Annotated in this window: 38 protein-coding genes and 3 pseudogenes (2 of these 41 only partly in view); 9 read left to right on the top strand and 32 right to left on the bottom strand. The window is 44.6% G+C overall.

Translation table 11 applies throughout. The annotated features are described in order from the left end of the window. The 5 genes from CKQ84_RS08580 to CKQ84_RS08560 form a co-directional block, all read right to left on the bottom strand. A protein-coding gene (locus CKQ84_RS08580; protein WP_105250919.1) for a type II toxin-antitoxin system HipA family toxin crosses the window boundary here: on the bottom strand, positions 1-1270 show its 5' portion. 35 nt of this gene lie to the left of the window's left edge; 1270 of the gene's 1305 nt are visible here — the first part of the coding sequence; its start codon is at positions 1268-1270; its stop codon lies off the left edge, out of view. Beyond that, positions 1267-1653 carry a hypothetical protein gene (locus CKQ84_RS08575; protein WP_105250918.1) on the bottom strand — a complete coding sequence of 129 codons (387 nt, stop codon included), beginning with the start codon at positions 1651-1653 and terminating at the stop codon, positions 1267-1269. Before CKQ84_RS08575 ends, CKQ84_RS08580 begins: the two co-directional genes overlap by 4 nt. 226 nt (positions 1654-1879) lie before the next feature. Continuing rightward, entirely contained in the window at positions 1880-2863 is a 984-nt protein-coding gene (locus CKQ84_RS08570; protein ID WP_105250917.1) for a carbohydrate kinase, read from the bottom strand. 119 nt (positions 2864-2982) lie between these two features. Beyond that, positions 2983-5379: a TonB-dependent receptor gene (locus tag CKQ84_RS08565; RefSeq protein ID WP_105250916.1), complete on the bottom strand. Its 2397-nt coding sequence runs from the start codon at positions 5377-5379 to the stop codon at positions 2983-2985. Positions 5380-5657: 278 nt separating this feature from the next. After that, positions 5658-6878: a sugar MFS transporter gene (locus CKQ84_RS08560; protein WP_105250915.1), complete on the bottom strand. Its 1221-nt coding sequence runs from the start codon at positions 6876-6878 to the stop codon at positions 5658-5660. Positions 6879-7139: 261 nt separating this feature from the next. On the opposite strand from CKQ84_RS08560, the gene gtfA reads away from it, so the two are divergent. Further along, positions 7140-8618: a sucrose phosphorylase gene (gene gtfA / locus CKQ84_RS08555; protein WP_105250914.1), complete on the top strand. Its 1479-nt coding sequence runs from the start codon at positions 7140-7142 to the stop codon at positions 8616-8618. 108 nt (positions 8619-8726) lie between these two features. On the opposite strand, the gene CKQ84_RS08550 is transcribed toward gtfA, so the two are convergent. The 7 genes from CKQ84_RS08550 to CKQ84_RS08520 form a co-directional block, all read right to left on the bottom strand. Then, the gene (locus CKQ84_RS08550; RefSeq protein ID WP_105250913.1) at positions 8727-9758 is read right to left on the bottom strand and encodes a LacI family DNA-binding transcriptional regulator; all 1032 of its coding nucleotides are present in this window, start codon (positions 9756-9758) and stop codon (positions 8727-8729) included. A 92-nt stretch (positions 9759-9850) separates the two neighbouring features. Further along, positions 9851-11314, bottom strand: coding sequence for an MFS transporter (locus CKQ84_RS08545; RefSeq protein WP_105250912.1), 1464 nt, complete (start codon positions 11312-11314; stop codon positions 9851-9853). Positions 11315-11359: 45 nt separating this feature from the next. After that, positions 11360-11824 carry an NlpC/P60 family protein gene (locus CKQ84_RS08540; protein ID WP_105250911.1) on the bottom strand — a complete coding sequence of 155 codons (465 nt, stop codon included), beginning with the start codon at positions 11822-11824 and terminating at the stop codon, positions 11360-11362. 136 nt (positions 11825-11960) lie between these two features. Beyond that, on the bottom strand, positions 11961-12698 hold the full coding sequence (locus CKQ84_RS08535) for a sulfite exporter TauE/SafE family protein (RefSeq protein ID WP_105250910.1): 738 nt from the start codon (positions 12696-12698) through the stop codon (positions 11961-11963). 234 nt (positions 12699-12932) lie between these two features. Next, positions 12933-14177 carry an MFS transporter gene (locus CKQ84_RS08530; protein ID WP_105250909.1) on the bottom strand — a complete coding sequence of 415 codons (1245 nt, stop codon included), beginning with the start codon at positions 14175-14177 and terminating at the stop codon, positions 12933-12935. A gap of 107 nt (positions 14178-14284) precedes the next feature. Continuing rightward, the gene (locus tag CKQ84_RS08525) at positions 14285-15016 is read right to left on the bottom strand and encodes a LytTR family DNA-binding domain-containing protein (RefSeq protein ID WP_105250908.1); all 732 of its coding nucleotides are present in this window, start codon (positions 15014-15016) and stop codon (positions 14285-14287) included. Beyond that, positions 15010-16683 carry a sensor histidine kinase gene (locus CKQ84_RS08520; protein WP_173913168.1) on the bottom strand — a complete coding sequence of 558 codons (1674 nt, stop codon included), beginning with the start codon at positions 16681-16683 and terminating at the stop codon, positions 15010-15012. The genes CKQ84_RS08525 and CKQ84_RS08520 overlap by 7 nt, the downstream gene beginning before the upstream one ends. Before the next feature lie 582 nt (positions 16684-17265). On the opposite strand from CKQ84_RS08520, the gene CKQ84_RS08515 reads away from it, so the two are divergent. The 5 genes from CKQ84_RS08515 (at position 17266) to CKQ84_RS08495 (ending at position 22303) form a co-directional block, all read left to right on the top strand. Beyond that, positions 17266-18189 (top strand): pirin family protein, encoded by a 924-nt coding sequence (locus CKQ84_RS08515; RefSeq protein ID WP_105250907.1) that lies wholly within the window; start codon positions 17266-17268, stop codon positions 18187-18189. Between the two features lie 283 nt (positions 18190-18472). Continuing rightward, complete coding sequence (locus CKQ84_RS08510; RefSeq protein ID WP_105250906.1) at positions 18473-19519, top strand: ATP-binding protein; 1047 nt, start codon at positions 18473-18475, stop codon at positions 19517-19519. Continuing rightward, positions 19520-20203, top strand: coding sequence for a response regulator transcription factor (locus CKQ84_RS08505; protein WP_105250905.1), 684 nt, complete (start codon positions 19520-19522; stop codon positions 20201-20203). A gap of 32 nt (positions 20204-20235) precedes the next feature. Then, entirely contained in the window at positions 20236-20937 is a 702-nt protein-coding gene (locus tag CKQ84_RS08500) for a TrkA family potassium uptake protein (RefSeq protein WP_105250904.1), read from the top strand. A 1-nt stretch (position 20938) separates the two neighbouring features. Next, positions 20939-22303, top strand: coding sequence for a TrkH family potassium uptake protein (locus tag CKQ84_RS08495; protein ID WP_105250903.1), 1365 nt, complete (start codon positions 20939-20941; stop codon positions 22301-22303). A 27-nt stretch (positions 22304-22330) separates the two neighbouring features. Here CKQ84_RS08495 and CKQ84_RS23870 read toward each other — a convergent pair whose 3' ends face one another. Together CKQ84_RS23870 and CKQ84_RS08490 are read right to left on the bottom strand one after the other, a co-directional pair. Then, positions 22331-22519 carry a hypothetical protein gene (locus CKQ84_RS23870; RefSeq protein ID WP_173913129.1) on the bottom strand — a complete coding sequence of 63 codons (189 nt, stop codon included), beginning with the start codon at positions 22517-22519 and terminating at the stop codon, positions 22331-22333. Positions 22520-22705: 186 nt separating this feature from the next. After that, positions 22706-23086 (bottom strand): DUF2511 domain-containing protein, encoded by a 381-nt coding sequence (locus CKQ84_RS08490; protein ID WP_105250902.1) that lies wholly within the window; start codon positions 23084-23086, stop codon positions 22706-22708. Positions 23087-23732: 646 nt separating this feature from the next. On the opposite strand from CKQ84_RS08490, the gene CKQ84_RS08480 reads away from it, so the two are divergent. After that, positions 23733-24005 (top strand): hypothetical protein, encoded by a 273-nt coding sequence (locus tag CKQ84_RS08480; protein ID WP_105250901.1) that lies wholly within the window; start codon positions 23733-23735, stop codon positions 24003-24005. Between the two features lie 558 nt (positions 24006-24563). On the opposite strand, the gene CKQ84_RS08475 is transcribed toward CKQ84_RS08480, so the two are convergent. Beyond that, positions 24564-24881, bottom strand: a complete 318-nt coding sequence (locus CKQ84_RS08475) for a cell wall metabolism sensor histidine kinase WalK (RefSeq protein ID WP_254053177.1) — start codon at positions 24879-24881, stop codon at positions 24564-24566. Between the two features lie 667 nt (positions 24882-25548). Between CKQ84_RS08475 and CKQ84_RS08470 the strand changes: the two genes are divergently transcribed. Continuing rightward, entirely contained in the window at positions 25549-26055 is a 507-nt protein-coding gene (locus CKQ84_RS08470) for a GNAT family N-acetyltransferase (protein ID WP_105250900.1), read from the top strand. A 58-nt stretch (positions 26056-26113) separates the two neighbouring features. Here the strand turns inward: CKQ84_RS08470 and CKQ84_RS08465 are convergent, their stop codons facing one another. The 13 genes and pseudogenes from CKQ84_RS08465 to CKQ84_RS08405 form a co-directional block, all read right to left on the bottom strand. Continuing rightward, a complete protein-coding gene (locus CKQ84_RS08465) occupies positions 26114-27112 on the bottom strand; it encodes a Rieske 2Fe-2S domain-containing protein (RefSeq protein ID WP_105250899.1) in 999 nt (332 codons plus the stop codon). Between the two features lie 42 nt (positions 27113-27154). Further along, positions 27155-27583, bottom strand: coding sequence for a lipocalin-like domain-containing protein (locus tag CKQ84_RS08460; RefSeq protein ID WP_158683030.1), 429 nt, complete (start codon positions 27581-27583; stop codon positions 27155-27157). 43 nt (positions 27584-27626) lie between these two features. Beyond that, complete coding sequence (locus tag CKQ84_RS08455) at positions 27627-28385, bottom strand: thioesterase II family protein (RefSeq protein WP_105250897.1); 759 nt, start codon at positions 28383-28385, stop codon at positions 27627-27629. Continuing rightward, a complete protein-coding gene (locus tag CKQ84_RS08450; RefSeq protein ID WP_105250896.1) occupies positions 28382-31531 on the bottom strand; it encodes a non-ribosomal peptide synthetase in 3150 nt (1049 codons plus the stop codon). The genes CKQ84_RS08455 and CKQ84_RS08450 overlap by 4 nt, the downstream gene beginning before the upstream one ends. A 3-nt stretch (positions 31532-31534) precedes the next feature. Continuing rightward, positions 31535-32557: a methyltransferase gene (locus CKQ84_RS08445; protein WP_216822577.1), complete on the bottom strand. Its 1023-nt coding sequence runs from the start codon at positions 32555-32557 to the stop codon at positions 31535-31537. 24 nt (positions 32558-32581) lie between these two features. Continuing rightward, positions 32582-35200: an acyltransferase domain-containing protein gene (locus CKQ84_RS08440; RefSeq protein WP_105250894.1), complete on the bottom strand. Its 2619-nt coding sequence runs from the start codon at positions 35198-35200 to the stop codon at positions 32582-32584. Continuing rightward, positions 35197-39900 (bottom strand): non-ribosomal peptide synthetase, encoded by a 4704-nt coding sequence (locus tag CKQ84_RS08435; protein WP_105250893.1) that lies wholly within the window; start codon positions 39898-39900, stop codon positions 35197-35199. The genes CKQ84_RS08440 and CKQ84_RS08435 overlap by 4 nt, the downstream gene beginning before the upstream one ends. Continuing rightward, entirely contained in the window at positions 39897-43199 is a 3303-nt protein-coding gene (locus CKQ84_RS08430; RefSeq protein ID WP_105250892.1) for an amino acid adenylation domain-containing protein, read from the bottom strand. The genes CKQ84_RS08435 and CKQ84_RS08430 overlap by 4 nt, the downstream gene beginning before the upstream one ends. A 26-nt stretch (positions 43200-43225) precedes the next feature. Continuing rightward, positions 43226-44110 carry a hypothetical protein gene (locus CKQ84_RS08425; protein ID WP_105250891.1) on the bottom strand — a complete coding sequence of 295 codons (885 nt, stop codon included), beginning with the start codon at positions 44108-44110 and terminating at the stop codon, positions 43226-43228. Position 44111: 1 nt separating this feature from the next. Further along, positions 44112-45176, bottom strand: coding sequence for a histidinol-phosphate transaminase (locus CKQ84_RS08420; protein ID WP_105250890.1), 1065 nt, complete (start codon positions 45174-45176; stop codon positions 44112-44114). Next, the gene (locus tag CKQ84_RS08415) at positions 45173-45610 is read right to left on the bottom strand and encodes a hypothetical protein (RefSeq protein WP_049821807.1); all 438 of its coding nucleotides are present in this window, start codon (positions 45608-45610) and stop codon (positions 45173-45175) included. The genes CKQ84_RS08420 and CKQ84_RS08415 overlap by 4 nt, the downstream gene beginning before the upstream one ends. A gap of 224 nt (positions 45611-45834) precedes the next feature. Then, complete coding sequence (locus CKQ84_RS08410; RefSeq protein WP_158683028.1) at positions 45835-46851, bottom strand: methyltransferase; 1017 nt, start codon at positions 46849-46851, stop codon at positions 45835-45837. Between the two features lie 674 nt (positions 46852-47525). After that, a pseudogene (locus CKQ84_RS08405) lies at positions 47526-48254 on the bottom strand (IS5 family transposase). A 303-nt stretch (positions 48255-48557) separates the two neighbouring features. Here CKQ84_RS08405 and CKQ84_RS08400 point away from each other — a divergent pair. Beyond that, positions 48558-49445, top strand: a pseudogene (locus tag CKQ84_RS08400) (IS5 family transposase). A 56-nt stretch (positions 49446-49501) separates the two neighbouring features. Here CKQ84_RS08400 and CKQ84_RS23860 read toward each other — a convergent pair. The 4 genes and pseudogenes from CKQ84_RS23860 to asnB all read right to left on the bottom strand — a co-directional run. Then, positions 49502-49636, bottom strand: a pseudogene (locus CKQ84_RS23860) (IS6 family transposase); the annotation flags it as partial. 54 nt (positions 49637-49690) lie between these two features. Then, a complete protein-coding gene (locus tag CKQ84_RS08390) occupies positions 49691-50950 on the bottom strand; it encodes an MFS transporter (RefSeq protein WP_105250888.1) in 1260 nt (419 codons plus the stop codon). A gap of 104 nt (positions 50951-51054) precedes the next feature. Beyond that, a complete protein-coding gene (locus CKQ84_RS08385) occupies positions 51055-57435 on the bottom strand; it encodes a non-ribosomal peptide synthetase (RefSeq protein ID WP_105250887.1) in 6381 nt (2126 codons plus the stop codon). 46 nt (positions 57436-57481) lie between these two features. Then, on the bottom strand, positions 57482-57671 hold the 3' portion of the coding sequence (gene asnB, locus CKQ84_RS08380) for an asparagine synthase (glutamine-hydrolyzing) (RefSeq protein ID WP_105250886.1). Its footprint extends 1676 nt past the window's final position; only the last 190 of its 1866 coding nucleotides appear in the window; its start codon lies beyond the right edge, outside the window; it ends in the stop codon at positions 57482-57484.

Genomic DNA, 57671 nt, shown 5'->3' with positions numbered 1-57671 from the left:
CCGTTATCCTATCACTAATTATTTGCTTAAGCTGTTCACTACCGGGGGCATTCTCAATAACCTTCTCCCGAGCTTTTGCCACTTTTTTGCCAAGGTCATTCATCAATACTTTTCCTGCTCGTTCACCCAACCCAATCGCTTCAGCAAAGGCACTAAAATCATGGCCAGTATAGTAACCATAATGCTCATATGATGATGTACTGAATCCTCTTTTCACCTCTGACTCAAGTAACCAAATACTTAACTCACCCGAATTATCGTATTGCTTGTAGGGAGCAACTGAGACCATGTCATAGATGGGGGTGTACCCAGAGGCCCTGTTACTGTCACTAGCACGGCTAAGGGAAATATTTTTCAAATGCAAATCATTGTTGCCAACGATATAGGCCATTAGGACCTGCAGAAAGCCATCTTTGAGCAATTGCACATGGCCACCACTCAATTGATACGCTTCTTTAATCGCTCTTTCATAGGACAATGTATCGCTACTCTTATTCCCCGGCGCAACATTTAGCGCAGATGCCAGATCTTCGATAAATTCACGCTTTCTACCAGTCTCTCTATACAGATCAAACCGTGCAGTCACATAGGCCAGTTGCCCGCAACTAAAGGGAACTAAGTGATGTTCAGCAACATTGAAACCAACTGCCTTACACAACTGCATAACCATAAATTCGTTCTCCGCCAACTCTGGAAAGTCGTTGGGAGAAGGTTTAACTATGTATGGTCCCATGCCGACGGCGTTGGTCAGTGTTTTGGGTTTGCCTTCAGCATAGGTTAGAAACATTTTAGGTTGAACACCAGAGATAGATACGCCACCTAAGGATTCCATGGCCACTTCGTTAAACTCACTGCGAGGAAAATCAATCTGGTAACCTTTAAGGCTTTTCATCGGAACAGAGATCAATTCTATCGCGGGCGAGATATCATCACCACGATACTCAGTCAGCACACTGACGGGACCAATAAGCTCGGCACCATTTCCCAGTAATAAGCCAAACTTGTCATCTTGATCTAATCTCGCGATTCTCGCTTGATGACGCCTCACCCAACCTTCACTCATCAGGTTAGCAAAAAATGGCGGCAAATAGTTTCGGCGGTATGGCTCATGGGTGATTGGCAGCTTATAGCCAATCTGCGGCAGGCCTGAGGCAATATACGAGGCCGCATAGGTGAAGCTGTACTCATACCCCTCTAGCGTGTCGTACTCTAGCAGTTCACCGGCAAATCGGTTGTTACTGTAGACATAACCAATTCGATTAGCTCTCATGACTTAGCCTCATTCGAAGAGCTAATTTGAACACTAACGTCCGGTGCTTTCTTACCAATAAATAAATCTAACCCAATGGTATTGAGTAGTGTCTTTAGGGTGCCAATTTTTACCGACTCAAGCTTACTCATAATTTTGTAGTAAGTAGCTGGCGCAATATCGGCAAATAAGGTTAGCTCCTTCACTTTTAGCTGCCCCATATGTTCGGCCACCATCTCTTGTACTGTCTGTTGCGTTAGCGGCTGAAATCCATCACGCTTTTGTTTAAGAAGCAGTATTTGCAATTCACGATCTAACGCAGCCATCTGCACAGCTAGCTGGTTTCTCATGTTAAGCATCTGATTTATTTGGGTATTACTTTCTACGTTTTTCATATCAGACATAAGTACCACCTCAAAGTGCTACGTTTCACCACAGGTATTACACAGTAACAACTATCACTAACGCAGACTTTTTATGATGAAAAAAATAATAGTTATACTATAGCAGTATATTTTTAATATTCATCTGCTTTAGCGATATTTTCAGCATAAAAAATAGATTTAGTACATTACATTGAAATATATGTGCAATTTATGCCAAGGAGAAGAGACAAATATCGGCTCAGATCTAAAGCAAAAATGAGCTCACCTGAGCCAGTGTGGGCAAAGAGGGAAACGCGCCCTTTTGCCCGCAGGTAATCGCACCGCAGCGAGTTGCAAATACCACCGCCGCTTCTAAATGCGCTTTGCTTTCTAGCCTTTGTTTCAAGCCTACATTTCCTAAATCGGATTCAAGATCATGTTCGAGCCCTAAGCCTAAGGCGAACAGAAAACCTGAGATAAAACTGTCGCCTGCCGCCGTGGTATCGACGGCAGAGATTTTGGGAACGGGTACGCTAAACCTTTGCTGCGCTGTGATGCATTGTACTGGATTGGCACCATCGGTGACCAAAATCACCTCAACCCCTTGGGCGAGGCAAAACTGCAGATAATCTTCAAAACTCTTATCCCGCGCTAACGCTAAGTAGTCCGCTTCTTCGCGGCTCATTTTCAGCACTTGGGTGCAGCGAAAACACGGCTCAACCCGCTCGGCTAGCAAGGACGTGTCCTGCCACAGGGATAAACGCAGGTTCACATCGAAGCTCACTAAGGTCGCGAATGCATTGGCACAACGCGCACCATAAAGGCTAGTGTTAAAGATGGCGGTTTCAGTAAAGGTATTAGAGCAAAGATGAAAGATATCAATCACCTGCCATGGAATACTGTCGAAATGCTGATTGCTGTAACGCATATCGGCGGTGCCATTTCGATTGAACTCAAAGGTGCGTTCACCCTGTTCATCTAAATTGACCAGCACAGTCGCGGTAGCAGCGCCCGGCACTTCGGCAAGATAATCGGTTGCCACACCCTGCTCCGCTAAGGCTTGCTTTAACATAACGCCATAATGGTCCGCGCTGATGCCACCGGCAAAGTAACTCTTACCGCCGAGTTTCGCGTAACCCACAGCCACATTGGCGGGCGCGCCACCGGCAATCGGCTGATGATGTTTGCCTGTGGCATCGGTTGGCAGCAGGTCTACTAACACCTCACCGAAACTGAGTAATACCGTCATTTTCACTCCAGCTTTGTATTCTATATTCTGCATTCTGTATCAGGCAAAAAGCCCACTTTCATGGGCTGTTTTGGGCTTAGCATTTTTTCTGTAAAAACAGTTTCTGTAGCAAGATCCGCTTAGAACTCGTATTTCAGCGTCGCACTTGTGGTTCGGCCATTAATGGTACGGGCACGGATGATATTGTTATCAGGGATTGAGCCTTCTTCCGCTTCAGTAATACCTGTGACATTAAACAAGTTGTTGACGTTTAAAGACACACTCATGGCTTCGGTCAGATTGTAAGTTGCAAAGGCATTCACTTGGTTGTAGCCGTCGAAACTTAAGTCGTTATTATCTTGAGCATAAGAATCCGTGGTACCGATTAAATTAACGCCCACTGAACCTTGGTCAAAGTTGTAACGGCCTATCAAGGAGTAGATAAAGTCAGCCTGTCTTCTTGGGGTATTACCCACCACTTCTGGCGTCAATGCATCTTTAGCAATCTCAGAATCGGTCCAGGTTAGGTTACCTCTAAAGTCGAAGTCACCGATGAAATAGGCAGACTCGATTTCAATACCTTTGGCTTTGTACTTACGGTCGAAGAAACGTTGGCTCGTGGCTTCAAAGTTTTGTTCTTCGGTTTCTGAGTAGAATGCCGTCGCAAACACCGACAAATCATCGTAACGGTACTTAACACCTAACTCGTACTGGTCAACGATATCAACCGCATCTTCCTTCGCAACTGAACCATCGGCACGCACTTTACCAAATAACAGACGGTCGGCATTGGCGCGTCCACCGTGACTCAAGCGACCGAAGGCGGCTAAGTCACGGGCAAATTGATAGTTAGCGCCTAATGAGTAAGACGTATAGCTCCAATCGTAATTCACTGGCTGAGGGTTCGCATTGTCGATGGAAGACACGCTCTGCTCAGGGATTGAAATCATTCCATCGAGATTCATATCCACTTGTGATTGCACGCTACCTGCGTAGTTACCGCTCGCATCACCGCTGTCATAACGCACACTGGCATCAAGTGACAAGTCACCAAAACTCGAGGCTAACGCGAGGTAAGGCGCTTTAATGGTGTAGTCGGTATCGTAATTGCGTTGGCAACAATTTCCCCAGTAAGGCACACCATAACCATAGAGGCCATTGTCAGAATACGCAGTACCATCGGCGGCAACCACATCTAATAGCGCGGCATTATCGCCTTTTACTTCCATCAGATAAGAGTTCCACATCCAGGTCATGCTGATGTTTTGCACCGCATTGTAGTAACCTAAGGTCACGCTGGTATCGTCGAAGGTTTTAGTCAATTTCAGGTCGTTTACGATTGAGCCAAAATCATTCATCTGCACGTCAAAGGTATTGATACGCATGGCTAAACCGTCCATCTGACTACCAGAATTAGGTCCATTGGCGTAAATCAACTTAGCGCCAGTGCCAGCAATACTGGTCGCGATATCGCTACCGTTTGCCACTTCGGCAGGAAATGGCGCGATAAAGTTACCGCTCACATCGGAGAAACGGAAACGGTTTTCAACCTGCCAATCGTTACCTAAATCGAATGAAGCCTCTAAGCCGACAGAATCGACCACTGGATTCATGCCATCGCGCATATCGCCACGGCGACGTTCGCCATCGGCACCTAAGCTCAAAGTTGACTGGAAATACGCGGATTGAATCGCATCGGATTTCGCATCAAAACCTGGGATTGAACTGCCATCCGAGTACATAGGCATAGGTAAGTAACCTATGCTTTTATCATCTAAATGTTTGAAATACAGACGAACATAACCCTTATCGAATTCTTTGGTTAAGTTAGCTTTGATCTGGCCGCCTTTGTTAGCGTTATAGCCAGCGTCGCGTGGGCCTTCACCCGTACGCACAAAACCGCCCACATGGAAACGCAGGCTGTCGTTGATGCTAGTGCCGTATTCAAAGTCGGTACGGAAAGTGTCGTAATCCAGCCCTAAAGTAGTAGCAACACTGCCCGAATCCGAGGTGCCCGTTTTACTGATCACATTGATAATGCCGCCGGGCGCATTACTGGCCGCAGTCGATGCCGAGCCGCCACGGATAGATTCAATGGTTTGCACTGTTGAATCTAAGCGTAAAAAGATGTCTGCGTTACCAAAGGCGATATCGCCAAACTGTAGGATTGGCAAACCATCTTCTTGAATTTGCAGGAACTTAGCACCACCAGACGCCACAGGTAAACCACGCACAGCTATGTTAGCGTTACCTTCACCGCCAGTAGACTCGACCTTCATCCCCGGAATAATACGGAATGCTTCGGCCGATGAACGCGGCGTACTCACTTCAAGCTCAGCCAGTGACACACTGCTGACTGACACACTCGAATCCATAACACGAGTGCCACGGGCAACCCCAGTAACAGTAATTCTTTCTAAACCTAACGCGTCTTTCTTAGCTTCTTCCTGTTGTGGTGCGTCGGCTGCCCAAAGGTGAGAACTCACCAACACGGCCAATGTACTTAACAAGAATTTCTGTGATGTGCTTTTTATCATTTTTATGTCCCCACCCATATTTGAGATGCAGCCCTATCTCCCCATGGCTGCCTCTACCGAATTGTGATTAATCGAAGAACCATCTTAGTGATTGCTCAAGGTCATATTGAACTTAACTTCGAACCAACTTAATCGATTAAGTTAACAAGTTAGCAACTTAATAACAAAAAGCAAGTGTGTTTTTTGCACAATTTTGGTTCGCACTCTGGGTGTACCAGATCAACGTATTGATTAATTGAAGAAATGTGACAAAAAAATATTTTCTGTCACAGCCCAAATTAGTGCGTATCGAAAGTTAACAAATGGCGGGCAGGATCTTTAACGAGATTAAATCCGCTCAGAAGGCACAACAAAATGGCAAAACCAGTGGCGAGGTAGAAGCCATATTTAACATGGCCGAAAATATCGCCCACTAACCCCATCAACAAGGGCCCAACGGCGGCGGACACGGCAGTAAAAAACAGAATCACCCCAGCCACAGAGCCGTGCTGATCCACGGGGAAACAGCTAATCCCCTTAGAATTAAGCGTGGGATACATCATGGACATAAACAGCCCAGACAAGGGCAACAAGATGACTGCCGCTTCAATGCCGTAGATCATAGACCCAAGATAACAAGCACTTATCGCGAAGCTAAACCAGAACATCACTTGCTGCCATGGGAAGCGATCGAGCACCCAGCCACCTAAAAAGCGCCCACCAGCACGCAGGGTAAAAAAGATCGTCAAGGCATAAGCGGCCAGTGTGGTGTAATCACCTTGATAGCTTTGCAGCAAGGTCGGCATCCACACGTAAATCGCCACTTCGGTGGCAACGTATAAACCTATCGCGAGCGAGAACCCTAATGCATAAGGGTTTTTCATCATCTTAAAGGTGCTGGCAAGGTTAATGGCATCCGTCGAGGAACGTTTGATTTGCGGATAATCCGCCCGATAAGCTAACCAACACAGCACTAAACAGAAGCAACCCGCGCCAAAATACAGATACTTCCAAGAGACGCCGCTGATCAGTAAATAACTAACGATGGCCGGCCCTATCATGGCACCGACACCAAAGTAGCCCTCCACCGTATTCATAGTGCTCGAATGCTGTTTTGAGGAAGTCGAGATATCGCCGATAAGCCCCAGCGCGCCGGTTTTAAAGACGCCAATCGCCGTGCCGACAAAGGCGAGCAGGAACAAGAAATAGTAAAACGACTCCCCCAGCGCGAACATGAAGCAGGCGAGCGCGAATAACAATAACCCCAATAAAATTGTTAACTTACGCCCTATCTTATCCGCCAAGAAGCCTAAAAAAAGTCCACTCACCGCGATAAAAATCATCGGCATATAATGGAAAGCACTGGCCTGCGACATGGACAAACCAAACTGGGATATCAACTCAGGAATAATGACGCCCACGGCATCTGAGGTCATAGCGAACATGAAAAACATTAAATATGTGAGTACCCGAATACGGGTGTGATTGCGGTTATCGCAACCTTTTGAATCACTTACCATACCATTTCACCTTATCGTTATTATACCTACTCGCTCTCAGCTGCTCAGTGACGGCATGCTGAAAGGGTTTCGGCTTTTGTGTACAGCAGTGAGCCAGCCTCCCCCAAAACTTGAGACTAACTCAAAAATCCAACAAACCACTTGAATAATGTTTCATATTGGTTAAATATACAACTTAATCAATTAAGTTTGGTTGTGCAATCAATTAAAGGATTGCCATAAACCTTTACTCTAAAAAGACAACTCAAGCGTGGGCAAAGTATGAAAAACCAAGTGCAACTGATCACCTATGTCGACAGAATTACGAATGCAGGGCTCAAGGAGCTCAAAGCACTGCTCGATGACGAGTTGCAAGGTCTATTCGGCGGCGTGCATCTTTTGCCTTTCTATTTCCCCATTGACGGCAGTGATGCGGGCTTTGATCCGATAGACCATGTACAAGTCGATTCACGCTTAGGCAATTGGGATGACGTTAAACGCATTGGTGACGACTACGACATCATGGCCGACCTTATCGTTAACCACATGTCCGCCGAATCGCCCGAATTTAAAGACGTACTCAAGCACGGCAAACAATCGGCTTACTGGGATTTATTTTTAACCAAAGACAAGATATTTCCTGAGGGGTTAAGCGCGCAAGATCAAGCCGCTATCTATCGTCCACGTCCGGGAAGTTGTTTTAGCACTTACACCTTAGCCGATGGCTCGACCGAAGAGTTTTGGACCACCTTTACCCGCAATCAAATCGATATCGACGTTCATTCCGCCGCGGGTAAAGATTATTTAAACCGAGTGCTGGCGCGTTTCGACCACAGTAAAGTGAATCTGATCCGCTTAGATGCTGCGGGCTATGCGATTAAAAAGCCCGGCACTAGCTGCTTTATGATTGAAGAGTCCTTCGAGTTCGTGGATAAGTTAGCCCAGCAAGCCAATGCGTTAGGTATGACAACGCTGGCCGAAATTCATTCGCACCACATGACTCAGGTCGAGATCGCCAAGCGAGTCGATATGGTGTACGACTTCGCCCTGCCACCACTCATCTTGCATACGCTGTTTAGCCAAGATTGCCAAGCCTTGACCCATTGGCTGGAAATGGCGCCGCGCAACTGCATTACCGTACTCGACACCCACGACGGCATTGGCATTATCGACGTCGGCCCTATGGATGGCTTGCGCGGATTATTGACTGAAAATCAAATCGATAATTTGGTTGAAACCATACATGGCAACAGTAAGGGCGAGAGTCTACAAGCCACAGGCGCGGCCGCCAGCAACGTCGATTTGTATCAAATCAATTGCACCTATTACGATGCCCTCGGTCAGAATGACCTAGATTACTTGATGGCGCGGGCGATTCAATTTTTCACACCGGGTATTCCGCAGGTGTATTACGCAGGACTGCTGGCGATTCCAAATGATATGGAACTGCTCAACAACACCCATGTCGGTCGCGATATTAATCGTCCTTACTTGAACCGTGAAAAAATGCAGCAAGCCATGCAAAAACCTGTCGTTAAGGCGCTGACTCAACTGATTAAACTGCGTAATAGCAGCCCAGCCTTCGATGGCCGCTTTACGATGGCATCAGCAGAACGCACGTTAACCTTATCTTGGACAGCGGCCGATTCGCAGGCAAGTCTCACCCTCGACTTTGCCAACAAAGATGGCCAAATCGCCCTAATAGATAAGCAAGGTAAAGAGACACAAGTGTCGTTATCAAGACTGTTGGCTCAAGCATAAGCTTGCGTTCCTGCTCGGGCTTGGGTTTAAGTTCAAGCTAAGCGGCATAGTTTTGAGATAGCAAAAAGGCGCATTCAATGCGCCTTTTTTAGTTAAAAGATGTAGAGACTAGCAGCTCTTACCGAGGCGTAATTCATAGCCCAAAACTTCCGCATGCACGGCATCACTGACAAACATTTGCGCCGCTTTTCGGCCCTTCTGCTCAGAGTATTGATAGACAGTGGTTAACGGCGGATTTGAACGTGTACCTTCATCTATGCCATCAAAACCTACTACTCGCACATCTTCAGGAACACTCAGTCCCATGGCCTGCGCCTCACCGAGCACACTCAAGGCGATTAAGTCACTCATACATAAAAATACATTCGGCCGCGGAGTCGAGTTCAGCGCTTCTTTTGCCGCTATCGCCGCATAGTCGGCATTGCTCTCGGGGATATTCCAAATTCTGTCCTGCCCGAGCGCAACGCCCACTTCTTCAATCGCTTGCAAGTAACCCTGCAATCTTTGATGGGCGACAGAGGTATCGATTTCTAACAAATTCAAATCATACACGCGGCAAGTTAAGTGGGTATCGAGCAAACGTAGCCCCAAAATGGCCACATTGTCCGCTGGCGACTGCAATGCTAGTTTCGCCACTTCATAGGCGGCTAACTTATTGTCTATGCTCACAGACGCATTGCGGTGGATATCAAAATCGACCGTGACGACCTTTTTCTTTACCTGCTTTAACTGCTCGGCTAACAGGGCATTGCGCGGGCGACCATAACAGATAAAACCATCCACAAAGTCAGCCACCGCATTCACACTGTCTGAACTGCCCGAAAATAGCAGCAAATTGAGTTTCTCTTGCTCCAAGACAGAGGCCACGCCCTTCATAAATTTACTGGCGACGGGATCGGACACCATGTATTCCACGCTGTCCGACAGCACCAAGGCGACAGTATCAAACTTGCCCTTACGTAGGGATTGAGCCGCTTTATTTGGCCCGAAATAACCCAACTTAGTGCAAGCCGCTAAAATTTCATTACGACGTTTTTCCGATAATTGGTCGGGGCGATTAAACGCGTTAGACACAGTGGCATTAGAGACACCCAACTCGTTGGCTATGCTCTTTAGGGTCCAGTGTTTTGTTGTTGTCATGCTTATGTCCTGGAATCGAATAAGGCCACAAAAATACGGCTCAGCGCAAATAGTACACGGCTTAAATGGGTCGTGCACCTGCAAATCTAGGCTTAATGCGCAGTTTCGCTATCATGATCTTTTAATGCCGTCGCAGGGGATAGTAAACCGACTATCGCGGCGCATAATGCCACACCCGCAGCGGCCATAAATCCATATTGGAAGGCGTGATGCACCACCTCTGTCGGCAATGTTTTAATCGCGGCGATGCCAAACTCTGAACCCTTGAGTGGCAACAGACTATAAAGCAGCACACTAAACAGCGCAGTACCAATAGCGGCGCCCATAGAACGACACAGTGACACCATAGCCGTGACTTGGCTGAGTCGCGCCTTGCCCGACACGCTCTGCACCACGAGCTGCACACTCGGCATCACAGTCCCTAGCCCTATTCCGACCAATACACCTAAGCCGCCGATCACATTGGCATTGGGCGGCACAAAGCTAATCAATAACAAGCCGATAAAAGCTAAGCCCATACCAAAGGTCGGCAGCCACTTAGGCGCCACATCTTTGCTTAACAGTCGGCCTGCTATCGTCGAGCCAGTGACGATACCGAAGGTCATAGGCAAGAGCAGTAAACCGGTTTTAGCGGGATTAGTGTGTAAGCCCACCTGCAGATAAATCGGCAGGAAGAAGATCATCGCAAACAAACAGGCCGCAAACAGCGCCGCCGTAAGCAGTGGCATATACACGGCCTTCTTCGCCAGTAAATCTAACGGCAGAAACGGACTCGCCAATCGCCGTTCCCACAATAACAAGCCTAAAATGCCAACCACCACAAAGACGGCAAAGCCTAAGCTGGTCGCAGAAAGCCAAACAAACTCTTGCCCCGCCACAGATAACCAATACAACAGCGCGGTGATAATAGCCGGAAACAAGACCACGCCCACTAAATCAAACTTGCCTTGGCGAACGGGTTTAACGCTGTGCTTATGTAAGCCATTGAGCCGCCATACGGCCAGCATAGCCAGTGGAATATTCGCCCCAAATAGCCAATGCCACGAATAGGCATGCACCACAATCCCGCCAATCACAGGGCCGCCGACACTGGCGAGGGTAAACATAGCGGCAAAATACCCTTGGAAACGCGCCCGCTGCCGAATGGGAACTAACTCACCAATCAAAGATTGAGACAAACTCATCAAGCCGCCACCGCCCATGCCCTGCAAGATACGTCCGGCGATCATGTGGTCCATAGTATCCGCACTCGCCGAAACGATGGATCCCAGCGCAAAAATCACTATGGCGATCATCAGGATTTTCGCGCGACCGAAGTTATCCCCTAACCAGCCATAAATCGGTACAGAAGCGGCCATCGCCAGCATATAGCCGATAGTGATCCACGAGGCTTGGCGCAGACCGCCAAGATCTTCAACTATGGCAGGCGTCGCCGTCGCGAGTAAGGTTTGATCAACCGCGGCCAAAAACATGGGCAAGAATACGGCGGAGAAAATGGCGAGAAAAACAGAAGTAGGTAAAGGGTCACTCTGGGATAACGCAGGCTCTAAGGACATATTGTCTCCGCTAACTCATAAGCCCAAGTGCATAAAGAAGATATGTTAAATCCGCCGTGCATTCCAATACTTAGACGCCCAATAACTGTTATGCAGGCTCGAAATCTTCACCCCTTGGCTAGTGGAAACGTGGAGAAAATTATCGCCTCCTACATAAATGCCGACATGGTGTGTGCTCCAGCCCGTCTTGAAAAATACCAAGTCACCCTTGCGCAGTTGATTTCTCGGCACGGGTTTACCTAAGGCTTGTTGCTCTTCGACTGTGCGCGGTAAGGTCATACCCAACATCTTCTGATAGGCGACAGACACAAAGGCCGAGCAATCTATGCCACGCTTAGTGCCACCACCTAAACGATAGGGCACACCGCGCCACTCAGAATGCAGTTCGGAGATATTGCTATCATTCCAAACCGTGGCGGGTTCAACTTGCTTTACCACAGGCTTAGGTTCTGGCGCGCTAGCACAAGCGCCAAGGCCTAAGGCTAAGATAACTATCAGTAATCGTTTCATAGCTTCAAACTCATTGCAGGCAGATTTCACAGTAACGTAATTTTGAGTTTTTATCAGGTAAATTCAGGGCGGCTGGGGATCAAAACGCCCCAACACCCGCGCACTCTAGCAGACTAATATAACCTAAAGCTTAAAACTATAACGCCGTCCACAATAAACGCACACCCACCAGCACCATTAAAATCAAGATGATGCGTTTAAATAACCTATCGTCAATTTTATCTTGAATGAACAAACCTAACTTTACCCCTAACCATGCCAGCGGCACCAATAACAGAGAAACGATAATATTCTCTTGGTTAATCTGCCCAAGCAAACTGTAAGGAACAAGTTTAACCAGATTCACCACCGCAAAAAACACCACGGCAGTGGCTAAAAACTCTGCCTTGGCTAAGCGCAACGGCAACAAATAAGCGTTGAGTGGCGGCCCGCCCGCATGGGCAACAAAGCTCGTAAATCCGGCGGTTAAGCCACACAAGCGCCCAACCAGAGGTGAAGGTGATGCTTGAGTTTTATCCCCAAGGATCAAACCATACAAACCAAAACCTAAGGACACACAACCTAAAATCGCCCGTAGATATTCTTCATTCAACCTATCGAACAACAGATAAGCGATAAAAATACCCACTATCGCTGCGGGCAGTAATATCCATAAATGACGCGAATTATGTTGCCCCCACCAAGAACGCACACTTAAAAAATCCATATAAATCAGCAGCGGCAACATAAGCGCCGCCGCGGTGGTAGGGCTAATGGCCAGCGCCAATAGTGGGACAGTTAAGCCGCCCACGCCACCCGCAAAACCGGATTTAGAAATCCCAGTAATCAAGACTGCGGGTATCGCCACCAACCAAAAAAGAGGGTCCGTTAACATCAACACATCCTGAATAACGCTTTATGGCTATCAAGTTACCTGTTGTTGGTGTGATAAAAAAGAGGCAGCACTGAGCTAACATCAAAAGTGCAATCACATAGATAAGTCAGTGAGCCTTAAATGAATAACAACCTCGCCCATAAAACACGGGATAAAAAGTAAAAAATCCGCAGTCATTTGGCTGCGGATTTTTTGTGTTAGCTTTTGGCTAAAGAGGAAAAGCTTAGCTTACGCCTATGCAGATTCAGCCGTCATATTCACTAAGCGAGGCGTACTCTTAGTCGCTCTCTTAGCTGACGCTGGAGTTTTGGGCTCTGGCATACGAATGGTTAATGACATGACTAACGCCACCACCAGCAGTACTAAAATCACGTTAAAGGTTGCAATAAAGCCACCAAATAACGAGGCGACAATCGAACCAATAATGCTGCCGATACCGAAACCTAAGTAGATAACCCCATAGTTTTTAGTCAGGTTATTCAGGCCGAAGAAGTCACTCACCAATGATGGATAAACAGTGATAGTACCGCCAAAACTAAAGGCAACGCAGGCAACCGCAACGAAGAACAGGTTAGCATTCAAAGGAATGAACAACAGTAACACCATACCGACTAAGGTGATGATCTGCGCCAGCGAAATAACCCGAATGCGGGGGATTTTGTCCGACAGAATACCCAGCACTAAACGACCACTGAGGTTCGCCATAGCAATCACAGCAACAGCATTGGCAGCGACCAGTACAGGCAAGTCGACCATCTTCTCGCCGATATCTTTAGCCACACCAATCACATACAAACCACTCATACAGGCAGACAGGAACATCAGCGCCAGCATCCAGTATTGCGGCTTACGCATGGCTTCTGCGAGGGTGAAGTCGCGGCTTTCGGCCTGCTGACTTGCGGCTGATTGTGCAGGCGCATCTTTCATCAACATACCGCCACATAACACCAGCGCCATGGCGATCAGGCCCCACAGTTGGAAGGTGGTTTCAAGGCCAGTGTTTTCGAGTAACAGCACGTTAATGTATTTAAATCCGAGGCTACCTAGACCATAAGCGCCAATCGCTAACGCCGAAATCAGCCCTTTGCGTTCGGGGAACCACTTCACGCAGTTAGACAAGGTCATCAAGTAGCCAGTGCCATCGGCAAAGCCCACTAAAATCCCTGCGCACAGGTAAAGCATCATCAAGTTGCTGGCTTGGGCAGTGAGTAAGAATCCAACGCCGAGTAGCAGGCCTGCGCCTAAGGTGACATTACGTACGCCAAAGCGTTCCTGTAATTTGCCCGCCATGGAAGATGCCACGGCCAAAGACAAACTCAGCAAACCAAACACAAATGCCACTTGGCTGACGGGTTCGTCGAGCTTAACGGCCAACTGCGCATTGAACAGGCTCCAAGTGTAAACTGAGCCGAGTGCAAACTGGGTGATAATAGTACCAACTAAGGTCAGGTACCGAGTACGGTTCATCTCTTTAGTCATGATGCATCTCGCTTTAGGGGATCAGGAATTGAGTCCACTATAAGAGAGATGCGATTCGCGCCGATCAATTAAGGCATGAAATACAGATCTGCAGGAATGAATGACAATTACAGCCTCATCAGCTGTCGAAAAGCCTTAATATTACTACGGCTAACGGGCACCTCGAACGACAAATCATGCAACCTAATCAGGTAAGTGCTATTGAACCAAGGAACGATTTCGCGGATCTTGTTGATATTGACGCAATAGGAACGGTGACAGCGAAAAAAACCTTCAGCAGGCAAACGACTCACAAACTCACTGATGGTCATCTGCATCACATAACGGTCAGTGCGGGTGTAGACATAGGTCAGTTTTTCATCGGCCTCGGCATAATAAATTTGCTCGCAGGGCGTAACGATAATCCGCTCACCTTTGACTAAATTCACGGTTCGACTGGTGTTACTCGCGGCCTCATGTTGCGGCTTTGGTGCTTGCCGCCCCACCTGTTCAATCTTCTGCAATAAGCTGATGATCCGCGGTTCATTGTAGGGCTTGAGAATATAATCGAAGGCTTCGAGCTCAAACGCTTCTACTGCAAATTCTTTATAGGCAGTAACAAACACCACATGGGGAGGATGGGTCGATTTATGCAGATTCTTCGCCAACAAAAGGCCATCGATGGACGGTATTTGGATATCCAAAAACACCACATCGACCTCGTGATCCTGCAAATATTTAAAGGCCTCTAAGCCATCCTCGAAGCTAGCCACTATGTCTATCTCACTGTGGCTCTTCACTAAATACTCTAGCTCCTCACGGGCGAGATATTCATCTTCAACTATGATGGCTTTTAACATACTTGCGCCTCATTTTCCGGTAAGTAAAAACTGACTTCAGTCCCCGGTTCGAGCCGTTTAAGCTGCAAACCTTCGCCGTACAATAACTTCACTCTCTGGTGCACATTCATCAGCCCAATACTGCTGCTTTCTACACGGCCAGCAGCTACGCCATCAATCACCTCTTGGCGGATCCCATAGCCAGTATCGCGCACGGCGACGCGAATGCCTGCATCGAGTTTTTTCACTTCTATCGTCACTCTACCCGGTGCACTGCGCGGCTGAATGCCGTGCAAAATCGCGTTTTCCACCAGCGGCTGTAACAAGAGGCAAGGTACACAAAAATGCACATCGTCGACATCGAAGATCACTTCAAGCTTGTCGCCAAAGCGCGCCTGCTCAATCGCCACATAATCACGGACTTGCTTCACTTCTTCTTGGATATCAATCAGCTCATCGCCTTTAGCCAAGTTATAGCGCAGATAATCGGCCAGATTAGCAATCAACTGTCGCGCCTGCTGTGGCCGAATACGGATCAAAGAAGAAATCGCATTGAGGGCATTAAATAAAAAATGTGGATTAATCTTGCTCTGCAACGCAGTGAACTCCGCCTTGCGGGTCATCTCTTGCAGTTGCTCGATACGCGACACTTCCATCTGGGTCGAAATTAGCTGCGATAAACCCACGGCCATCTCCCGCAACGAGCTAGTGATACGATAGGTATTGCGATAGTAAATCTTCAGCGTGCCACTCACAGTGCCGTTTTCGCGTAGCGGGATTATGATGACCGAATGAAAGTCCGATAAATGATATTGGCGTAAGTCGTTGTTAATAATGTTTTGATCTTGCTCTATCGCCCTTTGAGTCATTTCGCTAATCGCTTGATGACCATCGACCTCGTAGTAATCTTTGCCAACGCCCATATAGGCTAATACATCGCGAGTATCGGTAATCGCCACGGCATCGGCATGGATTTCATTGCGGATCACAGCGCAAACTTGCTCTAAGGCATTGCGGTCAATCTTGCGGAAAAAGGGTAAGGTTTTATTGGCAATATCCAGCGCGAGCTTGGCCTGCTTAGCGGCAATCAACTCTTTCTCATCGTCGAGATCCTGCACTAACTTGATAATCAGTCCGATACACACAGTACCCGCAATCATGGGATAGGCAATATGACTCACAATCTCAACGCCCACCTCGTGTGGCTCTGTCAGCAACCAAATCAACAACATGGTCAGCGTTTCGCACAACATGCCCGCCGCAATGCCATAAATCCACAACTTAGATTTGGGACATTTGTAATAAATCCACGTCGCCATAAGGCCGGCAATAATGCTGGCGATTAAACACGGAATAGAGGTATCGCCATCCATATCAATCAGATATCTATGCAGTCCCGACAGCACGCCCGCAGGAATACCAACCCAAGGGCCAAATAGAATCCCGCCAGAAATAATCGCGATAATACGCACGTTAACCAACGCGCCTTCAACCTCAATGCCGGTATAAGTACTAAATACCGCAAATAAGCAAAATATCGCCGCCACAGAAACCAACTCTGCGGGGGTATGATTACGCTTTTGGAATAAACGCTGAAACGGTCGAGTGCGAGTTAAAAAGAACAAGGTCATCAGCATCAAGGCCGCCCGTTCAAATACCGCCAGTAACATCATTTGATTTTCGAGCACGCTTTCTCCTTGATCTATCACGCTGAATCACAGCCCAACGTTATATTTACCAATGATATATTTATGAGTGTTAAGCCTGTACGCTGAATGGATTAGGGTGAAGACAGGCTTTGCCGCCAACACAAGCTCCCATAAAAGATAGACTCGATTTTGCAGATCCAACGTAAGACATGGATGATAAAAATCACCGAGCCCCAAACTTGTCAAACTCGTATTTAGGCTCGAGTAAAACATCAAACGCTAATGCCCACATAAATACAGGCTTGCTAAAGTAAAGGACAGATAAAAGTCCCATTCACGCGGGCTCAGTCACACATTCGTACTTGAATTAGGCTATCAAAGTGTATCGAAGGAGAATTTGAAGAACCTAAAACACCTTAAGTTAACCACTAAAAAGTGCAGTTGCCCTCCATCAGGTCACTGCCACAATTTGCAAAATCGACTGGAATACCCGAAGCTAAAACCTTCGGCTCGAATGCAAGATGAGATCACCCCCATGCGAGATTCTAGGTTCACACTTAGCTGCGCTGAACCGAGCCAAACTGAACTGAGCATGCCCTAGTAATGGAATAAGGAGCGAACATGAGTGAACTACAAGCACAGTTTTATGGTGGCCCTAAGGAATGTCCTATTGAAAATGGCCGCATTCAAGCTCAACGAATTGCCCCCAAAATCAGTGATGTCGGCGGCATACCTGTCGCACGGGCTATTCCACAAAAAGAGCGCCGCCTTATCGGCCCTTGGTGCTTTCTCGACCATATTGGCCCAATCACCGACGGCCCGCAGTTAAACGTCGGCCAACATCCACACATTGGGTTGCAAACCTTTACTTGGATGCTCGAAGGCGAAATCATGCACAGGGACAGCCTCGGCAGTGCCCAAGTGATCCGCCCAAAACAAGTTAACCTGATGACAGCCGGACACGGCATAGCCCACACCGAAGAATCAATAGCGGGCCATCACACTATGCACGCAGCCCAACTATGGATTGCCTTACCACTAGAACACAAAGATACCACCCCGAGATTCGATCACTATCCCGAGCTACCGGCTTGGCACGAGTCAGGCGTCGAATTCACCCTACTGATTGGCAGTTGGCATCATAAACAGGCGCCCACATTACACTTCTCACCTATCGTTGCCATAGATCTGTTTGCCGCCCATGATGCTGAACTCACTCTGAATCTCGACCCTAGTTTCGAATATGCTCTCATGCCACTGGAAGGCCGCTTCCAAATCGAGGATGAAAGTTTCGATAATAACCACCTCGCCTACCTTGGCATGCTACGCGAAACCATCACCATAAAACTCGAAGCGGGTTGTCGCATACTGCTGATTGGCGGCGCGCCATTGGCTGATCCTGTCAGCATTTGGTGGAACTTTGTTGGCCATAGCAAAGATGAAATAGTCAAAGCACAGGCAGATTGGGAAGCCGAAGATCCCCGCTTCGCCGCTGTTACTGGCTATAGTGGTAAACGCTTAGTGCCCCCACCAATACCTTGGTGATGCTTAGCTCAATGACGGGCAAGTCAATGACTCAGGGTTAGTGGTTGGATAGGCACTTTGGCATCATACGTAATGGCCTGCGCAAGGGTTAAGGCTTACAACATGAGTGTATGCGGTAAGCCTTATCATTTAGCCAAAGTGTGATGTGAACAAGCTCGATTTGCCTAAGCTAAGTGCAAGCTAAGCCACTCACAAGGTTACAAATTTTACGGCATTTTTACGCGCTATCTTAAAATGCCTTTGCTAAAGTACAGGCACTTTCTTTATATGCGTCTTTCTATTCATGACTTCATCCATAGCGGCTCCCATGACACAATACTGGCGTTCGCACCCGACTTTATTTACCTTCATAGTGCTAGTGACGGCCATTTTCAGCAGCGCCTTTATCGATCACTTTTCAAACTCGACTATCGCCGTACTGCTGATTTTACAATTGGCCGTAGTGGCCGTAGCCCTACAATGCAACGCCAACTTGGCCTATTTTGCGGCAGTGTTTGAGGCGACCAGCTTTAATTTTCTATTTACCACACCACGTTATTCACTCCAGATGTTTAATCTTGAGGACATTCTCAATCTCAGTGTGTTTCTGCTTGTCGCCCTCACCACCAGCAAATTAGCCGAACACTATCGACGTCAGCAAGATGCTCTCGAACAAGCTCAGTTACGCAACAGTATTTTGCTGTCGGTTTCCCACGATTTACGCACCCCACTCGCCACTATCATTGGCACGCTCACCACCTTAAAGGAATACATGCCTAAGCTCAGCCCAGACCAAAAGGATGAGCTGATTGATAGCGCGGCCGCCGAAAGCCATCGCCTGCACCAATATATCGAAAACCTGCTGCAAGCCACTAAGTTACAACACGGCGCCCTCAAGTTTAGCTTGAGTGAAGACGCAATAATGAATGTATTGCATCAAGCTATTGCCCGTTTTCCAGCCACGCAGCCGCGCATTATCATCAAGAGTGAGGCCGATCTACCGTCACTGATGATATGCAGCTCATTGATTGAACAAGCTATTTTTAATGTATTGGATAATGCGCTGCGCTATTCGCCTTCTGATAAGCAAGTCATAGTAAAAGCGTATCAGCAGGGCGATGCGTTACTGTTAGATATCCAAGATGAGGGTCTTGGCATAGAACCCGCTCAAGCGCAGGCAATTTTTGAACTCTTTTATCGCCAGCATCCCTCAACCGATAGCGGCTCGGGCCTTGGGCTTGCTGTTGCTAAGGGCATAATTACCGCCCATGGTGGCCAGATCAGCGCCGAACCTGTCGCTCATGGCAGCCTTATTCGTATCGCATTGCCGATAAAAAAGGGAGAGGAATAAATGGCTTATAAGGTACTAGTTGTCGATGACGAAGCGCAAATCCACACTTTTATGCGGATATCGTTAGAAGCGGAAGGATTCGAGTATCATGGCGCCGCCTCGATTGCGTCAGCCCTAGCGCAATATCATGTGCAGCAGCCACATGTGTTAGTGCTCGATCTTGGCCTACCCGATGGTGATGGCATCAGCTTGCTGCAAACCCTACGTCAGAGTGACAAAGTGCCGGTGCTTATCCTAACCGCCCGCGATCAAGAGGAAGAAAAAATTCGTCTTTTGGAAGCTGGCGCCAATGACTATCTCAGTAAACCATTTGGGATCAGGGAGTTAATCGCTCGCATCAAGGTTTTAGTCCGCGACTTAGTCGATGAACCGCCATTAAGTGATTTACTGCAGTTTGGCGCACTTAAGTTGCAAAAAAGTACCCACCAGCTTTGGCTCGATCAGCAAGAAATCGCCTTAACCAAAAAGGAGTTTGCCCTGATGGAGACCTTAATGTCTCACCCTGGTCAGCTCGTTAAACAAACTGAATTACTGCGGGATATTTGGGGTAAAACCCATCAAGAAGACAGTCATTATCTGCGGATCTTAGTCAGTCAGTTACGTAAAAAACTCAATGACAGCAGCGAGCAGCAGCTCATTAAGACAGAAGCTGGCCTAGGTTATCGCTTAACAAACAATAGATAAGTATCTGTTATAAATTAGAAAAGGATATTTTAATGGCACATTTTACCGTTATTGGCTTAGGGCGATTTGGTGTCGCCGCTAGCCTAGAATTGATCCACTTAGGCCACACGGTCACTGGCGTGGATAGTGACCCTAAAATGGTGGAAAAATACGTAGAAGACTTAACCGAAGCGGTTATTTGTGATTGTTCCGACGAAGCCGCACTACGTGAGCTAGACCTCGCAAACAGTGAAGCCGTACTGGTCGCAATTGGCGAAGATATGCAATCAAGTTTGCTGTGCACTTTGGCTCTGAAAAATCTGGGAGTAGAAGTCATTTGGGTCAAGGCCAGCACTAAAGCCCATCACACTATCGTCTCTAAACTCGGCGTCGCCCGCATCATACATCCAGAGGAAGAAATGGGCATACGTGTCGCCCAGTCACTCAACTATCCTATGGTGAACAATTTCCTGCCGATTGGTGATGGTCTCTATGTAGTCGAAATCCATATCAAGCCTCACCTTGATCAAACTACTGTCAGCCAACTCCTCGGCGCTGCACAGGATGATGTTAAAGATGATGCAAAAAGCAATGTGATACGCAATCCTAAAGGCAAAGTCGCCGCCATTATGGTTAAGCGGGATCTGACGGTTTTCAGCAAAATTGATAGTCAATTTATCCTGCAAACGAATGACGCCTTACTGCTCTGCGGTAGCCGTACTGAGCTCAAATACCTAGCGCCAAGGTTGGTGTAACTTGGTTCAATGGCATCCCTCCATCATGGCGATTGAGCATAAACCCAAATCGAGTAAAAAGTTGTTAGGCGCACCGCCCTTTATCCTAAGCGTGAGCTTTGCATTGTTGATCATCTTAGGCACTTGCTTACTCAAACTGCCGGTAGCAACCGAATCTTCTATTACGTGGCTACAAAGTCTGTTCACGGCCACCTCGGCGGTAACAGTGACAGGGCTGGTTGTTGTCGATACTGGCACTGTTTTTACGCCCTTTGGGCAAATAATCATAGCGCTGTTAATCCAATGCGGTGGACTTGGGCTGATGACCTTCGCCATTGTCACCCTGATCGCCATTGGTGGTAGAATTGGTTTTTTACACCAAACAGTCGCAAAAGAGGCTTTTAATCAAACTGATACATCGACTCTAGTGTCAACGGCAAAATCAGTGTTAGTGTTTTCTCTGCTGGTTGAAGCCGTAGGCATGGCCATTCTTTCAGTGTACTGGAGTCAGGAACTCGGTTGGCAAACTAGCTTATTCCACGGTTTTTTCTACACCATCAGCGCCTTTAACAACGCAGGTTTTGCCCTCAGTGCCGACAGCCTAATGCCCTATGTTGCCGATCCTGTCATTAATCTCACCATCACAGGCCTGCTCATCATAGGTGGCCTTGGATTCTCGGTGTGGATAGATCTTCGTAGGAACAAGCGTTGGTCAAAACTCAGCGTTTACAGCCGCATGATGATCACAGGCACTATAATTATCAACGCCGTCGCCGTGATTGCGATTTACTTTATTGAGTACAACAACCCCAATACCTTGGCGCCCTTAAGCGAACTTGGTAAATGGTTAGCCTCATGGTTTCAAGCCGTTACACCGCGCACCGCAGGCTTTAATACACTAGCAATTGACCAACTCAAAGATGGTACAACGCTACTCATGCTGGTATTGATGTTTATTGGCGGTGGCTCATTAAGTACCGCCAGCGGTATTAAGGTGGTCACCTTTATGGTGCTCATCTTGGCAACTTATGGCTATTTACGCCGCGATGAAGCCATTTATGTGTTTAAGCGCGAGATCCCCAAAGATACCGTCAGCAAAGCCTTGGCGCTAACCATGATCTCCATTGGCGTCACTTGGCTAGCCATCTTCGCACTGGTATTAAGTGAAAACGCACCGTTAATTGATATCGTCTTTGAGGCCGTATCGGCACTGGGCACAGTCGGTTTGTCCCGAGGTCTGACAGGCAACTTAACGACTCTAGGCCAAGCCATCATCATTTTTATAATGTTCATGGGTCGCCTAGGCCCACTCGTACTCGCCTACTTCCTCGCCAGCCCAAGGACCAAGAAACTGCGCTACGCAGAAACCAAACTGGCGATTGGGTAAAGGTTATTGGTGTGTGATACAACAAATTTACAGACTATCAGAGGTTTGTAACGCTGAGCCTGCGAGGTAATTGAGTTGGCTCTGAAAGCGCTGAATTATAGGCGAGCCATGGTATTTGCTCGACGACACGCAGTAGCCCATCCGTGGATGCTCGACCGCCCCGTCCATGGGGCGGACGTTCGTCTCGCTAATCACCATGGCTCTCCTGTTTAACATCGGTGTAACCTGTTTGTTTTAAAGAAGATATGTGACTCGTTTTTGGACAAAAGCGTGTTAGATTCCTAACTCTAATTTTTGAGTTTCGGATTAAAATTTCTATAAATTAACGCCGTGCGCATGCGCGCGAACTTGTGAGCGCCGCAGGCCCCGAGTGCCGCACCTTGTTAGGACGGGCAAATTTCATTACTTGCATAATTTAAGGCCGCTATCCAAAACTGGACTAATACTAATTTTGGTTGGCGATCCCATTGATTTTATAACTTCATCAGCAGCAGTATTTTCTGCCTTAGCAATTTCGGCTGCCATTTCAAAAAATGCGGGGTCATCTTTCCAGATTGCATTAATTTCAGAGTAACCTTGAGTTTTAGCCACACCATTTACAGCATATGTTTTTCCATTAGAATGAAAAATAACAGCATTATTTTTGCATTCTACATGCCCTGATGAAACGGTTAATGGCCACTTTTCTCCATATTGCTCTTTCGTTAATTCCAGTCCTGGCTTAGAGCAACCGGAAAGAAATAGAACAAGGCTTACGGAGAAAACATTTAAAAGCTTAAGCATGATATTTCCTTATATAGTCCTAACGTCTTAGTATTTATGCGCTGCGCTGTTTGCAGGGCATAAATCGCTTGTTGGACTTGGCCGCTGCCACATCCGTGTCAATTGGTATAAATGATGCTATAGGAATTTGCTTTTTTGCGGTAGAGGTTTTTATACAGTTTGATGGGTAATCACTTGATATCGTTTTAGCTTTCTCGTTCTTTCACGCTTATTTTTTTGCTGATGAATCGCTATCTAACGACTCAAAACTCCAAGGAATACACCTCCCCTTGGAGTTGCCGCAGGGCGAATAGACAAATTGCGTGAGTCTCGCCATGGATGGCGAGCTAGCTTTCGCAGGTGCAGGGACGCATCCTTCGGAAGTGATAGCAAATTTGTCAATGAGCACAAGGGGCTTTCAACTCCGTTGGGGGCGTCTTGGAGCATCCAAGGAGGATAGGACGAGCAGTCCTCCTTGGTCGGGTGTGGGGTGAAGCCCCACGACTTTGATTTTGATTAACGCATTCAAACTACAAAAAAGATGGGGTACATCACTTCTAAGTCGAACCATCAACTTTTATATAGGCAAAGCTTTACTTGACCTATTCCCCTTTTGAACTGCAAAACCCACTTTGGGGCAAAAGCTTTTAGCCAGATGAACAGTTCAATGGTCGTAAAGATTGGCATTGTGGCAACTGTGACCGTTGGCGGCATGGATGCCGCCGTCGAGCCCTCAGGGATGAGTTTATGGCGTGCCACAGTGGAAACAATGACAATTCATCCTGTACACCTGACGACAAACTTATCTAGTTTTGGGGCAATATCTTTTAGCCAGATGAACAGTTCAGTGGTCGTTAAGATTGCCACTGTTGCAACAGTGATTGTTGGCGGCATGGATGCTCATTCACATCTATGTGATCGCAACATTCGATTCTTGTAATCAAGAGTCATATACAGCAGATTTTGCTGTCGAGCCTATAGGGCTACTTCTTGTGAAATAAAAGGGCGGCGTGTCACTGGGGAAGCAGTGGCAATGTATATAACGCAATATACGATTCAGCCGCCTTGCTGATTTAGCTAGAAGATTGGCTTTGATGAGTTCAAACAGTCAGGGTTTTAAACTCATTACTCTTGCAAGTTAGAGACTTGTGTAGTGACAATAGTGTTTGCCCGTAAGAGCAAAATGAGACAATAAAGTTTGCCCGTAGTGACGTCGAAAACGAAACCATAATTGACTAACTTTAGCTATTTGTTAACAGCCTTTAAGGTGACGTCTAAGTTGATTATGAATCACAATCATTTGATATCTCGCAATAAATGGATAGATAATTCATAACCTCAATAACATTGGAAGGAAACTGTATCTCTCCACAGACCTTAGCAAATGGGCCATCTGTCTCTAATAAAACTCTTTCTGCACGTTTTAGAACCGAAGGTTCTCGCTTTATACACGAAGACATCGAAGCCTTGAATATCTTCACCATGCTCACTGGACAATTCAGCCGATCTTGCCGCGACTTCCTCGGGCAAATGTAGCGGTGCGAGTGTTGATAGCCCGATCATCATCCACGGCAGCGTAACCGAGTAATTGCTCGGCCCCACGATTGAAAATCGTGATCATTCCCTTTTTGTTCGTTGCGATGATAGACATTTCTGAGGCGGCATCGAGTACGTTCGTTAATAACGAACCCGACTTGTTTTTCTCAATCTGCGCCAATTTACGCTCTGTGATGTCGGTTCTTAATGCGACAAAACGTTCTATATTGCCGTTTTCATTAAAGACAGAGCCAATCACAGTATCAAAATGCAAGTTCACTCTACTCTAATGATTTATCTGAAAATCATCAGGGGATTCTTCAGACCACTGCAGCCCCCAAATTTTATCGGCGAGCCTTAATGCTTCTTCTTTAAATTCAGCAGTATGAATTTTGCGTCTTTTCTGTGTTAATATAGTTCACCTCGTTAAAGGATTTTACTCACTTATCAAGATGTCCCAAAATGCTGTTAGGGATCAAACTTGCCTAGTGCAACTCACCCCCCAAATCCAAGATGTAAGCATTAAGATATCAATATTCCATTTGATACTTAAATATTGGTCAATATTTATCAAAAATAATTCAAGTTGAAGGTAAGCGTGTCATAAATAGCACATTTTAATCAATCTATGCTCGCTATAAGATCCAATTCCAACCACAATAATTTTTGAAATGGAAAATAACGTACCAACCAAGAATAGCAACTATTATGTGCCTTTTCAGACTCATATAGACCTCTTAGTTTATTGACAATACTGTCTCAAAATTAAGTGTCTGATGGAATTCGACCTGAACATATTTCTAGGTAGATGAGACATTATTGATCCAGTTTTCGGTTAACCTCTTTATCTAGATATAGCCTTCAATTTACAAAGATTCCACATATACAATCCTTACGAGACCATGCTATATTGGCAACAGTCGACTTAACAGGGAAAGTACGAAAATATGATTGAAACACAAAGACTTATACTAATGCCTTTGACTTACGACCAACTAAGTAAATATGTTATGGCTGACCACTCTTTAGAGACGGAACTAAACGTCAATAAGACTACAATGACCATATCCAATGAGCTTAAAGATGCCCTTGAAAAAGTGATCTTACCAAGTGTCGCAAATCCAGATAAAAACTACTTATACTCAACGCTATGGTCTGCGATTGATAAGCAAGAAAATACTATGATTGGTGATATTTGTTTTTTTGGCGAACCTAATGAAAATGGTGAAATCGAAGTGGGTTATGGTACCTACGAAGATTTTAGAGGTAAGCGTTTTATGATTGAAGCACTAGAAGGTATGATTGGCTGGGCAAGAAAACAGTCTAAAGTAAAAGCTATTATAGCTTCAACCGATAAAAGCAATGTTGCCTCTTACACTATTTTAGAACGCAATCAATTTATCAAAGCCGGTGAAACTGATGATTTATTCAATTGGCGTTTAGATTTGGTTTAACTATTTATTATTATGGTGGCTATTGTTTTGCCACCATAATATCTAGTGTTAATGTCGATTAATAACCTTTAAACCAAGTTGTATCACCCTCATTCTTAAGTCGCCACTGACGTACACTATGAGCAAACTTATCAACACTAACGGGGCAGGCAAACGCCAATGCATTTTGGTTTATCCGCAGCTGCTGAGCATTCAGCATCACAAAATCTTCAGTATAAATTTGCAATTGACTATCTTCAACCATCTTTAGCCAAGACGCAGCTTCTTTAGGATCTGCCAGTAGACTACGCGTTTTCTCATCAAGCTTCGAAATTTCAAATGCCAGCCACCAGATAAACCTTACTTTACCAGGCGCACTAGGAACACAGTGAAACAAACGTGCAATGGAACCATCATGCTTACCTACGCGGACATGGCAAGGTGGCTCAAATTCAAAGAAGTCAGGTACTGGCAACGGAGGTATACGAGTGGCTTTAAATTCACCACGTAAACCACCATTTGGAAAACGCTGGATTTCACAATCTAATGGCTGCGCCAACCCAGGATGTGCCAGAGTATTACGATGAACGAAAGGCACATGGCTCGGGTCGACCAGATTCTCAATTAATAGAGAATAATCTACCTCAAGATCCATAGTTCCTTTGGCAACTATCCATTGATCTGAGTCCATTTGCGGATAAACTGGAATTTTATTAACATCCGCTTCGAACGTCTCACCAGCCCACACCCAGATAAGCCCATCGCGCTCCAATGTTACTTTGCTGGGAACATTGGCTTTGCTGGGTATTTTTTCACCTTCTTCGAGACTTGGAATATGCTCACATTTTCCTTGTCCACTAAACTTCCAACCATGATACATACACTCTATTTTGCCATCGCACACTTGGCCTAAAGATAAGGGCACAGAGCGATGTGCACAACGATCAGCCAAACATTGAGGAACACCACTTGCATCCCGAAATAATACCAAAGGTTCACCAAACAAGGTGACAGCAACAGGTGTAGCGGCGGGGAAATCAACTGCAAACAACAGCGGATACCAGTAATTATGTAACATTATGAGTTCCTATTTTATTGTGTTTATAGATTAACCCTAAGCTCAAGGTTGAACCCGGCGCCATACCAGATATGCTGTATGGGTAACGCCTTCAAATTCAACTGGTTTAGTCGTCAATGAAATCTCATCACCATTAAACTCAAAGTATCGTGACTGTTCGGTTCCACAATGGACTGGGGTCGAACACATCTGTACATGATGAGTCACCAAATTATCTTTAACTGTGTATTTACCGCTGTAGGCTTCAAACCCAGCCACAACAGCTAGTGCTTCTTCCTGACTTCCTGGAACCAGTTTGCTTGCAGCTTCTTTTAAAGCCACACTCATTCGCGAAACAAACACATAACCATCAGCGGTATAGGTAAGCAAACCCGATGAATCTTGACCCCATGGGTAATTCACTTCTCCGGTTGATGTTTTTGCGACACAAGACACAAATTCCCAAGTGCCTATCAATTTTTCTTGATTCATTTTCATTCTCTTTTTTCTTTAAAAATAAGGGTGACTCTGCCGTCTACTCTGAGTCATTGTCCCTGTATGTTCTGAGTTTCTGATCGATAATACTGAGTAAAGCTTCACGGCTCGTATTTAGGAAAAAATGATCACCAGGAAGGATATGAAGACGAAAAGCAGCACTGGTTTGATAACGCCAGCGCTTGAGATCATCATCAGTTAGGGTCGGATCCGACTCACCGCTAAAAATGGTTAAACTACTACTTAATGGGGCTTGTGGAGCATAACTATGGGTTTGCACCAATGTCATGTCAGCCCGTAGTGGCGGTAACATGAATTCGAGTAATTCGGCATTTTCAAGCACGCCTTGTTGCGTACCATTAAGCGCTGCAAGCATAGCTATTAGACCTTCATCAGGCACAGGTTCGGGCATGTGACTGGCGGGTACACGCTTAGGAGCGGGCCGCCCTGATAAAAACAGATGTTCGGGTATTCGACACCCGAGCTGGCGTAATTTACGTGCTAGCTCAAAAGCCACCATGGCTCCCATACTGTGTCCAAAAAAGAAAAATGGCCTGTCCATTTCGCCTTTGAGTGCCTCAATCAGTGCATCAGTTAATTGATCCATGTTATCAATAGCGGCATCCTCAAACCGGGCACCACGTCCAGGTAAATTGATACTGCAAATTTCGACTTCTGACATTAACCCTTGCGGCCAATCACGGAAGGTAGCAGCTGAGCCACCAGCAAACGGGAAACAAAATAGCCGATAACGAGGAGAATTCACTCCTTTGGTCGAACGAGTGATCCAGGTATTCATTGGTGGAACTCCATGTGTTCAAATGCTGTCTCAGGCTCGCTGACCACAAGCTCAAGCGTATTGATATAATTTCTCAGTAAGGTGTCTATGTATTCGGCACTGAACAGAGCAATATCGTACTGAACACTTATGACGAGTGCGTCATCAGACTCTGTGGCAACAATTTCCAGATCCAATTTAACACTGGCTGAATCGGGGTTGAATGTTTGCACTGATAGCCCAGTCTGACCAATTACCTTCGCAGCCGTCATAGTCTCATAGCGAAAAACACTCTGAAACAGTGGCATACGACTTGGATCATGGGGCAAGTGTAAGGCCTGAACTAGTTGCTCAAATGGCAGATCCTGATGTGCTTCAGCGGCTAACACAACATCGCGAACACCACCAAGCAAGGTGCCAAAATGGGTATAACCTGCTGTGTTAATCCTCAGTGGCACCATATTGACAAATAGTCCAATTACCCCTTGAATGGCAGGGGTATGTCGGTTAGCCGCGGTACCGCCCACGACAAAATCACTATGGCCAGTTTGCCGCATTAGCAACACATAAAAAGCCGACAATAATGTCATGTACGAGCTAACACCGAACTGACGAGTCAGTGAGCGCAGCGGTTGTAACAAGGCCTCTGGTACTATTATATTGGCAGCTACACCTTGATATGACCGAAATGGAGGGCGTTCAAAGTCAGTAGATAGTTCACTATCCGTTTTATAGCCCCTAAGCTGGCCAATCCAATATTGTTCGAGTTGCTGCCGACGCTCCCCTTCAAGCAATGCCTGCTGCCACAATACGTAATCACCAAACTGTACTTCTAGCTGTACCAATTCAGGTTCACGCTCAGCCAATTTTGCCTGATAAATCTCAAATAACTCTTGAACAAATAAGGTATGGGACCAGCCATCGAAGACCAGATGATGTGAACTGAGCAATAGACTATGCTCTTGCTCACCCAGAACTAGCAGAGTACCGCGAAACAGTGGACCAGCTAATAGATCAAAGGCTTTGCCACTTTCTTTGTCCTTAGCTTTATCTGCTTGCTGCTTTTGCATCGCCTCGGGCAGTGCATAAATCGGCACCACAGTCAGTTTAAACGATGAGTGGGTTTGTACTATTTGCTGTGGCACCCCTGACACTAATGCAAAACTGGTACGCAATACTTCATGGCGCATCACCAACGCAGTAAGACTTTGCTTTAATACCACTGCATCTAACGGTCCCTGAAAATTCAATCCAATAGGGACATTAAACGCAGATGGATCATCACAAACTTGGCTGGCAAACCAGATTTGCTTCTGCTCTGGCGATAGGGGGATCACACTGCCAGCAGAGCGAACGTTAATCGGCGGGTATGAAAAAGCACTTTCATCTAGTGCTTCTGTCAGCAAAGTAGCCATTTGAGCCACGCTAGGAGCATTAAATAATGTCGATAATGTTAGCTCCACACCGAGTTCAATTTTGACTCGAGCAAGGATTTTTATCGCAAGTAACGAGTGACCACCCAATTCAAAAAAATTGTCATGGATCCCCACTTGATCACACTGTAATACTCCCGCCCAAATTTTCGAAAGGGAGAGTTCTGCAGAAGTACGGGGAGCAATATATTCCCCTGACAATCCGACTCTTCCTTGTGGGGCTGGCAGATCACGGCGATTAATCTTGCCGTTGGGCGTCAATGGCAATGAAGTCATAATGACAAAAGCCGAGGGGATCATATAATCCGGTAATTGATCTTGCAGATGAGTACGCAATGCCTTGGACGATAGGTGTTCAGGTGAAGCAATATATGCCACCAAACACTTTGGACTGTCTTTATCTTCACGTAAAATAACGGCAACTGATTTTATCCCCGGATAAGTGATGAGGGCCGCTTCAATTTCCCCTAATTCGATCCGATAGCCTCTGAGTTTTATCTGATCATCCATACGACCTAAAAAGTCAATTTCACCATTAGCGCAATAACGCCCTCTGTCACCAGTGCGGTACATGCGTTCATCAGGGTAAAACGGATCTTCAACGAATTTCTCAGCACTTAATGTTTCATCATGGAGATAACCCAAAGCGACTCCAACACCACCAATATACAGCTCACCAGACTCACCTGGGACCACCAATTGGTGGTGTTGATCGAGAATATAGACACGATGATTGGTGATGGGGCGACCAATTGAAGGACGGCCAATGCTATTAGGCTCACACACTTTCATCGTAGCGCAAACAGTTGATTCAGTCGGACCATAGGCATTAACAAACATACAGACTGATGCCCAACTTTTCACTAATGCCTCTGAACATGCTTCACCAGCCGAGATAACCACCTTTAAAGGGCAGTTATTCGGTGAAAGTAAAGCCAGCATAGTCGGTGAAATAGTGGCATGACTTATCTGTTGTGTTTCAATTAACTGCGCCAGCGCGCTGGCAGAGGTAAGTACGTCGCGGTGAGCAAGAATTAATGCTGCACCAGTACACAGTGCCATAGTTATTTCCCACGTCGCGGCATCAAAACTTAGTGACGCAAATTGCAATATCCGACTGCCAGAAGCCGCTTTTAATACCTGATTTTGCCATAGAGCTAAATTACATAACCCCTGATGATGGCCCATAACCCCCTTTGGTGTACCCGTTGAACCTGAAGTATAAATAACATACGCCAGCCCCTTGGCATACACCTGTTCCAGTGGACTTACATCCCCATTATCAGCCAGTTCATCGACACAAATTATCGAGGTCTTGTTCCAGCATTCCCTTAAGGATGCTTGAGTCAATACAAGCTTAAGACCACTGTGTTCAATCATATATTGCAGCCGAGCAGCAGGATAGGCAGGATCGAGTGGTACGTAAGCACCACCCGCCTTCAGTATCGCCAAAATACTGATAATCATATCAAATGAACGTTCAATACCGACGCCCACCAATGCTCCTGTGCCAGCATCGTTTTTCTTAAGAATATGAGCCAATCTGTTGGATCTCAGGTCAAGCTCACGGTAGCTTAATTCCTGATTACCATAGATTAATGCAATCGCGTCTGGGGTTTTTCGAACATGGGCTTCAAACAGCTCATGAATACACTGGCCATTTACGTGGGTTGAAGGCGGTTCATTCCACTCTTCCAACTGCCGGCTTCGTTGCAATTCACAAAATTCCACCATGAGTTACACTTTCAGAACGTAAAGGTACGTATTTGGAGTGCCGAACGGAATGCATTTCTCAATCGTCAGCCCTGACTTTTCAAACACATGATCGTAACTTTCCTTATCATGAATTTGGACGTCCATATAACCGTGCAGTAATTCAAAACCAATATTGAAAATTGGTAGTTCATTAAGTCCTTCTGGCGATGCCATTCTGACGGTGTCGGCAATAATAAAATATTTTACTGACGGGAAAGCCATGCGTAGACGGTCAAACAAAACATCTTTAAGACCTTCCATATTCAACAAGTCATGCAGCATCATAAATGAAGTCACCACTTCAACATCTGCCAATTTTGCTTTTAACATGGGATCTTCTATTGCAATCAGCACATCTTCACAATAAAGGTCGATAGAATCCTGCAGGCCATTATTTTTGACGTTTTTACGTGCCAGTTGTACCGCATTCAAATCGATATCGACACCAACACCACTCATGTTTTCATAGCGTTTGCATACATCAATCAAACGCCCTGCGTTACCACAGCCAAAATCCGCAATACGTGAGAATTTAATATTGTCCAATGCTGAATAGAAAATTTCTCGCATAAAGCTAGCATTAGCCTGATCAGAACCCAGTGCGACCATAGAGCCATCCCGAAGCCCAGACCAACATTCTTTATTGTCCACCAAAGTACCAAGCTCACGGAAGAAGTTGCCGTAACCACCGACACTCCAAGTGAAGTAGCCGACATGTTTACACATATCTTGTCCTGCTTCAGTCCAAGCATAAAGTCCATCGTCACATTTAGTAATGAACCCAAATGTAATACCTGCGTTGAGCAGAGCTTCAAAACGATTAGTTATACATTGAATTTGACTGGCTAATTGTCTAAATGACATACGCTGTTTTGGACCAAGGACCTTGAAAAGCCCAATACGATCATAGGCAAAAATCAAGTTGGCGCCGACATAACCATTAAATACCGCAGTTGCACTCATAGGTAGTGGCACTGTGGGATTTTTCCCTGTCTCATAATCCATCATATTATTCCTAGTTTTATTGTTTTATTGTTTTATCTGGCGGCGAAGTTCCCAACGCGGCGGTGGGGTAAAGACGTTGTTATTAATACCGCTCTGCAGCAAACGAATCAGTAGATCTCTATCGGGAAGTGGGCAGTAAACACCTGCACTCTCAATAGCTTGCTTACTCTCATGGCACGATGTGAGTTCACTATAGAACCTTTGGTACTCTTGGGGTACCGACACCACAGAATATCCCAACGAACGGATCGCATCGTTAAGAGTTTCATTGTCCAGGCCATTGGGATTATAAATATGCCACTGAGGATTATTCGTGTACTGCCTTTGTGCTAGTTCTATCAAGGCTGCAGCGATAAAATCAACGGGTGTTATATCCATAACAGGGCCTGCTTCAGTGGTAATACCCGATTCGATAATCAACTGGACTTTTTTATAGAATGGGTTGGCCGCAATGTTTTCATTCATTTTCCCGCTAACAGAATGACCAATCAAATTGCCAGTACGATATAAATGCACCTGCGCACCATTATTTTTTGCCTGTTCAATTAAATCCATGGTTGGTAATGCCATCAATGGATCAACATAGTGCAGCTGAACCTCTGTATGAGTCATGACATAATCCAGACTCCAGTTAAGCATTTCGTTACTATGGGCAGTGATATCAACACGACTAACATCAAAAATTGTATCAATCGCAACTTCCGAACTAGGTAAAAGACTTAAAGCAGTAAATACCTTAATCCGGGAGCTGAAATCATGGCCAAAATTATTGCGTAAACTGGCTTCAAAGTCATTTCTATCCGCAGCATTAATGATACAACTGATGAGGGCCGTGGTGGTGGTGTACAGCTCGTTGAGCACATGTGCGGCAAGAAACCCATGTGCTGCGAGCAACAATACATGCTTTACGTCACGTCGTGGAACAAGCTCAAGTGGAGCTGATATCATAGCTGCCTGAGGTAACTGCTCTACAGCCTTTTCATAGTTTAGTTCACTTTCCTGCTGCTCTTCAATTTCACTATTAGCCAGACGTTGGTGCATTAATTTGGCGATATTGCCAAGCTTCTTCTGTTGATACATCTCTGCTAACGTCAATTTCAATCCGGTGACACTCTTAGTACGAGCGAGTAATTTCGCCGCAATCAATGAGTCTGCGCCGAGTTGTTCGAAATCGGAATCGACAGCGATATTTGTAGTGCAAAGAATTTCTTCCCAAATAGTTACAAGTACCTTTTCGACGGCCACCAAGTCTGATTCGCGACTAAGTACAGCTCTGCGCTTAGGTGCTACCCGAAGAGTTTCCACTATCGGATGTTCACCTATCGCCAGATACTTACGTTGGTAAGGATAACTTGGAAGATGCAAACGTTTTGGCAGCGGTTGGTCATACAAGGATTGCCACGACAATTCAACACCACCGGACCATGCCTGACCAAGGGTCTGATAAAGTGATTGGATATCATCTTTATCTCGGCGCAGTGAATTGAGCACTAATGGTGGCTGTTCTGCATCTCCTTCTATTAGGCGAGAAAATGTCGGGTGAGGGCCGATCTCAATCACAACATTGATCTGTAACTGTTGGAGTTTCTCCAAGCAGGCCGCAAAATTCACCGGTTGCCTGATTTGCTGACTCCAGTAATGAGCATCAAGCTCGCGCCGCTCCTTGCCATCAAGATTTGAAATCAAGGGGATCGCCATAGTTGAGCAAACAACCGCATTTACCTGCTCGAAAAAAGCGTCAAGCATAGGTTCCATTAATGGAGAGTGAAATGCATGGGACACTTTCAATGGGCGACAACGGACATCTAATGCTTCAAGTTCGGCAAGACAAGCGTCTATCTGCTGAACAGGCCCACCAATAACAATATTTTCAGGGCCATTATAAGCTGTGATAACCACATCAAATGAGCTCAGCAGTGGATTAACTTTATCAGCAGCTGCACTAATACTTGCCATACCACCCGTTTGACACTGAGATTGCATCAAGGCTCCGCGCTGGAAGACCAGATGACAGGCATCTTCAACACTGTAAGCACCACCAATACAGGCGGCAACCCATTCTCCTAGGCTATGGCCGAGCACGACATCAGGACGAAAGCCCCATGCCATCCACTGTTGAGCCAAAGCATATTCAAGAGCAAAAAGAGCAGGCTGAGTAATCGCAGTCTCGTTTATCCGCCCAGGCTCGGACATATCAAACAGTATGCCATTCAATGGTGTGGGTAAAAGCGTGTCGAGCACGGCAGCACAACGATCGATAGCATTTCTAAATACTAACGATGAGTGGTAAAGCTGTTTGCCCATTCCCACATATTGACTTCCTTGACCTGGAAATAAAAAGGCGACTTTGGGCGCTTTGACCACCAAGGATCCATTAACTTGGGTGACATCAATTCCGATAGCATCAGGTTGAATGAAACTGCGGCATTGTGCCAATAATTCGTCACGGTGGGTTACGATGAATGTGACACGGAACTGATGGTGGACTCGACCTGTTTGGCAGGTAAAAGCAACCTCACTAAGGTCTTTATCAGGATGCTGTTCAAGGTAATTAAGTAATCGCGAGACTACATCAAACAAGGCATCTTCAGTGGCAGCACTAAGGGGGACCAATAAGGCTGCAGGATTATTTAGCTTGCTCATGGCGCTTCCTCCAAAATGACATGGGCATTAGTACCACCAATACCATAAGAGCTGACACCGGCTCGGCGTGGACCTTGCCCTTGTGCCCAAGGTTGCCCCTCTGCAATGACATAAAAAGGGGAATTGGCTAAATCAATATTCGGGTTGGGTGTTTCATAATGCAAACTGGCAGGCAGATAGGCGTTTTTCAAACATAGCACTGTCTTGATTAATCCAGCGATTCCTGCAGCATCGCCGAGGTGGCCTATGTTGGACTTAACCGATCCTATACCACAAAAGCCCTTGGCACTCGTAGATTGACTAAAAGCTTCGGTCAAGGCACTGACTTCAATAGGATCACCCATTTTGGTCGCTGTACCATGGGCTTCCACATAGGAAATCGAATCAGCGCTGATCCCCGCGATTTGATGAGCCCGTTTAATCACTTCTGCCTGCCCCTGAACGCTAGGGGCATAGTAACCGACCTTATCGTGACCATCGTTATTAACCGCCGAAGCACGAACAATGGCATGAATAGGATCCCCATCAGCCAGAGCATCTGATAATCGGCGCATCAGCACCACACCCGCACCATTGCCCGGCACAGTACCATTAGCATCTTTGTCGAAAGTGCGACATTGGCCGTTGGGCGACATAATGAAATTCGGTTCATACAAATAGCCCACTTTTTGCGGAGCCTCAATAGTTACTCCTCCGGCAATAGCATAATCAGATGAGCCAGTCAGCAGTGATGTAACAGCCATATGCGTGGCAACAAGAGACGTTGAGCACAAGGTGTTCACCATGATGCTCTCACCCTTAAGGTTCAGGCGGTGAGAAATACGAGTGGCAATAAAAGCAATGTTGGAGGAGACCTCAGCCACCAGACTTTCAGCACCAGAAACACTAGCATCGGCATTAGCACCATAGTGACTAGGTGTCGCCCCGACAAACAGACTGATACGTTCTTTACGTGCCAGTGCCCCGAGACCGCCATCATCCAATGCATCGGCGACACATTCGAGCAATATTCTTTGCTGTGGATCCATCTGTTTAGCTTCAAACTCACTCATACCAAAAAAATGATTGTCAAAGCCATATACATCATTAAGTAAGCCACCGGCTTTAACCCAAGCCTCACCATGATCCACAAACTGAGCTCTGGTTTTAGCATTGACCTCATCTTCACTGAAGCGAGTAATACAATCTCGCCCAGCCTTGAGGTTTTGCCAATATTCATCCACGTTGTCTGCCAATGGCGCGCGGATCCCCATGCCGACAATGGCAATCATTTCATCATCCGCTAAGCGAGTCTGTCTTTCCTCAGACACTGCGCTAGGCTGACTTTGCTGCTGATTTGCACTCGGCAGCATTTGTGCCGAGACAGCAATAGCTAATGCCTCGATAGTGGTATAGTTGAAGAAATCTGCAATCGACAGTAATATCCCAGTGGCTTTTTCAATCGCTTGCTGCACTTTCACTAAAGACAGTGAATGCCCACCAATGTCGAAAAAGTTATCCGTGATTTTGACTGAGTCAATGCCCAATACAGTTAGCCAGATTTTTTCAATGGTACTTTCAACCAAAGCTACAGCGGCCACATCTGAAAATGAAGTCGTAGTCAAAGGTAACGAAGTTAAAGCTAAATTGCCTTTAGCCTTCTCCGCTCTATTCTTCTGTATCATGTCTGGTGCAGGTAACGCGCGGCGATTGACTTTCCCATTAGGGTTAAGTGGCAAAGATGTCAGCGCAACAATATGGGTTGGTACCATATAGTCAGGTAATAATCTGTGCATTGACCCCCTGATATCACTAATGATATCAGCCGTCATATCAACAATCTTAGAGATCCCAGGATCCGAGCTGTCAATGGGCACGAAATAAGCAACTAATTGTTTGCCCCCATCATTACCATTGATAATATTGACAAAACATTCTGCGACGAGTTGGTGTTTACGCAAAGCCTCTTCGACTTCACCGATTTCGACTCGCTGGCTACGTATTTTGACCTGGTTGTCAGTTCTACCGACAAATTCAATCATACCACTGCGCAATCTTCTGCCTCGGTCGCGAGTGCGATACATTTTCTGAGTAAATTGATCATAGGCAAACGGATTGGCAATAAAATTTTCGGTGGTTTTTTCAGGGTCATTAAGATAACCATCAGCCAATCCCTGACCTGATAAATAAATTTCACCTACCACCCCTAAAGGCACAGGTTGCTGACGGTCATCAAGAATATAAATCTCAGTGTGGGATACAGCTTGACCTATAGGAATAGTCCAAGCGCTGGACTGAATAGTATTGATGGGATAGAAGCACGAGGTAAAAGAGTTTTCAGTCGGACCATAGGTATGCAATAAAACATTAGCTTGGCAATATTGCAGCGCCTTGTTCATATGCGGTTTGGAGACAATTTCACCACCAAAGACAATATGACGTAAATGGCTCAGAGACTCTGGCTCATCCTCAATTAAGCGATTCAGCAATGGGGTTGTCAGAATGAGTGTGGTGACATTCTCTTCATCAATGGTTTTGGCCAGATCCCGAGGAGACAACACCACATTTTTATCCGCCACCACAATTGTGCCACCATTCGCCAGCATCCCCCAGATTTCAAAGGTCGCCCCGTCGAAATTAAGTGGGCATAACTGCATTGCCACTTCACCAGGAGAAAAATCAATGAAGTTAGGCTGATACACTAACCGTAATATCCCTCGGTGTGGCAATACAACACCTTTAGGCATACCCGTCGAACCAGAGGTATATAGGACATTCATCCTGTCATCAGCGGTAACATCTGTTGATAAATTTAGGCCACTCTCAGTCGCGTACTGACTCGCTAAAATATCACTACCCAGTGTCGTTAATCCGGCCTGACGAGCAAGATCACAGTATAATTTATCGCACAAGCCGATTGTCGCACCTGAGTCAGTCACAATCGACGTTAAACGCTCAAGGGGATCGGCTGGCGCCAAAGGCAAATATGCGCCACCAGCTTTAAGTACTGCCAACATGGCAATAACCGCTTCGACACCCCGTTCAAAAAATAATACCACAATCTGACCACGGCCAATCCCCTGCTTTTTAAGCCAGCGGGCTATTTTATTGGCTCTTTCGTTAACGTGAAGATAAGTAAATCTTTGTTCGCCATGCACAACTGCAATTTGTTCTGGATGTTTTTCAACCATATGTTCAACCAACTGGTGCACTGTCGCAACAGGGCAAGTATTATGCCAGTTAGTTTGAGGGTCTCGAGTCAACTGCTTAATTTCATCAGCCCTTAGCAACGACATAGTTTGGGTATTCGTATTGGGTTTAAAACTAAGGGTCTCGAGGGTATTTAGCCAGTGTTGTAACAGACTCTCTATGGTTTTTGGATCAAACAGATCGGTACGAAAATCAGCAGCTATCGTTGCGCAATCCTGCTCTTCTCTAAAAGTAAAAGAGACTTCAAACTTAGCACTGCTGGGGATCAGCGACATAGGTGTCAACTCAAGTCCATGGGTGGATTTACCACTATGGCCGTGCGCTTCATAGGTAAAAATCGTTTGGAACAATGGTGAACGCCCTGACTGGCGATCAACTTTCAAATCCCGCATCAAATACAGTAATGGATAATTTTGGTGATTTTCCGCTTCGAGTACCCGCTCTGTGGTATGCGCCATCAATTGCATAAATGTGGGGGCACCGGACAAATCCAGGCGAATAGGTTGCATGCTGACAAACAGACCCATGACCCCCTGTATCTGAGCATCCATACGACCAGAAAAGGGTGTGCCTATGATCAAATCCGTTTGACTCGTATAACGAGACAATACCACTGCCAGCGCACTTAAAGCCAAAACATAGGGGGTGCAATCCTGTTGACCCGCTAGTTGACGAATTTGCAGTGCCAATTTTTTCCCCGTGGGAAGTTGCCTAAAGCCACCATCATATTTAGGTTCACTCTGACGGACATAATCAGGTAACAAATCCAATGTTGGTAATTCACCACAAAAACGTGCCATAAGTGCTTTTTGCTCACTCTCAAGTGCACCAGATTCGACTCTATGGCTTTCCCACAGTACAAAGTCCATATAGGATAATGGCAGCGCAGGTAAAGCCTTGTCTTTCCCCTGCAATAGAGCTTCATAATATTCAAACAACTCACTGACAAATAATTGCAAAGAATGCTGGTCGGTGATCAAATGATGGAATACTGCAATAAACTGGTAAGCCTCACCCGTCAACTTGACCAACTCAAAAACCATCATAGGTCCATTCGTAAAATCAAAGACAGTATCGGCAATGAGTGCCTGGCGTTGCTTGCAAGCTAGCTCACGACGAGATTGGGACAGATGGCTCAAATCTATCAGTGGGCAATTGGCTGTTACCTTATCAGTTAGCACCAAAGAGGGAGTACCATCAACTATGGTTATTCTGGTGCGGAAAATGTCATGGCGCATCACGACCATGTCTAGCGCTTGATAGAAGGACGGAATATTTAATGGGCCATCTATCGCCAATCCAACAGGTACATTGTAGGTGGTGGTGCCAGGGACAGTTTGTTCTTGAAACCAAATTTGCTGCTGTGCCAACGACAGTGGATAAGCATCTCTGGCAGGATGTTTTTTTAGTACCGCAGCTTCGGCTCGATTATAAGCCTGTTCAATTTGGGCTGGAGTCGGGACACTATCAAAGGATAATTTACGACCTTTATACTTGATTATCATACTCATTCATCCTCACCTTTGACGGTTCGAATATTAACAGCGCCAGCGGGTAGCTCATCGGGATTGAAGTCTTCAATCGCCACATAAAAGGTCGCCACTTCGTCACCCACCATCAAATCAAAAGCATATTGATAGTCATCATTAATTTCTGTGGCACGAGCCGATTCAATCAGCTTAGCTTGCAGTGCAATCGTCGGATTACGATAACCTTCACGAAACGACATTTTGACGCCAAACTCACTTTCGATACTAAACAATAACGTGGTCAGAATCATCGAATGACCACCATTCTGAAAAAAGTGATCATCTATGCCAATCTGTTCAATACCCAATAATTTTTGCCAGATCAACAGTAACTTAGTCTCAATATCATTGCGTGGTGCCGCTGATTTATTTCCTTCGAGCATAGGTAATTTGTCACGGGCAACTTTGCTGTTAGCCGTCAACGGAATAGCATCGAGTCGCATTAATGCTGCAGGCATCATGTATTCAGGTACCTTTGCCCTTAAACTTGCCAACAGTGCACTTTGATTAACGGGATTTTCAACCGCATCAACGTAGTACAGGACTATTTTTCGATCGCCAGGCACGTCTTCACGGACAACCGCCACAGCGGCGCTTACAATAGCAGTACTCAGTAATGCAGCTTCTATTTCCCCCAATTCAATGCGATAACCATTAATTTTGACCTGACTATCAATACGACCCAAAAACTCAAGGTTGCCGTCGGTCCAATAACGGGCTAAATCGCCGGTTTTATACAAGTTTCCGCTGCCAGTAAAGGGATTGGCAATAAACTTACTCTGGTTCAGCACTGGATCATCGATATAACCAGCAGCAAGACAGGCATCACCGATAAACAAATCACCTCGCACACCCACCGGGCAAGGTTGCAAATGCTCATCCAGCACATAATAGCGGGCGTTAGCAATAGGTTTGCCGTAAGGAATGCTCACCCATAACGGATTGACTTGAGTAATAGGGTAGTAGTTTGACCAAATAGTGGCCTCGGTTGCACCACCTAGAGCCATCATTTTTGCGTTCACAAAAAAGGTGTGCAGGGTATCGGGAAGTGAAATAGGGATCCAATCACCGCTTAATAGCACCAGCCTGAGACTGTCACTACCAGAACCGGCTTTACGAGCATAATAAGGCATTAATTGCGCCAACCCGGCAGGCGCCGAATTCCACATGGTAATGCTGCCATTTTCAAGTATGTCAGCTAGACGCTGCGGATCATGTAAATCTGCATCCTGAGCGATATGCAGCGAGCCACCAGCACCGAGCACCCCGAAAATATCATAGACAGATAAATCAAAACACACAGAGGCAACAAACAACAAACGGTCATCGGCGTTAACGTCAAAGTGTTTATTTACCCAAGCATTAACATTGATAGCCGAGTCATGTCTAACGACTACCCCTTTAGGTTGACCTGTAGAACCTGAGGTATAAATGACATAAGCCGGATCCTGTGGTTGTGCCCATTCGCTGAGTGCTGCTGTGCTGCAACGGTCAATGTGCCATCCCGTTGTGATACGACGTAGATCAACAGGCTTGTGTTTTTGTTTATTTTTTTGACCAGCCAGAGCACGCTGCAATATGATGTCATAGCGCAGACCTAAGTCGTTGTCGAAACTTTTACTACGTTGATTAACTGTGATATTGGCAATATCACAGTGTTGTGCGGCAAATTGTTCGAACCACTGCCGAGCAACATGAAATTCTTGCCCTTTACGAACCTTAGGATCCATGACATCAGCCAGTATTAGCGCTCCACCAGGGACGAGTCGTTGTAGTGCACTTTCTAGCACATTTTTAAGGTACTGTGGGCCAGGGAAAAATTGCACCACACTGGCGAGCACAACCAAATCAAAGGAATTATTGGTAAAACCATCCAATTCATGGGCAAAGCCAGCTTGAAAATGGGTGTTAGACAAGCCCAACTCTTCTGCCATAGTGCGGTTTTTTTGCAGGGTTTGCTCTGACGGATCTACACCTATGTATTGGCTCGCCATTTTCGCCAATTCAAAACCAATCAGGCCAGAACCACAACCAATTTCCAGTACATTTGCCTCATCTCCCAGCCAAGGTTGAGCATAAGAGACGATTAAATCGCGGTATTGATCGACTTCATTCTCACTAAAGACTGGCTCATCACCACCGCTGATAAATCCTGCAGCAGAAATACGATCATTGGCTGAACTTGAAATTTGATCCCAAAATCTACTGACAGAGTCCTGATTAAAACCCTCTGCAGCAGGGCATTCTGTGCTGGTATCTATGATGACCACTTCTTTAAGAGAATCAATATCCCATTGTAAATCATGGGCTAAACACATACGTGAGCTATCGGTAATGAAACATACCGTTTTTAACTCATCCGAATTAAGCACCCTAGATATACGTTCCACAGGCCAGTCAATATCGACGGGTACATAGGCGCCTTGAGCCTTCGCCACACCGAGTATGGCAACCACAACATCAAATGAACGAGGCAGACAGATACCGACCAATTTACCTGGGCCGACACCTATACGACGTAAATGGTGTGCAAGCTTTATTGCCCGTTCATTCAATTGCCCATAACTCATTTGCTCACCATTACAAACCAGTGCCACAGCTTGATCATTGATCGCTACCTGTGCGTCAAAGGCATGGTGAATTAAACGATGTTTAGGAAACAGCGGTGGTGACTGAGTATCATTCCAACAGGTTAGAATTTCTTCTCGCTCGTCTTGGGTAAGGATCTCTGCCAAGGACAATACTATCGATCCTTCAGTGACAAAGAGTTTGAGTATTTGTAATAAGTGAGCAAAGGCTCGGTCAATTAATGATGATTCAAAACGGGCACTATCAAAGTACCAATTCAGTACTATATCGCGCTCACTTTCTACTAAAGCAATACCCCACTCTCCAGAGAAAGATGCCTCATCTAGCGAAGTATTTAATCCCACCACAACTTGTAACGGCAAAGATGGAGCGACTATGGGTTGACTATGTGAAGCGATCACTGTGTCAAGTAATTGATCCAATGAAAGATCACCGCTGATAACACTTTGCCACAATGTCAAATTTTGTGTTTCTCTCAGCCCTATACTTATCTCTGTTTCACTGGTATAACGTACTATTAGCCCCTTAAGCGCCGCCACAATAATGACCAGTACACTGGTATTTTTAGCTGTAGCCATGGCTTGCAATAGCTCAGTTAACTGCACATCGATACGAAACTCTGTTCGGCATACTCCAGATGTATGTGTTGAGGCCATGCTGACTGGTAACTCAAATCTTGACTCTACACTCATATGTCCCTCCAAAAGTGATACTTTCCTTAGTATGCTTCGCCATCTTGGGTCATTTCCTGATAAACCTTATCAGGCACCTGCCATAACTTTTGGAACAACGGCATAGCCGTAATTTTCTGTAATACAGAGATAGGTTTCCCTCTGAGGCTAGTAGGCATCACACCGGCCCCCATTGGACAACCACCACTACTCTCGCCTTCTTCATCATCCAGCCCTGCAGTCATTGCCGACTTATTGTTGTCCTGCATACTGGCAACGGCTCCACCAAGGTGAGTCCACACTAGGCGTAGATGAAGTTGTTTCCAAGACATGATTTTTATATCAAACTGCTGAATAGCATCGAATAAACGAACTGGCCATATTAACTCTGGTGATAATTCATGGTTTGCATTTCTAGCTCTGATCACACCGAGGGAAACCGGAGTGTGATCTAATTTTTTTAATGCTTTTTCATAGGAACTCCACACCAGACGGGCAATTGTGCGGAGGTTTTTCATTCCAGGAGAGTCAACCCCGGTGGCATTTTCAGGCAGCTGTTTACGAAACTCTAACAAGCTGACCTGTGACATACTAGCAATTAGGGTTTCAATGCCTGAGATAGGTACATTCATTAATAGACTGACACGTTCACACATTCTGTGAGATTCAGCAAAGTCACCACGTTCCAGCAAAGCAATTACATGACGCAGTTCAAAATGAATGTTGTACCAAGCAAGCTCAGAATTCAAATGGATCATCTGAAACATTCGCTGATCATGGCAGACTAACTCGCTTTCTGGGCACAATACATCTAAGGTCCGTGCTAGACCAATTTCTTTTTCATATTCAGAACCAGTGCCATAATCATAATGTAGTCGGCTGTCAGCTTCATCAGGATTCATGCTCCGTGGTGTATCATTTTCGATGATCATTCTACTGCTCCCTTAATTTCTTGTACGTAGACACAATGGCATTACACAGTGCCTGTTGATGGGGTTCATCTACCATGGAGACACGAATATGACCGTACAATTTAAATAGCCCTGCATCTCGGACAAGTACCCCGAATTCATCTTGTAGCTTTTCAACAAATTCAGCGCTGCTCAACATCGGTGCTTTATTGCTAATATTGAGCAAGATAAAATTGGTATGTGAATGGATATAACCGATACCTGCCGCGTCCATAGCTTGATAAAACGCCGTTTTCGCGGCACTAGTACGTTCTACCGAATGTCGTAAGAATGTTTGATCGCTAAGGGCAACCTTAGCGGCATTTTGTGCCAATCGATTGACAGCAAATGGCAGTGCAGCATGGACTTTGGTTATTTTAGCTATGTCTTCAGGAAGACCTATTACATAACCGATACGAAAACCACCAAGACCATAGGCTTTAGACAGAGTTCGGGTAACCATTACCCGTTTACCTTGTTTAATAAGTCCAATAGCCGAACAAAAGTCGTCACCAGCAAACTCGGCATAAGCTTCATCAAAAACAGCTAAAGAATCAGTATGACTGGCCTGACTAACTAAATTGGCAATGCCTTCTTGTGAGACCATGGTCCCCGTAGGATTATGTGGGTTACAGACAAAAATGACCGATTGCTGCTCTTGGGACATTGTGCCCATTTGGGCTATGGGAACCTCATAACCATCGAGCGGGGCATAATGAACATTGGCTCCACAGATGCGGGCAGAGGTTTCATAACCTGGAAAACTGTAATCGGATACGATAGCTGGCACTTGCTGGCTTAAAAAAGCCATAGAGATCATGAGGATCACTTCGTCTGTACCATTGGTGACATGTACCATATCGGTACTAACACCATAAAAGTCAGCAATTTGCTTCTGAATGTCGAGACACTGAGGATCAGGGTAAAGATTAGCTCTTTGCTGATCAAAGTTGTCCCACACCGCAGGTGTCATACCAAATTGATTTTCATTTAAATGTGCACGGATCAGCAGATCACCATCAGGTATCCCTTTGTTGTATATCGTCATAGTACTTTTTTCACAGTTGGTGCAACCGGTGTTTCAACGACACTGTTTTCAAGTAAAATACCTAGACAATAACTTCCCTGTTGAGCTTTTCTTGTAATAAATCTGTGTTTTGCTTTTGCTGGAACATAAAATGTCGCCGGAGAAACTGCTTTGAACAATTCACCTTCAACCTCAATATCAATTTCAGCCCCCCCCTCATCGGGTGACAAGAGTAAATATATTTCAGCAACATCATGGCAATGTACATCTGCAACTGCTTGATCTACCAGATGTGCAATATGACCACCGGCCAGAGCTAGAGGGAGTCCGCCAAACATTTCTTTAGTAATAAAAAAGGGGGCGGGATGAAAATGTCCTGGGACATCAAGCAACCTAGGTAGATCACTAATTAACTCGGGGGTATTATGCTTATTTATTTGAAAACATTCGTTCATACTATGTCCCTATTTTTTAAAAAAATGATAGGCCGCGCTAGAAGCATATCACTCAATATCCCTATTTTTTGACAACATGATATGCTCATTAAAGGCATATCACTCAATGATGAAAATTCGAATAACTGCGTTTGCGTCTTCCTATCTTCGTGCATCCCAGCACTGATTTACCGGATGTTTTTCATCTTGTAAAATTGTCGCTCGATTAAAAATAGGCTGACTCATTAATTGATGGGTTTACCTTCTATAATGCAAAATGGTGTACCTGTATCAATTACCTGTATCAATTCTAAACCAACGGCTTCATATAAGGATCGGTATTCACTAACAGTACGCTCGCGCCCATTCAGTAACAGCAACATACCAAGATCCATTTCCACCGCGACAGAAAAATCTTCAACCCGCTCTGGTAAAATCGGTTCTATCATTAGTAATCTGGCATCAGGTTCCATACTAGCTCGAACATTTTTTAAAATTTGTATAGATTCTTCATCATTCCAGTCATGAATAATGGATTTAAGCATGTAAGCATCACAGCCACTTGGAACTGACTCAAAGAAGTTACCAGCAACCATTTCACAACGTTCTGAGACGCCAGCCTTCTCTAATCTGGCAGGCGCATTTGCCAAGACAGACGCAGCATCAAAAAGTAAACCTTGCATTTGTGGATCAAGATTGAGAACCTGTGATAATAAAATACCTTGGCCACCACCTATATCTGCTATTGTTCTAACCTTTGAAAAATCATAATTCTGACAGACAGCAATGGCCACATTTTGAGTATCATTAGCCATACCGTTATTAAAAATCTGGCCTTGTTCTGGATGCTTTTCAAGATATTCAAACCACTTCATTCCGTGAACATGTTCAAATGCTGGCTTACCCGTTTGTACGCTATACAGCAAAGAGCCCCAAGTACTGTAAAGTAGTTCTCCAACATTTATGGCAATACCATTCCAGTCTTCGAGTTCATTCTTTTTTAAGCACTCTCCTGAAGGTGTCAGACCGAAGTTGCCACTACTGACCTCCGTCAAAATTCCACGGTTGACAAGCCCTCGCATCACTCGGCGTAAAGCATCTGCATTGAGTCCTGCTATGTTAGCAAGATCATCACTGTATCGTGGACCGTCAGAAAGAAAATCTGCAATGCCAAGCTTTGCAGCAACATATATAAGTTGAGCATTTTCATAGGCACCAAGCATTTGTCTAATTAAATTAGCTGGAGAGGTCGTTTCGTTCACATTAAGCTCCATTTATTATTTTATACGGTATAGTCGAAATTATTCTTAATACAGGACGGGACTCCAGCGCTGGCTATACAATCTGAACTTAAAGGACAAGTTTTCCTTCACTCATCCTTACATTTACTTACAAAAATTAAGCGAACTAATAAAAAGCTATTAATTCCAACGAATTAAATCACACCATATTAATATAAATTTTCAAATTATTTATCGTGTTATCGTGAGACTAATACTTGAGATCAAAGAGAAGCGAGGTTAAACATGATTCATGCTAGCTGCAATTACCCTTTAGCATGATTTTATCTTGAAATTTAAGGCCCATAAAACTAAAGAACAGAGCTAAAGCAGTGTGCGGCATAGTTAAGAAAAGCATTGTTTAAAACAAATTTTTAGCATATAAATCAAATGGTTGATTATGATAATTATCTGTTTTTGTTCGTGACTAAATAGTAACACTAGAGATTTTAGCTCAGTACTCAAACAACTAGGGCAACCGCCTGAGTGTTCATTAATTCACCTTGTCGATGAAACCAGCATTGAATACCGCCTCTAAGTATGTTGTTTTCATTCTAGCTCGTTTTTGTTTTGCAGATATGCTCCTTTCGTGGGTTTGCTTCTAAGTATATTTAATGCTATCTAGGGTCTGTTGATCTTTGCTGTACAAATGTTGTTCAACAATACATCGGCAGCCACACTAACGTAAACGCCAGCGACACCATACAGGCGTAGTTTCTTGCTAGTTTGTCATATCTTTTTGATATCGCTAGATAGTGTTTGATTCTTTCAAAAACATTCTCTATTAAATGCCGATATAGATATAAACACTAATCGACCTTCTCATGAGGTGTATTTTTATAATGGCGCTTTGGGATAACTGATGTCCCGCCTTTAGTTGTGATAAATTGACCAAAAGTATCACTGTCATAACCTTTATCAGCAATCACGGTATTAACCTGTGCCAAGTACTCAACTGGGTTGGGAGTGTCCGTAATATAGTGTTTCTGGCCTTCTGATAATTCGAAATAAATCGGCAATCCTCCACTATCGACTGCTAAGTGAATTTTGGTTAAATTACCACCTCGACATTTACTAATACTTTCATTACTCAGGGTAGCAGCACTGTACGAATGAGCCCGCACTATCTAGCAATCAATAAAGACCCACTCCATATCAGCAAGGTTGGCTAAGGCCTTGAATAAATGTGCAAGAACGCCATTCTTAGACCATAAATGAAACAGTCAAAAGACAGAACTCTTTAGGTAAATCTCGCCTGTTCAAAGGCGGTAAAGAATACCTTCGAATATCTGCCTATGTTCAGGTTTGTCATAAACACGGCCTGTGCTTTTCATTAAATGAAATAGCTTTCCCAAGCGTGCATCGGTTAGCATAAATCTTGGCATAGGTTATGGTTACTTTTGGTGAAGCAAATTATAACGTCTTGCTATGCTGTATAAAAATCCTCTCGAAAGATCAACAGACCCTAATGTAAGATAGCCCAATTTTCCCCCTCATGGCCTTGGTAGATTTGACTGGCGTCTTCATGCATACAGATATCTAAAACCCAATGCAGACTATTTTCTACAGCCCAATGAAAACGGTCACTTCTGCTAGCTGTTGCTATTCAGTTCAGCTCTGAAGAATCCCCTGATGATTTTCAGATAAATCAGGCGTTGTTGCCTAAATGAATGAACCTTCCGCCTCAGATGGGCAAATCCAAGCATCGCATCACCAGGCGTTGACTAACCGAGGGTCACTGACTTTTTGGATAGACGAGCAGGCAATCATCCTCTGGTGCAGCACTGAACATCATGGTGGTCGAGGTCGGGAATTTCAGTACAGCGACACTGCGATAGAAACCACCTTGATGCTCAAAGGTCGGCTTAATCTCCCCTTGCGAGCACTAGAAGGTTTTCTCAACTCAGTGTTTAGTTTGATGAGTGTGCAAGTAACTTCACCCGGTTATAACTGCATCAGCAGACGAGCCAAGACAGTCAAAATCCACTATCGCAATCCTAATCGCGGCGCGATTGCCCACTTGGTTGTAGATGACACTGGACTCAAAGTTTATGGCGAAGGCGAATGGACAATTCGTAAATATGGTAAGGAAAAACGCCGCACTTGGCGTAAGTTGCATCTTGCGATAGATACGGCCACACATGAAGTCATCGCAGCCGAAGTCCGTTTAGAGAGTATGGCAGATAGTGAGGTTCTACCAACACTATTGAACCCGCCGAAAAACAAGTGTCAGCCGACGGAGCATATGACACCAAAAACTGCCATAATCTACTGAAACTCAAAGGTAGTAAGCCTAAGATACAGCCGCGGAAAAATGCGTGTTATAGGGAAAAGGGTAATCCCAGAAACGAGGCCGTCAAAGCGCTGAAAAGTGATGAACTCAAACGATGGAAAAAGAGAATGACTGTCACCAACGCTCCCAGTCAGAAACTGGCATGTATCGATACAAGCAACTGATTAGCCCGAAATTGAGCCAGCGTGACTACAACGGCCAAGTCGGCGAGGCATTGGTAGGTGTGAAAGTGATGAACAAAGTCATAGGACTAGGTATACCTATTCGCCAGAGTGTCAATTAATACCGGAAACCCTGTTGGGAAAAGGCTTACCTAAGATTGATTTGAGCAACAACGCCGGTTGAGTGGTCAAAATTGATATTTCGCTCAGCGAACATCTCCCCAATTTCACGGTAACAGAGTTTGTAAGCCAGGTAATAACGAAGCGCCGGCCTGAGAAGCTGAGTGTCATACTGTAGATACTCCAAATCAATATTCGAATATCATCAACACTTTAGTTTACTTCGTCAACTTTGCGACAGAACCGATTATAACGCTAGTACCTCTTTGAGTTTTTGCTGGTTAAATTGCTGTATAGACAGTATCAGCACCGCAATTCCACAAGCGATAAAAATGTTCTCAATAGTAAAGTGATAAAAATCGACCAATCCTCCTGAAATAACCATACCTAAAGGTAAGGATAGGCGAGTAATAACGCGGTAAATACTCATTACTCGACCACGTTTATCATCTGGGGTGTTGGTTAATATGGCTGTTTCTATCATGGTATTGATTAGTCCAAAACAGCTGCCACAAGCAATGAATAATATTAAGGATAAATAAATATTTTTACTTACTCCGAGCGCAATAAGTAAGAAACCAAAAAATAGATAACTGTTACGGCCCAAAGCAGACCAGTCTTGTACTCTGGACTTAAAAAAAGGCAAAGATAGGTAGCCGATTAATCCTCCGCCACCAAAAGCTGCGATTAAATATCCATACCAATAGTCTGAAACGGATAAGATTTGTTCAACATAAAAAGGCAGTAGGATAACAAAAGGACCAATAAGAAAGTTGACCCCGCCAATGAGTAACAATAAAGATTTCAGAGATTTTTTTTCGCTGATATACATCAACCCTTGCTTCATGCCTGCGATGATTTTTTTTGAATCTGATAAAGTGTGTGTTGCTTTTACGGGCTTAGCTTCCTGCTGAGGAAGTTTTATTCGCGATTCACTCAAGGCGGAAAGATAAAATGACAGGCTATTAGCTATTAAGATAGAGATAATCCCAAATTGACTATAGAGTAATAATCCTATGCCCTGACCAATCAATACTGCGCCTTGAATAGTGGCATTTTTGATGGAATTGGCAAGAGGAAGCTGCTCTTTTGCAACCACATTGCTCAGTAATGCAGAGTAAGCAGGATCATATAAACCTAAAACAGCACCTAACACTAGTTGCATCAAGAGTACTAATGTAATAAGCAGATAGAGCTGGTCAGGAAAGAAATAGAAAGCTAGTGGCAATAAAATAGATGCTGTCCCGGCGAGTAAATCACTGGATATTATGATGGTCTTACGGCAATAAATATCGGCAAGTACTCCGCCTAGGGGTGAGAATAAGGCGATAAAAATCGAGAACAACATGGCCGATAGTCCCATTAACGAGGCTAGACCAACTTGTTCTTTTAGCCAAAAAATGAGTACGATTGCTGTAATTTGGCTACCAAACTGGCTGATGAACTGGCCAAACCACATATATTTAAAATTACGGCGAGCATGCTTATCCGATAATGATATGTTCAATTGTTTACTCCACCCCAGTCATAGACTGGGGTATTATTGTAAATGTTGTATTTTCCCTTTAGCGTACTAAAGGGAAAATAGATACCGATAACGTTGAAATCATCTCACAGCGATATGTTAGAGAGCTCTGATGCTGGTAACACATCAATCTCACTTAATTTTAAGCTCGACTTAAACTGTGCTGGCAGAATAAAAGTTGTGAGTATTTTTAGGTATATTTCCGCTATTTTTCTCATGCTTACTTCATTGAAGAGGCTCTGTGAAAAATTAATGGCCCCCGTAATATTTTTATCCATATCATTGAGGAACATGCTTATATCAAATTTAGCTGGGCTATATATGGCAGTGTCCAAAACTAATGATGTAAATGGAAGATTGTTTGAATTCATGTTTGTTTCACCAAAACTTTGGACACCAAACATCACTTGAAAAATAGGGTGGCGTGAACTATCGTACTCCACACCTAATGCATCGACTAATTGAGTAAATGGAATGTCTTGATGTGATTTAGCTTGTATCACTACATTATGAACATTATGAATAAATGTATTAATAAGACTGTTGCCATGAACCTGTGTCCTTAAGGGAAGTGCATTAACAAACATTCCTATGAGTGATTGAGTTTGTGGATGATGGCGATTATCTGATGGAGTACCGACAACAATATCTTCTTGGGCCGTAAGCTTTGCCAAACTGATATAAAAGCCACTGAGCAATACAGTATATAATGTAGTTTTTAGTTGTTTAGCTAGACTCCTCAATTCAACTGACAGTTGCTCACCTAACTCAAAGTGAAAGTATTGTCCGTTATGATCAATGTGTGCTGGGCGGGGTTTATCTGTTGGCATGGCGAGGTTTTTATAACCTGATAATGTCTGCTGCCAATAAGTACGTTGTTGCTTAACTAATTCTCCTTTTAAATAATCCTGTTGCCATAAAGCATAATCACCATAATTGATACTCAATGTTGGCAAGTTAACTTCTCGTGATTCACATAATGCTTGATAGATTTCTGAAAATTCTAGGAGAAAGATATCCATTGACCATCCATCCATTGCAATATGATGCCACATCATCAGCGCGTATTGTTTTTCCTCGACTTGGTAATGGTGTAAGCGTAGGCTTGGCTCCGCGAATAAATCAAAAGGAGAGTCAATATGGGTTTTAACTTTAGCTAAAAAGGCTGTATTATCGTGACAAATATCAGTATTCAACATCAGGCGGTTATTTAGTATTTGTTGGTAGGCATTATTGTCATGGTCAAAGCCATAAATTGTTTTTATTATTGGGTGCCGCTCACTTACCATATTGATGGCTTCTTCGAAATATAATATGTTCACATCATCATTCAGCTGAACCAAATATGGAATATGGTAGGCGCAGCTGCCTTGTTCAATTGATAGCATATGGGCTTGAGCAAAGGAGATAGGATATTGAGGAAGATCTACATGGGGAATGAGCTGCTTTTGTTGAGTGAGTTGGCCCACAATGCCAGAAATATTTTTTTGTTCAAATAACAAAGATAAAGATAAATCAAGTTTAAGTTCTTGGCGAATAGCGGTAATTAATTTTATCGCAGTCATTGAATCACCACCACTGCGAAAGAAGTTATCATGGATTCCTATTTTTTTTAGGCCTAAAACGGATTGCCATATTTCACATAATTGATTTTCCAGAACATTACGCGGTGGTACGTAATTTTCATGGATTATCCATTCTGGAGATGGTAGCTCATGGCGATTTAACTTTCCATTTATTGTTAATGGAACTGTATCTATTTCACAATAAGTTGTAGGCACCATGTATTCCGGCAATACCTTAGAAAGTGATGCAATCAGATTATCAATGTCCATGTTATTTCCCGGAGTTAAGATGATGTATGCAGCCAGATATCTACTCCCATCTTTTTCACGGTCGATCACTACAGCTTGCTTGACTATATTAATCATCATTAACGCAGTTTCTATTTCTCCTAACTCTATTCGGTAACCGCGAATTTTAACTTGATCATCCTTCCTTCCGAGAAATTCAACATTACCGTCAGCGAGCCTACGGGCAAGATCACCGGTTTTATACATAGGTAATTCAGGCATATGTGGATTTGGGGTAAAATATTGCTTGGTTAATCCCGCCTGATTGAGGTAACCATGAGAGACACCTAACCCTGAAATGTACAATTCACCGGAAATACCCGCAGGTAATTGCTGCAGGTGAGGATCCAATACATCTAAGCGGAAGTTACTGATTGGTTTACCAATAGGGATCGGTTTGTTATTTTGCTTTAAGTCTGCCCAAGCTGTGGCTGACACTTCAAAAACACTGGCACAGACGGTGGTTTCAGTCGGGCCATAAGCATTAATATACCTGACCTTATCCCACCATTTTTCTACCAGAGTGTGATCAGTCGCCGATCCGGCAGTCAGTAATGTTTTCAGACTATTCAGGTGCTCAGGGGTCAGTTGTCGGACATAAGTGGGGGGCAGTACAGTTACTGTGACTTGCTGCTGATTCAAATAGTCTTCAAAATCATGAGTATCTAATATTATCTCTTCGGTGATTAGCACCAAAGTACTGCCACTTAATAACGTAATAAATATTTCAAAAATTGAAGCATCGAATGAACAATTGGCAAACTGTAAAAAGCGATCATCTGCAGTGAGGTTAAGATAAACTTTAAAATGCTGTGCAAGATTCACGACCCCTAGGTGATGTCCTAACGTACCCTTAGGTTTCCCCGTCGAACCAGAAGTATAAATAATATAGGCTAAGTCATTAGTGGCGGGAATTAGCGGGAGGTTGTTACTATCAAGATCGATAATCTGGGGGACATCCGCGTTTATCCAACAAATATCCTTAAAAATGTGACTTAAATTGTCATGTTCCTTGTTGGTGTCGCTCAACACAAAACTGATACCGCTATCATCAATAATGTATTCCTTTCGTGCTTGGGGATAGCTTATTTCTAGTGGTAAATAAATGGCTCCTAATTTTAAAATAGCTAATGCACTGGTGATCATTAAGGGAGATCTTGGCATATGGCAGCCAATAACATCACCTGGTTTGACGCCTAATGTTTGCATATATCTAGCAAGCTGATTAGCTTGACGGTTAAGGCTTTCATAACTTATTTTTTGTTCGAAAAAAGACAGTGCAATAGTGTTTGGGGCTATTTTTGCTAGATTTTCAAAACAACTGACAATATTAGACTCATTGATCGGGCTATCATTTGGACGCAAATCATCAATGAGTTGCAGTTGCTCAGCAGCGGTTAATAGTGAAATATTAGCCAGTTTGATATCTGGCTGTGCTAAAACCATCCTGACAATAGTGGTAAAGTGCTGGCCTAAGCGAGAGACAGTTGCTGACGTAAATAGGTCTTCGTCATAAATAATATTACAGTGTAAAAGACCCTCTGATTCTATCCATTTAAAGGTTAAATCATACCAGGGCGTATGTTGTAGTGCTGGCAATTCGGACAAGATGAGTTGTTTATTTTTTTGCTTAATTTGTTCAAAATTTTGTAGCATGAATATAGTATCGAATAGTGGGGATCGGCTCATATCCCTTGGAAGATCCAAAGCGTTAACTAAATCTTCTAGTCCATAGGATTGATGGTCGAGTGCATCATTGATATTGTTTGTAGTCTGTCTTAAAAATTCATTAAAGCTCAGTTTGTCATCACATTGACTCCTCAAAGGTAACGTATTGACAAACATACCCATTAACGGATTCAAATCCGGATGATCTCGCCCAGCAGTGGGGAAGCCGACGACAATATCTTGCTCATTGGTATATTTAGCTAGTAGAACTTGATATATCGACATTAACAGTGAGAATAAACTGCTATTTTGATTAATACTCAATTGCTTAAGTTGCTTGGTCATGTCGCTGTCGATAGTGAAGTCTAATTGAGCACCACGAAAATGTTTTTGCTGTGGGCGGGGGAAATCAGTCGGCAGTTCCAGTATCGGAGTGGAATGTGCAAATAGGTTTAACCAATAGTTTTTTTGAGCTATTTGTTTTTCCTGTTGTTGCTCCAATGTTTGCCAGTGACAAAAATCCTGGTATTGGATCGCCAGAGGTGCAGGCTTATATTCTCCTCCAGTTGCTAGTATTTGATAAGCTGACATGAGTTCCTGACCAAAGAGTCCCATAGACCAAGCATCAAAAATCAGATGGTGGAAGCAAAAATAGAAATAATGATTTTGCTTATCTAGCTTAAAGAGCTTTAAGCGAAATAATGGCGCTTCAGCTAAGTTAAAAGCCTGCTGACTGTCGTTGAGCATTATTGTTCTAGCCTGCTTTGCTGCGTCGGGACAAGTAGATAAGTCAATAATGTCGAGTGGGTAATGAAAATCTCCCTTAATGCGCTGTCTAGGGCTGCCATTGTCTTCTTCATCAATGACGACACGTAAATTATCGTGGCGACTGATTAAAGCATCAATGGCTTGATTAAACGCCTGGCGATTTAAATCACCTGTTAATTGGCAGGCACCGGGAATCGTAAAATGCCCAGGCTGATCCGCTAGTGTCTCACTGAGCCAGAGACTTTGTTGCTGCCTGCTCAGGGGGTAATAGTGTTGTTTGGGCCCCAATGTGATGGCTTGATAATGTACACCGGTTAATACTGGAAGCTTATCAATATGATCGGCAAGCGCTGAAATTGTGTCATGCTGGTAAAAATCCTGAATAGAGATCTCGATATTTAGTTGACGATACATTTCACCCAGTACTTTCATGACAGTTAATGAAGTGCCCCCTAAATCAAAGAAATGATGAGACTTACTGAGGCTAGCCGCCCCAAGGCTGGTGCGCCAAATCTCACTGAGTATTAACTCGGTAGGGCTTAGGTCTTGTTCTTCTTCAATGTTAAAGTCATTGAAATACGTGGCTGGATTGGGAAGTGCTTTTTTATCGACTTTGCCGTTGAGCATTAAAGGGAAGCTGTTTAATTTTATCATCATGTTAGGAATGAGATTGGCACTGAGTTTGTCAGCGAGTAAGCTTTTGATCTCAGTGATAGAAATATCTTGATGGCAAGTGTAGTAGCATACCAGTTTGCTAGATTGATCTTCATCTTTGTAGAGATTAATAAAACACTGATCGATTTCGGATAAGTTATGGATGTGACCTTCAATGTCATTAAGCTCAACACGTATCCCGTTGAGTTTAACCTGGCGATCGAGGCGGCCGAGGACTTCGACGCTGTGATTTTCTAGATATCTACCTAAATCACCCGTTTTATAAATAATATCTTCATTATCTGGGTTGAGTGGATTTTGAATAAAGCTTAAATCTGTCAATGGTTGATCATTAAGGTAACCTTTGCTGCGAAAAGGGGTTTTAATATAAATCTCACCGATATCACCTACTCTACATAAGGTATTATTGGCGATGATCAACACTGCTGTATTAGCAATAGGGTTCCCGATGGGGATCATTTGGTTTGCTTGTTCAACTGGGCCTTTAAGGCGATAGAACAATTTAGCTAAGGTCGTTTCGGAAGGACCATAAAGATTGACCAATTCGATATCGTTGCCAACCAATGTTATCCAGCGGTTAGCATCTCGACCAAATAGAGGCTCGCCTGCTAGCAATATATGCTTTAAATGGCTTAATTTTTGTTTATTGTATTCCTGAGTATTGTTATCAGCTTCAAGCTCTGTCATTAACAAGCGAAAAATAGAAGGAACGCAATGGATTAAATTGATATGGCTATTACTAATCCACAGCAACAGGCGTCTGGCATCAAATTGCACTTCAGGCTCAGGAATGCAGCAAACCCCACCGCTGAGCAGTGGCACAAAAATATCTCGTAAGCTGACATCAAACGTAATGGGAGCTAGTTGAGCAATCCGTAGGTGGCTCGATAACGCAAACTCTTTCATTTCCCAATGAATAAAGTGACTGAGGCTTTTATGGCAACCGACGATGGCCTTGGGATCTCCTGTGGTACCAGAGGTAAACATAATATAGTTACTGTCCTCAGGGGTCGCAGACATTCGTGGGTCAGTATCTGGGTATGGTTTGTGAAGTAATGCGCCTGAGCCTAGGTGAGTCAATTCAAGTTCACCGGTATTACCGTAGTTAAATATCTTGATGGTTATGTGTTGCAAATCCAGTGCGGCGAGTGTTTTCTTCAGCGAAAGCGCCAACTCCTTAGTGGTCATTATTAGGCTAGGTTGTGCCTTGCGTAAAATATCACCAAGGCGTGCATCAGGCTGCTCTTGGGATAAGGGTAAAAAGGCTTGATCGCTTTTGAGAACAGCTAATACCCCTAAAATGTATTCAATACTTTTGGGTAAGAACAAGCCAACGGGATTGCCTATTTGATGGGTAGTATCACTAATGTGATAAGCTAGATTATTGGCATAAGTGTTGAGTTGTTGATAACTTATCTGGCGCTGACTTTCAGCAATGGCGGTTTCATTTGGAAATAAACTTGCCGTTTCAGCGAATTTTTTGTGAACAAAATACTTAGTCATGATTACCTACCTGAAATAAAAATATGATGGACTGAAAATATACTGCTTATGACTCAACAAACTCGCGAAGTAAGATACCTGTGGTAATAACCACCATTAAAAAGTCAGTTTCGAAAGTTTGATTGATGTCATGGCCCCCCCTGATGGCACTATTAGTCAGTCTTTCTACGGTATCGGGATTAAAAATCCCTTGGCGAGTAATGGTGGCTCTACTGAGCATGTCCATAATCCATTCG

Origin of the sequence: Shewanella sp. WE21, assembly GCF_002966515.1 — a bacterium.
In the GTDB taxonomy this organism is placed as follows: domain Bacteria; phylum Pseudomonadota; class Gammaproteobacteria; order Enterobacterales; family Shewanellaceae; genus Shewanella; species Shewanella oncorhynchi.
The sequence above is the reverse complement of the archived record's forward strand: the minus strand, read 5'-3'. Positions and strand labels throughout refer to the sequence as shown.

Excerpts from the sequence above, each read along its gene's own strand:
- CKQ84_RS08525 (WP_105250908.1), bottom strand. The coding sequence starts at position 15,016 with ATGTTAAAAGCCATCATAGTTGAAGATGAATATCTCGCCCGTGAGGAG.
- CKQ84_RS08470 (WP_105250900.1), top strand. The coding sequence starts at position 25,549 with ATGATTGAAACACAAAGACTTATACTAATGCCTTTGACTTACGACCAA.
- CKQ84_RS08540 (WP_105250911.1), bottom strand. The coding sequence starts at position 11,824 with ATGAAACGATTACTGATAGTTATCTTAGCCTTAGGCCTTGGCGCTTGT.
- CKQ84_RS08545 (WP_105250912.1), bottom strand. The coding sequence starts at position 11,314 with ATGTCCTTAGAGCCTGCGTTATCCCAGAGTGACCCTTTACCTACTTCT.
- CKQ84_RS08415 (WP_049821807.1), bottom strand. The coding sequence starts at position 45,610 with ATGAACGAATGTTTTCAAATAAATAAGCATAATACCCCCGAGTTAATT.
- CKQ84_RS08575 (WP_105250918.1), bottom strand. The coding sequence starts at position 1,653 with ATGTCTGATATGAAAAACGTAGAAAGTAATACCCAAATAAATCAGATG.
- CKQ84_RS08560 (WP_105250915.1), bottom strand. The coding sequence starts at position 6,878 with ATGGTAAGTGATTCAAAAGGTTGCGATAACCGCAATCACACCCGTATT.
- CKQ84_RS08460 (WP_158683030.1), bottom strand. The coding sequence starts at position 27,583 with ATGAATCAAGAAAAATTGATAGGCACTTGGGAATTTGTGTCTTGTGTC.
- CKQ84_RS08430 (WP_105250892.1), bottom strand. The coding sequence starts at position 43,199 with ATGAGTGTAGAGTCAAGATTTGAGTTACCAGTCAGCATGGCCTCAACA.
- CKQ84_RS08505 (WP_105250905.1), top strand. The coding sequence starts at position 19,520 with ATGGCTTATAAGGTACTAGTTGTCGATGACGAAGCGCAAATCCACACT.
- CKQ84_RS08565 (WP_105250916.1), bottom strand. The coding sequence starts at position 5,379 with ATGATAAAAAGCACATCACAGAAATTCTTGTTAAGTACATTGGCCGTG.
- CKQ84_RS08550 (WP_105250913.1), bottom strand. The coding sequence starts at position 9,758 with ATGACAACAACAAAACACTGGACCCTAAAGAGCATAGCCAACGAGTTG.
- CKQ84_RS08455 (WP_105250897.1), bottom strand. The coding sequence starts at position 28,385 with ATGAATACCTGGATCACTCGTTCGACCAAAGGAGTGAATTCTCCTCGT.
- CKQ84_RS08445 (WP_216822577.1), bottom strand. The coding sequence starts at position 32,557 with ATGGATTATGAGACAGGGAAAAATCCCACAGTGCCACTACCTATGAGT.
- CKQ84_RS08425 (WP_105250891.1), bottom strand. The coding sequence starts at position 44,110 with ATGATCATCGAAAATGATACACCACGGAGCATGAATCCTGATGAAGCT.
- CKQ84_RS08535 (WP_105250910.1), bottom strand. The coding sequence starts at position 12,698 with ATGTTAACGGACCCTCTTTTTTGGTTGGTGGCGATACCCGCAGTCTTG.
- CKQ84_RS08500 (WP_105250904.1), top strand. The coding sequence starts at position 20,236 with ATGGCACATTTTACCGTTATTGGCTTAGGGCGATTTGGTGTCGCCGCT.
- CKQ84_RS08490 (WP_105250902.1), bottom strand. The coding sequence starts at position 23,086 with ATGCTTAAGCTTTTAAATGTTTTCTCCGTAAGCCTTGTTCTATTTCTT.
- CKQ84_RS08420 (WP_105250890.1), bottom strand. The coding sequence starts at position 45,176 with ATGACGATATACAACAAAGGGATACCTGATGGTGATCTGCTGATCCGT.
- CKQ84_RS08440 (WP_105250894.1), bottom strand. The coding sequence starts at position 35,200 with ATGAGCAAGCTAAATAATCCTGCAGCCTTATTGGTCCCCCTTAGTGCT.
- CKQ84_RS08510 (WP_105250906.1), top strand. The coding sequence starts at position 18,473 with ATGACTTCATCCATAGCGGCTCCCATGACACAATACTGGCGTTCGCAC.
- CKQ84_RS08530 (WP_105250909.1), bottom strand. The coding sequence starts at position 14,177 with ATGACTAAAGAGATGAACCGTACTCGGTACCTGACCTTAGTTGGTACT.
- CKQ84_RS08515 (WP_105250907.1), top strand. The coding sequence starts at position 17,266 with ATGAGTGAACTACAAGCACAGTTTTATGGTGGCCCTAAGGAATGTCCT.
- CKQ84_RS08385 (WP_105250887.1), bottom strand. The coding sequence starts at position 57,435 with ATGACTAAGTATTTTGTTCACAAAAAATTCGCTGAAACGGCAAGTTTA.
- CKQ84_RS23870 (WP_173913129.1), bottom strand. The coding sequence starts at position 22,519 with ATGTTAAACAGGAGAGCCATGGTGATTAGCGAGACGAACGTCCGCCCC.
- CKQ84_RS08465 (WP_105250899.1), bottom strand. The coding sequence starts at position 27,112 with ATGTTACATAATTACTGGTATCCGCTGTTGTTTGCAGTTGATTTCCCC.
- CKQ84_RS08570 (WP_105250917.1), bottom strand. The coding sequence starts at position 2,863 with ATGACGGTATTACTCAGTTTCGGTGAGGTGTTAGTAGACCTGCTGCCA.
- CKQ84_RS08435 (WP_105250893.1), bottom strand. The coding sequence starts at position 39,900 with ATGAGTATGATAATCAAGTATAAAGGTCGTAAATTATCCTTTGATAGT.
- CKQ84_RS08450 (WP_105250896.1), bottom strand. The coding sequence starts at position 31,531 with ATGGTGGAATTTTGTGAATTGCAACGAAGCCGGCAGTTGGAAGAGTGG.
- gtfA (WP_105250914.1), top strand. The coding sequence starts at position 7,140 with ATGAAAAACCAAGTGCAACTGATCACCTATGTCGACAGAATTACGAAT.
- CKQ84_RS08480 (WP_105250901.1), top strand. The coding sequence starts at position 23,733 with ATGGTCGTAAAGATTGGCATTGTGGCAACTGTGACCGTTGGCGGCATG.